This is a genomic window from Acetonema longum DSM 6540, from assembly GCF_000219125.1.
Taxonomy (GTDB): Bacteria; Bacillota; Negativicutes; order Sporomusales; family Acetonemataceae; genus Acetonema; species Acetonema longum.
The window spans coordinates 57,672-115,342 of record NZ_AFGF01000050.1; the positions used below are offsets into that span (position 1 = coordinate 57,672).

At 52.5% G+C, this 57,671-nt stretch carries 50 protein-coding genes and 2 pseudogenes (1 of these 52 only partly in view); 18 read left to right on the forward strand and 34 right to left on the reverse strand.

The window, feature by feature from the left end; all coding sequences use genetic code 11:
- Positions 1 to 536, reverse strand: the 5' portion of a protein-coding gene (locus ALO_RS06200; RefSeq protein WP_004093994.1) for a LysR family transcriptional regulator. Its footprint begins 352 nt before the window's first position; only the first 536 of its 888 coding nucleotides appear in the window; it begins with the start codon at positions 534 to 536; its stop codon lies beyond the left edge, outside the window.
- Positions 537 to 656: 120 nt separating this feature from the next.
- Here ALO_RS06200 and ALO_RS06205 point away from each other — a divergent pair, with 120 nt between their 5' ends.
- Positions 657 to 1,034 carry a CidA/LrgA family protein gene (locus tag ALO_RS06205; RefSeq protein ID WP_004093996.1) on the forward strand — a complete coding sequence of 126 codons (378 nt, stop codon included), beginning with the start codon at positions 657 to 659 and terminating at the stop codon, positions 1,032 to 1,034.
- On the forward strand, positions 1,031 to 1,711 hold the full coding sequence (locus ALO_RS06210) for an LrgB family protein (protein WP_004093998.1): 681 nt from the start codon (positions 1,031 to 1,033) through the stop codon (positions 1,709 to 1,711). The genes ALO_RS06205 and ALO_RS06210 overlap by 4 nt, the downstream gene beginning before the upstream one ends.
- Positions 1,712 to 1,713: 2 nt before the next feature.
- On the opposite strand, the gene ALO_RS06215 is transcribed toward ALO_RS06210, so the two are convergent.
- The 4 genes from ALO_RS06215 to fliB all read right to left on the reverse strand — a co-directional run bounded on the left by ALO_RS06215 (position 1,714) and on the right by fliB (position 5,055).
- Positions 1,714 to 2,082: a VOC family protein gene (locus ALO_RS06215; protein ID WP_004094000.1), complete on the reverse strand. Its 369-nt coding sequence runs from the start codon at positions 2,080 to 2,082 to the stop codon at positions 1,714 to 1,716.
- Positions 2,083 to 2,214: 132 nt separating this feature from the next.
- Complete coding sequence (locus tag ALO_RS06220) at positions 2,215 to 2,793, reverse strand: GDYXXLXY domain-containing protein (RefSeq protein WP_004094003.1); 579 nt, start codon at positions 2,791 to 2,793, stop codon at positions 2,215 to 2,217.
- Positions 2,790 to 4,085, reverse strand: coding sequence for a DUF2157 domain-containing protein (locus ALO_RS06225; RefSeq protein ID WP_004094005.1), 1,296 nt, complete (start codon positions 4,083 to 4,085; stop codon positions 2,790 to 2,792). The genes ALO_RS06220 and ALO_RS06225 overlap by 4 nt, the downstream gene beginning before the upstream one ends.
- Positions 4,086 to 4,110: 25 nt before the next feature.
- Entirely contained in the window at positions 4,111 to 5,055 is a 945-nt protein-coding gene (fliB, locus tag ALO_RS06230; RefSeq protein WP_004094006.1) for a flagellin lysine-N-methylase, read from the reverse strand.
- 330 nt (positions 5,056 to 5,385) lie between these two features.
- Between fliB and ALO_RS06235 the strand changes: the two genes are divergently transcribed.
- From ALO_RS06235 to ALO_RS06265, 7 genes are all read left to right on the forward strand, one after another.
- Entirely contained in the window at positions 5,386 to 5,706 is a 321-nt protein-coding gene (locus ALO_RS06235; RefSeq protein ID WP_004573138.1) for a zinc-ribbon domain containing protein, read from the forward strand.
- A gap of 241 nt (positions 5,707 to 5,947) precedes the next feature.
- Positions 5,948 to 7,351: a PTS mannitol transporter subunit IICB gene (locus tag ALO_RS06240; RefSeq protein ID WP_004573139.1), complete on the forward strand. Its 1,404-nt coding sequence runs from the start codon at positions 5,948 to 5,950 to the stop codon at positions 7,349 to 7,351.
- A gap of 78 nt (positions 7,352 to 7,429) precedes the next feature.
- Positions 7,430 to 7,867 (forward strand): PTS sugar transporter subunit IIA, encoded by a 438-nt coding sequence (locus tag ALO_RS06245; RefSeq protein WP_004573140.1) that lies wholly within the window; start codon positions 7,430 to 7,432, stop codon positions 7,865 to 7,867.
- A gap of 60 nt (positions 7,868 to 7,927) precedes the next feature.
- Positions 7,928 to 8,713 (forward strand): DeoR/GlpR family DNA-binding transcription regulator, encoded by a 786-nt coding sequence (locus ALO_RS06250; RefSeq protein ID WP_004573141.1) that lies wholly within the window; start codon positions 7,928 to 7,930, stop codon positions 8,711 to 8,713.
- Positions 8,706 to 9,659: a 1-phosphofructokinase gene (gene pfkB / locus ALO_RS06255; protein WP_004573142.1), complete on the forward strand. Its 954-nt coding sequence runs from the start codon at positions 8,706 to 8,708 to the stop codon at positions 9,657 to 9,659. Before ALO_RS06250 ends, pfkB begins: the two co-directional genes overlap by 8 nt.
- Before the next feature lie 40 nt (positions 9,660 to 9,699).
- The gene (locus tag ALO_RS06260) at positions 9,700 to 9,966 is read left to right on the forward strand and encodes an HPr family phosphocarrier protein (RefSeq protein ID WP_004573143.1); all 267 of its coding nucleotides are present in this window, start codon (positions 9,700 to 9,702) and stop codon (positions 9,964 to 9,966) included.
- 72 nt (positions 9,967 to 10,038) lie between these two features.
- Complete coding sequence (locus ALO_RS06265; RefSeq protein WP_004573144.1) at positions 10,039 to 11,295, forward strand: zinc-binding dehydrogenase; 1,257 nt, start codon at positions 10,039 to 10,041, stop codon at positions 11,293 to 11,295.
- A gap of 174 nt (positions 11,296 to 11,469) precedes the next feature.
- Here the strand turns inward: ALO_RS06265 and ALO_RS06270 are convergent, their stop codons facing one another.
- The 7 genes and pseudogenes from ALO_RS06270 to ALO_RS06300 all read right to left on the reverse strand — a co-directional run bounded on the left by ALO_RS06270 (position 11,470) and on the right by ALO_RS06300 (position 21,291).
- Positions 11,470 to 12,042, reverse strand: a complete 573-nt coding sequence (locus ALO_RS06270) for a nitroreductase family protein (RefSeq protein WP_004573145.1) — start codon at positions 12,040 to 12,042, stop codon at positions 11,470 to 11,472.
- A gap of 156 nt (positions 12,043 to 12,198) precedes the next feature.
- Positions 12,199 to 13,920, reverse strand: a complete 1,722-nt coding sequence (locus tag ALO_RS06275) for an ABC transporter ATP-binding protein (RefSeq protein ID WP_004573146.1) — start codon at positions 13,918 to 13,920, stop codon at positions 12,199 to 12,201.
- A gap of 300 nt (positions 13,921 to 14,220) precedes the next feature.
- Positions 14,221 to 14,553: an arsenate reductase family protein gene (locus ALO_RS06280; RefSeq protein WP_004573147.1), complete on the reverse strand. Its 333-nt coding sequence runs from the start codon at positions 14,551 to 14,553 to the stop codon at positions 14,221 to 14,223.
- A gap of 21 nt (positions 14,554 to 14,574) precedes the next feature.
- Positions 14,575 to 16,482, reverse strand: a complete 1,908-nt coding sequence (locus ALO_RS06285; RefSeq protein WP_004573148.1) for an ABC-F family ATP-binding cassette domain-containing protein — start codon at positions 16,480 to 16,482, stop codon at positions 14,575 to 14,577.
- A pseudogene (locus ALO_RS06290) lies at positions 16,424 to 17,697 on the reverse strand (DEAD/DEAH box helicase). The gene ALO_RS06285 and the pseudogene ALO_RS06290 overlap by 59 nt, the downstream one beginning before the upstream one ends.
- Before the next feature lie 59 nt (positions 17,698 to 17,756).
- Positions 17,757 to 19,934 (reverse strand): DNA topoisomerase III, encoded by a 2,178-nt coding sequence (locus ALO_RS06295; RefSeq protein WP_004573151.1) that lies wholly within the window; start codon positions 19,932 to 19,934, stop codon positions 17,757 to 17,759.
- A 97-nt stretch (positions 19,935 to 20,031) separates the two neighbouring features.
- The gene (locus ALO_RS06300) at positions 20,032 to 21,291 is read right to left on the reverse strand and encodes a DEAD/DEAH box helicase (protein ID WP_004573152.1); all 1,260 of its coding nucleotides are present in this window, start codon (positions 21,289 to 21,291) and stop codon (positions 20,032 to 20,034) included.
- 410 nt (positions 21,292 to 21,701) lie between these two features.
- Here ALO_RS06300 and ggt point away from each other — a divergent pair, with 410 nt between their 5' ends.
- A complete protein-coding gene (ggt, locus tag ALO_RS06305; RefSeq protein ID WP_004573153.1) occupies positions 21,702 to 23,312 on the forward strand; it encodes a gamma-glutamyltransferase in 1,611 nt (536 codons plus the stop codon).
- 14 nt (positions 23,313 to 23,326) lie between these two features.
- Here ggt and ALO_RS06310 read toward each other — a convergent pair whose 3' ends face one another.
- Positions 23,327 to 24,718, reverse strand: a complete 1,392-nt coding sequence (locus ALO_RS06310; protein ID WP_004573154.1) for an MATE family efflux transporter — start codon at positions 24,716 to 24,718, stop codon at positions 23,327 to 23,329.
- 231 nt (positions 24,719 to 24,949) lie between these two features.
- Between ALO_RS06310 and ALO_RS06315 the strand changes: the two genes are divergently transcribed.
- Positions 24,950 to 25,429 (forward strand): CarD family transcriptional regulator, encoded by a 480-nt coding sequence (locus ALO_RS06315; RefSeq protein ID WP_004573155.1) that lies wholly within the window; start codon positions 24,950 to 24,952, stop codon positions 25,427 to 25,429.
- A gap of 199 nt (positions 25,430 to 25,628) precedes the next feature.
- Positions 25,629 to 27,860, forward strand: a complete 2,232-nt coding sequence (locus ALO_RS06320) for a HelD family protein (RefSeq protein WP_004573156.1) — start codon at positions 25,629 to 25,631, stop codon at positions 27,858 to 27,860.
- Between the two features lie 232 nt (positions 27,861 to 28,092).
- On the opposite strand, the gene ALO_RS20755 is transcribed toward ALO_RS06320, so the two are convergent.
- Positions 28,093 to 29,673, reverse strand: a complete 1,581-nt coding sequence (locus ALO_RS20755; RefSeq protein ID WP_004573157.1) for a PAS domain-containing sensor histidine kinase — start codon at positions 29,671 to 29,673, stop codon at positions 28,093 to 28,095.
- Positions 29,674 to 29,872: 199 nt separating this feature from the next.
- Between ALO_RS20755 and ALO_RS06330 the strand changes: the two genes are divergently transcribed.
- Both ALO_RS06330 and ahpC read left to right on the forward strand, forming a co-directional pair.
- The gene (locus ALO_RS06330; RefSeq protein WP_004573158.1) at positions 29,873 to 30,178 is read left to right on the forward strand and encodes a carbohydrate-binding protein; all 306 of its coding nucleotides are present in this window, start codon (positions 29,873 to 29,875) and stop codon (positions 30,176 to 30,178) included.
- A 179-nt stretch (positions 30,179 to 30,357) separates the two neighbouring features.
- Positions 30,358 to 30,921, forward strand: a complete 564-nt coding sequence (gene ahpC / locus ALO_RS06335) for an alkyl hydroperoxide reductase subunit C (protein WP_004573159.1) — start codon at positions 30,358 to 30,360, stop codon at positions 30,919 to 30,921.
- A gap of 60 nt (positions 30,922 to 30,981) precedes the next feature.
- Here ahpC and ALO_RS06340 read toward each other — a convergent pair whose 3' ends face one another.
- The 3 genes from ALO_RS06340 to ALO_RS06350 form a co-directional block, all read right to left on the reverse strand.
- Positions 30,982 to 32,409 (reverse strand): carbon starvation CstA family protein, encoded by a 1,428-nt coding sequence (locus tag ALO_RS06340; protein WP_004573160.1) that lies wholly within the window; start codon positions 32,407 to 32,409, stop codon positions 30,982 to 30,984.
- 139 nt (positions 32,410 to 32,548) lie between these two features.
- The gene (locus tag ALO_RS06345) at positions 32,549 to 33,310 is read right to left on the reverse strand and encodes a LytR/AlgR family response regulator transcription factor (protein ID WP_004573161.1); all 762 of its coding nucleotides are present in this window, start codon (positions 33,308 to 33,310) and stop codon (positions 32,549 to 32,551) included.
- Entirely contained in the window at positions 33,307 to 35,100 is a 1,794-nt protein-coding gene (locus tag ALO_RS06350) for a sensor histidine kinase (protein ID WP_004573162.1), read from the reverse strand. Before ALO_RS06350 ends, ALO_RS06345 begins: the two co-directional genes overlap by 4 nt.
- Positions 35,101 to 35,411: 311 nt before the next feature.
- Here ALO_RS06350 and ALO_RS06355 point away from each other — a divergent pair, with 311 nt between their 5' ends.
- The 4 genes from ALO_RS06355 (at position 35,412) to ALO_RS06370 (ending at position 40,856) form a co-directional block, all read left to right on the forward strand.
- On the forward strand, positions 35,412 to 36,098 hold the full coding sequence (locus ALO_RS06355) for a response regulator transcription factor (RefSeq protein ID WP_004573163.1): 687 nt from the start codon (positions 35,412 to 35,414) through the stop codon (positions 36,096 to 36,098).
- Positions 36,076 to 36,969 carry a sensor histidine kinase gene (locus ALO_RS06360; RefSeq protein ID WP_004573164.1) on the forward strand — a complete coding sequence of 298 codons (894 nt, stop codon included), beginning with the start codon at positions 36,076 to 36,078 and terminating at the stop codon, positions 36,967 to 36,969. The genes ALO_RS06355 and ALO_RS06360 overlap by 23 nt, the downstream gene beginning before the upstream one ends.
- Positions 36,970 to 37,263: 294 nt before the next feature.
- Positions 37,264 to 38,508, forward strand: coding sequence for a flagellin N-terminal helical domain-containing protein (locus tag ALO_RS23440; RefSeq protein WP_040292892.1), 1,245 nt, complete (start codon positions 37,264 to 37,266; stop codon positions 38,506 to 38,508).
- A 305-nt stretch (positions 38,509 to 38,813) separates the two neighbouring features.
- Positions 38,814 to 40,856, forward strand: coding sequence for an OPT family oligopeptide transporter (locus ALO_RS06370; protein WP_004573166.1), 2,043 nt, complete (start codon positions 38,814 to 38,816; stop codon positions 40,854 to 40,856).
- Between the two features lie 145 nt (positions 40,857 to 41,001).
- On the opposite strand, the gene ALO_RS06375 is transcribed toward ALO_RS06370, so the two are convergent.
- The 17 genes and pseudogenes from ALO_RS06375 to ALO_RS23445 form a co-directional block, all read right to left on the reverse strand.
- Complete coding sequence (locus ALO_RS06375; RefSeq protein ID WP_004573167.1) at positions 41,002 to 41,421, reverse strand: hypothetical protein; 420 nt, start codon at positions 41,419 to 41,421, stop codon at positions 41,002 to 41,004.
- A gap of 2 nt (positions 41,422 to 41,423) precedes the next feature.
- Positions 41,424 to 43,328, reverse strand: coding sequence for a flagellar filament capping protein FliD (gene fliD / locus ALO_RS06380; protein ID WP_004573168.1), 1,905 nt, complete (start codon positions 43,326 to 43,328; stop codon positions 41,424 to 41,426).
- A gap of 29 nt (positions 43,329 to 43,357) precedes the next feature.
- A complete protein-coding gene (gene flgL / locus ALO_RS06385; RefSeq protein ID WP_004573169.1) occupies positions 43,358 to 44,416 on the reverse strand; it encodes a flagellar hook-associated protein FlgL in 1,059 nt (352 codons plus the stop codon).
- A gap of 21 nt (positions 44,417 to 44,437) precedes the next feature.
- Positions 44,438 to 45,976, reverse strand: a complete 1,539-nt coding sequence (gene flgK, locus ALO_RS06390) for a flagellar hook-associated protein FlgK (RefSeq protein ID WP_004573170.1) — start codon at positions 45,974 to 45,976, stop codon at positions 44,438 to 44,440.
- 13 nt (positions 45,977 to 45,989) lie between these two features.
- Positions 45,990 to 47,474, reverse strand: coding sequence for a flagellar hook-associated protein FlgK (gene flgK / locus ALO_RS06395; RefSeq protein ID WP_004573171.1), 1,485 nt, complete (start codon positions 47,472 to 47,474; stop codon positions 45,990 to 45,992).
- Between the two features lie 88 nt (positions 47,475 to 47,562).
- Positions 47,563 to 48,927 carry a flagellar hook protein FlgE gene (locus ALO_RS06400; protein ID WP_004573172.1) on the reverse strand — a complete coding sequence of 455 codons (1,365 nt, stop codon included), beginning with the start codon at positions 48,925 to 48,927 and terminating at the stop codon, positions 47,563 to 47,565.
- Between the two features lie 38 nt (positions 48,928 to 48,965).
- Positions 48,966 to 49,403 carry a flagellar hook capping FlgD N-terminal domain-containing protein gene (locus ALO_RS06405; RefSeq protein WP_004573173.1) on the reverse strand — a complete coding sequence of 146 codons (438 nt, stop codon included), beginning with the start codon at positions 49,401 to 49,403 and terminating at the stop codon, positions 48,966 to 48,968.
- Between the two features lie 211 nt (positions 49,404 to 49,614).
- Complete coding sequence (locus tag ALO_RS06410) at positions 49,615 to 50,340, reverse strand: SAM-dependent methyltransferase (protein ID WP_004573174.1); 726 nt, start codon at positions 50,338 to 50,340, stop codon at positions 49,615 to 49,617.
- A gap of 326 nt (positions 50,341 to 50,666) precedes the next feature.
- Complete coding sequence (locus tag ALO_RS06415) at positions 50,667 to 51,218, reverse strand: BMC domain-containing protein (RefSeq protein ID WP_004573175.1); 552 nt, start codon at positions 51,216 to 51,218, stop codon at positions 50,667 to 50,669.
- A pseudogene (locus ALO_RS06420) lies at positions 51,215 to 52,557 on the reverse strand (SLBB domain-containing protein). The gene ALO_RS06415 and the pseudogene ALO_RS06420 overlap by 4 nt, the downstream one beginning before the upstream one ends.
- A gap of 25 nt (positions 52,558 to 52,582) precedes the next feature.
- On the reverse strand, positions 52,583 to 54,019 hold the full coding sequence (locus tag ALO_RS06425; RefSeq protein ID WP_040292897.1) for an aldehyde dehydrogenase family protein: 1,437 nt from the start codon (positions 54,017 to 54,019) through the stop codon (positions 52,583 to 52,585).
- A 28-nt stretch (positions 54,020 to 54,047) separates the two neighbouring features.
- Positions 54,048 to 55,025 carry a cob(I)yrinic acid a,c-diamide adenosyltransferase gene (locus ALO_RS06430; RefSeq protein WP_004573177.1) on the reverse strand — a complete coding sequence of 326 codons (978 nt, stop codon included), beginning with the start codon at positions 55,023 to 55,025 and terminating at the stop codon, positions 54,048 to 54,050.
- Between the two features lie 4 nt (positions 55,026 to 55,029).
- Complete coding sequence (locus tag ALO_RS06435) at positions 55,030 to 55,320, reverse strand: EutN/CcmL family microcompartment protein (RefSeq protein ID WP_004573178.1); 291 nt, start codon at positions 55,318 to 55,320, stop codon at positions 55,030 to 55,032.
- A gap of 15 nt (positions 55,321 to 55,335) precedes the next feature.
- The gene (locus ALO_RS06440; RefSeq protein WP_004573179.1) at positions 55,336 to 56,115 is read right to left on the reverse strand and encodes a flavoprotein; all 780 of its coding nucleotides are present in this window, start codon (positions 56,113 to 56,115) and stop codon (positions 55,336 to 55,338) included.
- A 2-nt stretch (positions 56,116 to 56,117) separates the two neighbouring features.
- Complete coding sequence (locus ALO_RS06445; protein WP_004573180.1) at positions 56,118 to 56,777, reverse strand: phosphate propanoyltransferase; 660 nt, start codon at positions 56,775 to 56,777, stop codon at positions 56,118 to 56,120.
- A gap of 52 nt (positions 56,778 to 56,829) precedes the next feature.
- The gene (pduA, locus tag ALO_RS06450) at positions 56,830 to 57,111 is read right to left on the reverse strand and encodes a propanediol utilization microcompartment protein PduA (RefSeq protein WP_004573181.1); all 282 of its coding nucleotides are present in this window, start codon (positions 57,109 to 57,111) and stop codon (positions 56,830 to 56,832) included.
- 1 nt (position 57,112) lies between these two features.
- On the reverse strand, positions 57,113 to 57,628 hold the full coding sequence (locus ALO_RS23445; protein ID WP_004573182.1) for a BMC domain-containing protein: 516 nt from the start codon (positions 57,626 to 57,628) through the stop codon (positions 57,113 to 57,115).
- Positions 57,629 to 57,671: the final 43 nt, after the last annotated feature.

The following is a 57,671-nucleotide window of genomic DNA, read 5'->3' on the forward strand; positions in this document are numbered from 1 at the left end:
GTATGATTCGCCAGCGGGTGATCCTGATTCAGCACCACCCGCAGGGGTTCATTAACAAAGGAAAAAACCTCAAAGCCGTTGATGGTTGTAGGCAGGGCGACCACGCCCAATTCCAAAACCCCTGCTTCCACATCCGCCTCCACCTGTTTGGAACCCACTTCAATCAGCTTCAGGTGAATCTGGGGATAGGTCCGTCGGAAATTGCCGATCACCTTAGGAAAAAAGCGCGAGCCGATCATGGGGGGAAGACCGATGATAACCTCGCCTTTTTTCAGGTTGAACAGATCGGTCAGTTCAGCGGTCAGGGTGTGAAATTCGTTAACCACATGCTGGGCCTGCCGCACAATGGCTTTGCCTGCATCGGTTAACTCCACCTCCCGGCCGGACCGTTCAAAGAGAGTGACATTCAGTTCATTTTCCAGGGTCTTGATCACTTTGCTGATGGACGGCTGACTGACCCGCAGGGTTTGTGAGGCTTTAGTGAAGCTTTTCTGGCGGGCCACTTCGAGAAAGTAGTTTAAGTGCAGTATATCCAAATCCGAACCCTCGCTAGAAAGTACTGTATAACTTTGCCGCATAGATGCAATACATTACAAGTATTTTATTCTTTTTGGCCCTTGCTGTAAACTAGGTACACAAAAGGAGTGAAATCTATAATGAAATGGCTGAATATAGCAGGTCAGATCACTGTTTTATGCGGCATCAGCCTGCTTGGCAATAGTATAGCACAGGTATTAAATATCGGCATCCCTGGTTCCCTGATCGGAATGGGAATGCTTTTTTTGTTGATGGAACGGCAGTGGGTCAAGCTGGAGTGGATTGAGGCAGGCGCCAATTTTCTCATCGCCGAGCTGCTGCTTTTTTTCATCCCTGCCGCCATCGGCGTCATGCAATACAAGGACCTGTTTCAAAGTGAACTGACCAGCTTTCTGTTGGTTATCGTGTCCAGCACCATACTGATCCTGCTTACTGCCGGGGCTCTTATCGAATTGACCAGCCGGCATCGGGAAAAAAAGAGAGGCGCATGCTCATGATCCCTGGCTTGTTGTTTACCATTACGGTTTATTTAGTTTCCAAATGGCTTTACCGCCGATATCCCCATATCCTTCTTTCACCGTTAATTATCTGTCCGGCTGTTCTGATCCTGCTGTTAACACTGCTGCATATTCCTTATGCGGCCTATGACGCAGGCGGGCATTACCTAACTTTGATGCTGCAGCCAGCTACGGTGGCCTTCGCCATTCCTCTGTATAAATACCGGGATATTCTGAAGCGGTATATGCCGGAGATTGCATCCGGCGTAACCGGCGGCGCGGTGGCGGCCATTCTCACAACAGTGGGAATCTCCCAATTGGTGGGGCTGAATTCTCAGCTCGCCACCAGTCTGGCCCCCCGTTCCATTACCACGCCGATGGCCATGAATGTGGCGCAGATATTGGGAGGAGACCCGGCGATCACCGCTGTATTCGTGATTATCACCGGGGTAACCGGCGTCGTATTAACCTCCATGATGCTGAAATGGGCTTCCATTGAAAGACCACTGACCAAAGGCATGCTGTTTGGCATCGTGGCCCATGGAACAGGTACAGCCCGGGCCTACGAGACCGGCTCCCTGGAAGGTTCCATCGCCAGCCTGGCTATGATTTTCATGGGCCTGATCACCACAGTCATTGCCCCTGTCCTGGTCCCTCTTTGTTTCCGTTATTTTTAGCCTTACCGTTTCTCCGGCAGGATTTCCAGCCAATAACCGTCCGGATCGGAGATGAAGTAGATCCCCATGGTCGGATTCTCGTAGCAAATGCAGCCCATTTTTTTGTGTTTTTCGTAAGCCGCCTGATAGTCATCTACGGTAAAAGCCAGGTGAAACTCATTTTCGCCCAGGTTATAGGGCTGAGTCCGGTCTTTCAGCCAGGTTAGTTCCAAGGTGTGAGGGGTTCTCCCCCCGTCTCCCAGAAATACCAGGATAAAGCCGGGCTGCTCTTTGCGCCTCACCTCTGTCAGGCCCAGAGCTTCACTGTAAAAATCAAGGCTTCTCTGCAAGTCCAATACGTTAAAGTTATTGTGATAGAATTTAAAATTCACAGGTTTTGTCCTCCTTGCCGCTTTTTTATTATTATATCAAGAATTTCAAAAGTCTTCCAAACATATCTTAGCCTGATGCGAATAAACCTCATCAGCCAGAACAGTCTCCCCATCGTCGGCAGACTGTTCTTTTTATTCCTCCGGGTCTTCATCCGCCGTCTCAGGGGACAACAGATATTCGCCAATGGTTTGTTTGCCAATATATAGCCCTTCTATAACACCGTAGCCATCCTTGACCCTTACCGCAATAACGCCGTTTTTTCTGGCTTGCTTCCGGTAGGCCCTTTCAGCTGCCGGCGCCAGGTCTTCCCGCATATAAAAGCGATTAAACGGCAGTTTGAAATGGACTATGTCCCCGTCTTCAATCCATCCGGCCTTTGTCTGGATATAGTCACTGCCGGCGGGACGCTTGTCTGTGACAGCGCGAATCCTGGCAAAGCCCTTCGCATCTTTTTCTAATAGGACATAGGCTGTTTGTCCGCTCTGCAGCCTGGCGCCTTCTGCAATGGGCCCCTCGGTATTTCCCCGGACCCGGATATCAACGTAACGGCCGCGAAATGGGTCATACGGGTCTACCGGTTCCGCCGGCAGCCGGTACTGCTGGCCGTTGGTCAGCACATCCTCCCAACGCAGAACCATAAAGAGAAGCACAGAGAGCTGAATAAGAGCCAAAATAACAAACAACGAGAAAATCCGTCTGTTCTTGTTCATTTTGCCACCTCTTTTTTACGGCGCACCATGATCAGATTGGCTGCCAGGAAAATGAGCCCCAGAACAACAAATACCAAACCACGGGCAATGATGCTGAGATCAATATCCAGAAACCGCAGCACAATAAGCAAGGCCAGCATCAGCATGCCCCCATTCAGCATGCCCAGCTTTTCCTCTTTGACGCCGCGGATAATGATATACACGCTCAGCACCAGAAGGTAGCTATTGAATAAAATGGCCGAGGCAATACCACTCCGGTCCCAAGCAGCCAGCAGGACCCCTATCACCGTCAATATCGGACCGCTTCCCCACAGCCAATGCCGCCGGGATCGCCTGTGGTGCAGGGCCAAACCCAGCGCCAGGGTCAATAGCAGCATTGCTGCCGCCAGTGTCCCTTCCGCCCCTCCCATCCCTTCCAGGATATGTCCCATACCGATCCAGACATCATGAAAGGTGGCAACAACGGACAGTATCACGCAGCCGGCCAATCCGGCGATTGCATAAGGATTGCGCCAATTAACCGGGGCATCGGGGAACCACAATAAACCGCTGAAATAGGAGATGGTAAAAGGCAGTGTGTACATGACCGGTTCTAATGTCCGGATATAGTCCTCCAAAACCAGGCCAAAGCAAAGAGCCAGAATGAAGAGCCAAACCCAGGAAAAGATCACCGCCGGGTTACCGTAACGGTCCCGCAGCAGCAGCCGGTAGTGAGGCAGCATCACCGCCAGGAGCAGCCAGATTGTCTGCTTGCCCCCCATGCCGTAGTCGCCGTTATCAATCCAAAGGATCATACCGACCAAATACAGCAGCGCCGGCATGTGGACCCGCATCAGATACACCAGCGGCGCCGACAGCAGCATCCAGGTCAGCAAAAAGCCGCCAAAGTCATCGGACAAATGATAGGTCTGCCCCACCAACGCTATGGAGGCGCCGATCATCAGAGTCAGAAAAGTAGCGGTTCCTTCCCGCCAGGCCCTGCTGTCCGGCTGACGCCAGAGAACCCATCCTGCCAGAAATTGCGCTGCCAGCAGCATTCCCACCCCAATCATCATGCGGCTAAACCGGGTCAACTGGTCCCAGTTGTGGGCCAGGATCAAAATGACTCCTAAACCTACCAGGGCCACGCCGGTGACGGCAAAGATGCTCAGGATCAGCCGGCGGCTCTTTCGGGATTGGTCGACCGGTCCGTAAAAATTTCGCAGCGCATCGGCGCTTTCCGCCGGGATAACCCCCTCCGCCACTAACTTAGGCAATTGCTCATAAAGCCAAGTAACAGCCTTGCGATTCATATTCTCACTCCGTCTCTTCCTGATTCTATTGATTGCCTGCGTATAAAGCCTTGCGATTATGACCGTATTGAAACTCCAGTTCCATGATGCATTCCTTGGTCTTCTGCCAATTGACGGCCGGATCGATGATCCCGGACCGGGCTGCGTTAATCCGGCTGCAAAAATGCTGCACTAAGCGCGCTCCCGGCTGCAGTCCGCAGAGATAAAAGGGTTTCTTAAAAACAAAATTCACCAGAAAATGCTCGGTCAGGATATCCGCCATATCGGGCGGCTGTGCGGGATCAACCTTGTCCATGCGCACATAATTACTGTATATCAGCCGGTTCAGGTCCTGGTGCAGCGAATTCTGCCTGTCCAAACGGCCTATGGCCTCTACAGTCTGGAACAGCAGATTCACCCGCGCCTGAACCGGCATGAGCCGGCACTGCAGGATATCAATGAAGTGATGCTCCAGTTCAAAATAGTAATAAAGCGGATGCCGGTCCGAATACTGCTGGGGATAAACCTGGGCCACGCAACTATCCGGCATGACTGCCAGTGGCGCCTGTTCGGAGCGCACAATGGCCAGGGGCTGCTGCCGGCTCACCAGCCGGATAACAGCCGGACAACTAAAGCTCAGAGTCAGTTCCAGTCCCCGCGCCGTATCCAGCGGATAGCGGGGAAAGGTCCGGCACACCGAGTCCAGATGCGCATGCCCTGCCTCTCTATGCAGCCGGCAAAGCTGGTCCGGCTGCAAAAACCAGCAGCCTCCCGCAGGTTGTTTGGCGATATAGGCATACTCTCCCGGACTGCTCTCTGCGCAAATCCGGATAAAAGCCTTAGCGAATTCCTGTTCTCGCCCTGCAGCTGCAAACAGGCGGGCATTGCGGGAAAAACTTTGCGCGTCAACTGTTACCACCCAGTCGTTGCGGCAGCAGGAACCGCACATTTCACACTGGAATCCCGCTGCAATGTCCAGATAAATATACATCTGTGTCATCCCAATCGTAGAATCAAAATAAAGGTGATGTATATTGTTATGCGGCAGCTTCGTAAAATCCTGCTGTTCTGTCTGTATTGGTTTCAATAGCAAAATGTATGAAACAGCCTTGAATTGGGGCAGAATAATCCAGGTACCCGGATAGTTCAGGATCTTTTTAAGTTTTCTTTGCGCTTCCCCTGAATGTAGGCTATAATAGAGATGCCTACATAATATCAAACGAGGTTGTCATTTTGCCTTCTCAAACTATACGTTAGTAGGAGAAGTCCCGATGAATCTCCATTTGCTATTCGGGTAATAGATTTGAGGAGGCTACTATTCATGGCTCAAGACAAAACTTTGACCTGCCGCGATTGCGGCGCCGAATTTGTATTCACCGCATCCGAACAGGATTTCTTTGCGGAAAAAGGGTTCACTAACGAACCCGGCCGTTGCCCCGACTGCCGGGCAGCCCGCAAACAGAACAACGGCGGATTCAATCGTGGCGGCAGCCGCGGCGGTTTCGGCGGTCAGCAGCGGGAAATGCACGACGCAACCTGTGCGGCCTGCGGCGTTCAGACCCAAGTTCCTTTCCGCCCCACCGGTGATCGTCCGGTTTACTGCCGGGACTGCTACAGCCAAAACAACAGCCGTCGTTACTAAAAACGACGCCCAAGCTGCCCCCATCATGATTATGATGGGGGCAGCTTTTTTCCTTTATTTTCAGAATTATCTTGACGACATGCCGAAATAATTTTATAATGATCACAAACGATTACAATCGGTCATAAACGATCAAATCAATCTTGAAAATTAACCCAAAACGATTGAATGCATGAAAGAAGGTGAGCGGGCAGCTGTTGCCAATAGTCATAAGAAGGGTGAAAGTGTAAGGAGGGAGAACATGAGAGAAAGAGTACAAAAGTTCGGCGGTTTTTTGGCAGGTATGGTGATACCCAATGTTGGGGCGTTTCTCTGCTGGGGTCTGATCACTGCTTTTTTCATTCCTACTGGCTGGGTCCCCAACGAATCCCTAGCCACTCTGGTAGGACCAATGATTACCTATCTCTTACCCATATTGATCGGTTTTACCGGCGGCAGGCTGGTCTACGGCGCCAGGGGCGGCGTTGTCGGGGCCGCTGCAACCATGGGGGTCGTGGTTGGCAGTTCTATTCCCATGTTCATGGGGGCCATGATCATGGGACCTCTTGGCGGCTGGGTGATTAAAAAGTGGGACGAAGCGGTCGAAGGCAAGATTCCCACCGGATTCGAAATGCTGGTCAACAACTTTTCCGCCGGCATCCTGGGGATGCTGCTGGTACTTTTGGCTTACAACCTGGTAGGCCCTATCGTCGCAAGCATTACCGCCTTTCTCGGCGCCGCCGCCAAAACCATCGCCGAAGCCAGGCTCTTGCCTCTGTTAGCCATACTGATTGAGCCAGGCAAAGTGCTATTCCTGAACAACGCCATTAACCACGGAGTCTTCTCGCCTATCGGTGTAGCGGAAGTGAAGGAATTCGGCAAATCGATCTTCTTTCTGCTGGAAACCAACCCGGGACCGGGTCTTGGTTTGCTGCTGGCCTACTGGGTATTCGGCAAGGGCATGGGAAAACAATCCGCGCCCGGAGCGATTATCATTCACTTTTTTGGCGGTATTCATGAAATCTATTTTCCCTATGTGCTGATGAATCCCTTAACTATTATTGGGGTGATTGCCGGCGGCATAGCGGCCAACTTAACCTTCTTGCTGCTGAATGCCGGATTAGTCGCCACGCCTTCGCCGGGAAGCATCTTTGCCGAATTGGCGATGACCCCTAAAGGCGATTTTCTGGGAGTCCTGGCGGGCATTGCTGTTGGCGCAGCAGTATCATTCCTTGTTTCCAGCCCCTTGGTCCGCAGGTATAGCGGCAATGTGGACGATCAGAGCGGTGAGGACTTTGAGAGAGCCCAGCAGACGGTAAAATCCATGAAACCGACCAAGGCCCAGACATATGACGCTGGCAACAGCGAAACCCTGGCCACCAACGAAAGACCGGTCAGAAAAATTGTCTTCGCCTGCGAAGCAGGTATGGGATCGTCGGTAATGGCAGTTTCAGTACTGAAGAAAAAACTCTCCCAGGCAGGAAAAACCGATATCCTGGTTGTCCATAGCGCAGTCAATGAAATACCCCAGGACGCAGATATCGTTCTGACAGCGACAGGATTGACGGAACGGGCACGGCAGACTGCAGCCCCCGGAACGAGAATATACGGCGTACAGGATTTTATCAACACTCCGGTGTATGATGAAATAATCAGCCATTGCTGATACTGGCGAAAAGGTCCCTCGGCCTGATCCATCTGATCCAGCCGGTCAATTGATCTAATCCATAAGGAGGCGGATACCATGCGGTTTGAGCGTAATCTGATTTTTATCAAGACTGATTTTCGCGATAAAACAGCAGTGGTCGAGTTTTTAGGCGGTCAGCTTGTTCAGGCCGGGGCGGTACAACCGGCTTATGTACAGGCAATGCATCAACGGGAACAGGATGTGGGCACCTATATTACCGAAGGGGTGGCCATTCCTCATGGTACGGAAGGAAGCCGCAGTCTGGTCAACCGGGCGGCCATCGTCGCCCTCAAGATTCCCCGGGGTATTGAGTGGAGCGACGGTAAGCCGGTATTCCTGGCCTTTGGCATTGCGGGAAATGAGGAAGATCATGTGAGCTTGCTGAGTGAATTGGCGATCATGCTCATGGATGCCGACCAAAAAGCCAAACTGCTGGCAGCCGAAAATGAAGATGACTTGTTTGCCTGTCTGAACCAAACCGGCGGCAATGATTGAAATTTTGAGACATGCGGCAGGCTCCCCGGCAGAATAGGTAAGGTGTAACTGGAGGAATTTATGTTTGCGGCAGAACGAAAAATGGAAATCCTGCAGCTTGTCAATACCGGCAACCCCGTAACGGTGACCAGTTTAAGCCAGCGTTTCGGCATCTCGGAATCCACGGTCCGCCGGGATTTGCAGGAATTAGAGGATAGCGGCCTGATCCAGCGGACCCACGGTGGGGCAATCTCGGTCCAGACTGGTTTTGAAATGAGTTTTCAGGAAAAGGAAGTTCGGCTTTTAACGGAAAAACGTCAGATTGCGATGCTGGCGGCTGATTTAGTGCAGGATGGCGAGACCATCCTGCTCGATTCAGGAACGACTACCCTGGAAATTGCCCGGTTATTGCGCAACAAAAAGATCACTGTCGCCACGAACAGTATGGACATCGCCCAGGTGTTTGGCGACGAAGCAGGCGTTGAGATCTTGCTGCTGGGCGGGACGCTGCGCAAAAATACCCGATCTCTGGTGGGGGGTCTCACCAATGATGCGTTGCGCCGAATGTGCTTTGATAAAGTGTTTTTGGCAGCCAACGCTATTGATGCTGAGTTTGGAATAACCACCCCCAATCTGACTGAGGCTGAGACAAAACAATATATGCTTCATGCCGGTAAAGAAAAATTTTTAGCAGCCGACCATTCCAAGTTTGGGCAAAAAAGCTTATGCCGGGTTTGCGGTCTCGAGGATCTGGATTTACTGATTACCGATACCGGGCTTACTGAGGCGGACGCAAAGCAGCTTGGCGCATTGGTCGAATTACGGACGGAAACGATTGGCGGCGGGAGGGTGACCGCTTGTGAGTGATAGCGGACAGCAGAAAATTGTCACAATTACCTTGAATCCGGCACTGGATCATACCGTGCATATCCCGCAATTTCAGGCGGGAGCGCTCAACCGGGTCGAGCAGCAGCGGATTGATCCGGGCGGTAAAGGGATTAACGTGGCCAAAGTGGCCAGGGCACTGGGCTGCCCGGTGACGGCAACCGGCTTTCTGGGGCAGGATAACAGCAAAGTGTTTCGCGAATATTTTCAGCAGCAAGGAATCCATGATTGTTTTGTCGAGGTTGCCGGCGCCGCCAGGATGAATATTAAGATTGTAGACGGCTTAAGCGGTCAGGTAACGGAAATCAACTTTCCCGGCCTTGCAAGCAATGAAGGGGATTTGGCAAGGCTGACCGAAGTAATCAGGCAGCTGGCCGGCGAACGGCAGTGGTTTGTTTTCTCGGGCAGTTTGCCGCCGGGGGTGCCGGATACCGTTTACCACCGCTTCATCCCGCTGCTAAAACAGCAGGGAGTCAAGGTGATGCTCGACAGCAGCGGACCGGCTCTCCGGGAGGGAATCAAGGCCATGCCTGATGTCATAAAACCGAATCTGGATGAGCTGCGCCAATTAACCGGGAAATCCTTGATCCAGGAAGCTGAGATTCAAAATGCCGTCGATGACCTGCTGGCCGGCGGCATCAGACAAGTCATCGTCACTTTGGGTTCTCAGGGGGCGATTGTTGCCGACAAAAGCCAAATGCTCCGGGTCTGGCCGCCAGCCGTCGTGGCCAAAAGTACGGTAGGCGCCGGTGATGCTCTGGTTGCAGGATTTGTCGTCGGCCAAACCCGGGGACTGTCATTGGCCGACTGCGCTCGTCTGGGAACGGCTGCCGCCACCGCTTCGGTGGTTCAGCCCGGTACTCAGGCGGGTTCCCTGCAGGAAGTCGACCGATTGTTGGCTGCGGTTCAGATCAGCGACGCCGGTTGACCGGGTTGGCAAAAATCAGATGGAATAAGAAGGTGACCAAGTGATTACAAAAGAGTTAGTTATAAACAATAAAACCGGACTGCATGCGCGTCCCGCCGCCCTGTGGGTACAGACAGCCGGTCGTTATCAAAGCAGTATCCGGCTGGTAAAGAGCGAACGTGAAGTAGATGGGAAAAGTCTGCTTGCCCTGCTTTCTCTCGGCTTATCCGCCGGCAGTGCCTTCCGGCTTGTCGTCAACGGTCCCGATGAGGCAGAGGCGGCGGATGCCCTCACCGCCTTAGTCGCTGAATTGGCACAAGAGCAGTAGAAATAGCAGGAGGAACAAAGCCGGCAATACCGCCGGCCTTATTGCTCCTGATCATGTTGCGAGGTGGTAAAGATGAAAACGCGAGCAGTCAGACTGTACGGAAAAAAAGATCTTCGGCTGGAAGACTTCGAACTGCCGGCGATCAGGGAAGATGAAATCTTAGTTCAGGTCATTTCCGACAGCATCTGCATGTCCAGTTACAAGGCCGCCATTCTCGGCCCCGATCATAAGCGCGTCCCCAACGATGTCGACAAGAACCCGGTAATCATCGGCCATGAAATGGCCGGCAATATTGTTCAGGTTGGCGCCAAATGGCAGCAGCAGTTTCAGCCGGGAGAAAAGTTCGCCCTGCAGCCTGCTTTAAACTACAAGGGAAGTATGGACTCGCCGGGATATTCCTATCGGTATTGCGGCGGAGCGGCCACATACGCCATTTTGCCCCAGGAAGTGATGGAGCTGGGCTGCCTGTTAAAATACAGCGGAGATTCGTATTTTGAAGCATCCCTGGCCGAACCGATGTCCTGCATCATAGGCGCCTTCCACGCCAGTTATCACACAGATATGGGCTCCTACGAACACAAGATGGGAATCGTTGCCGACGGCAAGCTCGCCATTCTGGCCGGTGCCGGGCCCATGGGACTGGGCGCCATTGATTATGCCCTCCATGGTGATCGCCGGCCGGGGTTGATCGTGGTTACCGATATGGATCCGGCCAGACTGGCGAGAGCTCAGGCCCTCTTCCCGCCTGAAGAAACGAAAAAAGCCGGCATTGACTTGCACTTTGTCAATACCGGTAATATCAAGGATCCAGTGAAATATCTGCGGGATCTGGCCGGCGGCGCCGGCTTTGATGACGTTCATGTATATGCGCCGGTACGGGCGCTGGTAGAACAGGCTGATCAGATTTTAGGCCGGGACGGCTGCCTGAACTTCTTCGCCGGTCCGACTGATACTGCCTTTTCCGGTCCGATCAACTATTACAACGTACATTACAATTCAGCCCATGTCATGGGCACCACCGGCGGCAACACCAGCGATATGATTGAATCCCTGCGACTGACCGAGAAGAAACGGATCCGCCCGGCCGTGATGGTCACTCATATCGGCGGACTAAACAGCGCGGCTGAAGCCACTTTGAAACTGCCGGAACTGCCGGGCGGGAAAAAATTGATTTATACAGGCATTGACATGGAATTAACAGCCATTGATGACTTTGCCGTCAAAAAAGAAAAAAATCCCCATTTTGCCCGGCTGGCAGAAATTTGCCAGCAGCATAAAGGCTTATGGAACGCAGAGGCGGAAAAATATTTGCTGGAACACTGGCAGTGAGCCTTCCCCTCTGCAGTCCCCTTTCGATCCAGCGACTGTCCGAATTACTGCCGGGACCGTCACAGCCAAAGCTACTAATAGTAACATCAAAGGCTGCCTCAATTACGTTTGAGGCAGCCTTCCTTTTGACACAAAAACACGCACCATTAAACAGTAAATTTTTTTATAGAAATTTTAATCGATAAATTTAACTTTTTCTTCAATTCCCTTGCGAGCAGGAGCATTCCCCGTATGTACAGGATAACCAACACAAATGATACTGATAGGATCTTTATCCTCACTAATGCTAAAAATCTTTCTAGCGTCAGCTTTCTCGAATAAAGTGAACCAAAGTGTGCCCAGTCCTTGAGCATGAGCTGCCAGCAGCATATTTTGGATTGAGGCGCTGCAGGCCTCCACATATCCCGGACTTGGTACATCCAAAAATTGTTCAGCGCCATTACGGCTGGGATCGCCAACCACTACGATAAGTGTCGGAACCTGCAACAGAAAATCGATATTGAAGGTCGGAAGCCACTTCCAGCCGCTTCTCTCGGCCAGTTTTTCTTTTGTTTTCTCTGAGGTTTCTTTTAACCGCATATTGTATATGGGGTTATTTGCAACAATGAATTCCCACGGCTGCCTATTAGCAGGAGAAGGTGCATAGATCGCCGCCTCTAACATGATATGAATCTTGTCTTTCTCAATCGGTTGATTTTTAAAATTGCGGCAGCTTCTTCTGCCTCGTATCGCATCAAGATATTCCAAGGCTCTCACTCCTAACCATATTATTTACATAGGGTCTTAAGTGAATGCATGCCATGAACCCTTAAGACAAGCATACCAAGACTTTAATCTTTTGGCAATGGCAATAAAGGTCCATCTCTTAAAGAAACCTCTATCACGCTTGAACCTTATTATTGTTTATTGACTGAATTGAATCCTGTATAACTTACTATACAATCCACCGGCTTTCACTAATGCTTCGTGATCACCGCGTTCCACGATCCTGCCTTTTTCCATTACAATAATTAGATTAGCCCGCTGTACAGTTGACAAGCGGTGCGCAATAACAAAAGAGGTTCGTCCGGTCATTAATCGGTCAAGTGCTTGCTGTACCAGCAACTCACTCTCGGTATCCAAAGCCGAAGTGGCTTCATCAAGGATTAGTATCCGCGGATTCTTTAAAACTGCTCTGGCTATTGCGATGCGCTGCCGCTGTCCGCCAGACAGTTGAGCTCCGCGTTCTCCAATCGAAGTTTCATATGCTTCAGGCATTTCCATAATAAAGTTGTGTGCATTTGCCATCTTTGCCGCAGCGATTACTTCCGCTTGAGAAGCCTCTAAATTTCCGTACAAAATATTTTGATAGATTGTACCGCCAAACAGAATCGTTTCCTGCGGCACAATGCCAATTTGCCCGCGAAGGGACTGCAATGTAACTGTATTGATATTGATGCCGTCAATGCAAATCGAACCATCTTCAGGGTTATAGAACCTGGGGATCAGATTTACTACTGTGGTTTTTCCTGCGCCGCTGGGCCCAACTATAGCCATTAGCTCTCCCGGTCTAGCTTCGAAAGAAATATTCGCTAAAACCGGCTTCCCCGGGTTGTACTCGAATGAAACATTGTTAAAGGCTACATAGCCGTCTACGGGCGGTAACTCTTTAGCCCCCCCTGAATCTTTGACTTCCGGCTCTATATCCAGTACTTCAAATATTCGCTGCGCTGCCGCTAATGCCCGTTGGATATCTGCGTATACATTACTTAGGCGTTTGACAGGAGCGGGTAGATTAATCACATATACAAGAAAGGATATAAGGGCGCCGGAGGTTAAATTACCGTTTATCACTTCATGTCCCCCGAACCAGATGATCGCTGTAATGCCAATGGTCGAAAGTATATTGATAATAGGCGTAATAACAGCCATGACTTGAACAATCTTCATGTGCGCCTGGAAGTTCCGCTTGTTTTCGAAATCAAAGCGCTCTAATTCGTAGCTCTCGCGGGAAAATGATTTAATAACCCCAACCGCTGAGATCGTTTCCTGAAGAAATGCGGTTATATCGGCAGCGCGCTCCTGTAAAGTCCGGCTCTTTATTCGCATTTTATGACCGGATACATTGATAGTATATAAAATGAGCGGAAAGCTGATAAACATCAACAGAGAAAGTTTCCAATCAATATAGAGCAGCAATATAACCGACCCGACCAAGGTTACGGAGTGATTCACAAAATCAATGACATTATTAACTAACGCTGTTTGCAAAGCAGCCACATCATTCGTAATATAGCTCATAATTGTGCCTATAGGGCGCTTTTCAAAAAATAACATCGATAACTTTTGCAGGTGTTGATACAAATCTCTGCGGATATCGATAATAATTTTTTGACTGGAATAAGCCATTAGATAAGTCTGTCCATACATGGAGATACCTTGCAGCACGATTAAGGCAATGACAGTGACCGCAATTAAATTAAGCGCAGCAACATCTTTTGTCGCCAAGACCTCATCAATTACATCCCCGATAATTTTCGGCAAATAAAGATTAACCGCTGAGGCCAAAATCGTACAAACCAGGGCGCTTGCGATCGCTAAACTGTATGGCTTTATATAATACGCAATGCGGACATATATTCTCAATATTACCTACCTCATTGAAATCTAAATGCATCTTAATGCGCCCACCTTCTATATCATCCAATCACGGTAGAGGCATGTACGATTTGTAGCATTATGTCAGGCATCTAACTATCTCCAACTTCTATTACTCCCCAAAACATGACAAAATATCCTCAGCTGATTGTTCCGGGAACTGTTTCGAGGCATGAAATGATGGGGAAATACGTCTAAAGGACAAAGGTGCCGCATACGTTTTTGGCAAAAACGTATGCGGCACCTTCTGGTCTCATTTCACAATATACTTGATCACAGCCTCATATACTAATCCCAGTCTTTCCATATCTCCGGACAGTAACCGACTGTGGCTTTAGCTCCGTTACGCACGATAGGGGTCTTAAGCAGCAACGGATGAGCTAAAAGCATCTCTACCGGATCATGTATAATATATTTTAAATTGCGCTTGGCATATTCCTTGCTGTTTTTGTCTATGAGATTGTCCATGCTCACAGCTGCCCCGACTTTGTTCAGTTCGCCCTTGCTGAGGCCCCGTACCGTCAAGTCAATAAACTGATAGGGAAGCGCCCGTTCTTTAAAGTAACGTTCAGCTTTGCGCGTATCCTGGCATTTTTTCAGACCGAAGATTTGGATGTTCATTGGCGCCTCCCCGTTACAGCATTAGCTTTTGATGATCTCAGCCAGTTCATTTAGATAGGTCCAGCGGTCAATTAGTTCATTCAGCCTTTGCTCCAGGGCCTTTTGTGTTGTCAGTAGTTCCTGCAAGGCTGCATAGTTCGTGTCGGCAGCCTCAATCCGGGCGGCGACTTCTTTTAGCTGCTGTTCTACGCCGGCGATGACTCCGTCAATTTGTTCATATTCTCTCTGTTCTTTAAAAGAAAATTTGCGAGGCCGCTCCTGTTCTTTATGGGATGCCGGCGTTTTTTTCGCTTCCACCGGTTTGGCCTTAGAGGCGGTATCGGATGCTGACTGCAGACTGAAGATTGCCTGGTATTCGGAGTAATTGCCGGTGTACTGCCGGATCATGCCGTCGCCTTCAAAGGCGAAGATTTTATCCGACAGCCTGTCGAGAAAGAACCGGTCGTGGGAAACGGCGATAACTGCTCCGGGGAAACCGTCCAGGTAGTCTTCCAGAATGGTCAGGGTTTGGATGTCCAGGTCATTGGTGGGTTCATCCAGCAAGAGCACATTGGGGGCACTCATCAGAACCCGCAGCAGATACAGGCGGCGTTTCTCCCCGCCGGATAATTTGGCGATGGGCATCCATTGCAGCTGAGACGGGAACAGGAATCGTTCCAGCAGCTGCGCGGCGGTCAGAGTGCCGCCGTCAGATGTGGTCAGGATAGAGGCTTCTTCTTTTATGTAGTCGATGACCCTCTGGTCTGAGTCCATTTCAGTGTTTTCCTGAGAAAAGCAGCCGATCTTCACGGTCTGGCCCACCTCTATCGCACCTTGATCAGGGGTAAGTTTACCGGCGATGAGATTCAGCAGAGTGGATTTACCTCTGCCGTTGGGCCCGACGATGCCGACCCGGTCGTCTTTCAGGACAATGTAGCTAAAATCGCGGATACAGATATATGAGCCGAAACTTTTATGCACATGCTCCAGTTCGATAATCTTTTTCCCCAGCCGGCTGGCAGCGGCTGTGATTTCCAATTTGCCGTTCTCAACATCCGGTTTCCGGGCGCTTAACTGTTCGAACCGGTCAATTCGGGCTTTTTGCTTGGTGCTGCGCGCCTGAGCCCCCCGCCGGATCCAGGCCAGTTCATTACGCAGCAGGTTTTGCCGTTTGCGTTCGCCGGCTTCGGCCAGTTCTTCCCGTTCGGCCTTCTTTTCCAGGAACAGACTGTAGTTGCCGCTGTAGGTATACAGTTTGCCTTTATCCAGTTCAATGGTCCGGGTGGCCACCCGATCCAGAAAGTAGCGGTCATGGGTGATCATCAGGAGGGCGCCCTTGCGTTTTTGCAGATACTGCTCCAGCCAGGCCACGGTGTCAGTGTCGATATGATTGGTAGGTTCGTCCAGAATGAGCAGGTCGGAGGGATGAATAAGGGCGCCGGCCAGGGCAATTCGTTTTCTTTGCCCGCCGGAAAGCTCCCCTACTCTGGCGGCAAAATCGGTAATGCCCAGCTGGGTCAGAATGATTTTAGCCTCGCTCTCCAGCTGCCAGGCATCCTGGACGTCCATTTGCTGGCTCAGCCGGATCAGGTCCTGCTGCCGTTCTGTGTCCTGGGGACGGGCCTGAGCCTGGGCCAAGGCTTGTTCATATTCCCGCAGCACCTGCATCACCGGCGAGACGCCTTTAAACACCTGCTCCAACACGGCAGCCTGAGGATCAAACTCCGGGTCCTGGGGCAGATATTCTACCCGGACGCCGCTGCCCATGGTGATCTTGCCGCTGTCAGCCGGTTCCAGTCCGGCAATGATCCTCAGAAAGGTGGATTTGCCGGCGCCGTTGACGCCAATCAGTCCGATGCGATCCCCGGCCTCAATGCCGAAGGTGACTTCGTCAAACAGAGTCCGGACGCCGTAGCTTTTGGCCAGGTTTTCGATTGCTATTAGATTCATGCTGATGGTCCTTTTCTGTTAGTGGTTTGCGGCCTTTTGCCGGTCGTGACGGTGAACTTTGTGGATGATTTCGCGGCCTGTAGTCCATAATCCTGCCACCGCTATATTCCATGGACGCTATTTGAATGCTTAAAGTCTTTTGGATTTCTTTGATGAAAACCAATTCATGCTTGGCCAAAATGGATACGACTGTGCCCTTGTGCCCTGCCCGTCCGGTGCGGCCGGCCCGATGCAGATAGACTTGCGGGTCTTCCGGCAGATCCAGGTTAAACACATAATCCACCCCCGGTATGTCAAGCCCCCGGGCTGCTATGTCCGAGGCCAGCAGCAATGTTGCCTTGCCGTTTTGAAAGGCCTCCCTGGCCTGTCGCCGGTCTTTTTTTCGGCGCCGCCGTAAAGACCGGCAGCGGGAATCCCGTGAAAGTTCAGCTTAGACACCAGAAGGTCAATATTCTCGCCTTTGTTGACAAAGACCAGAGCTCTCCTGATGTCCATAGCTCTGGTGAGTTTACGCAGCAATTCGATTTTTTCCCGCTGCTCGCTGACAAAATACAGATGAGAAATTTGTTCGGGAACCTTTTCCTGCCCGATGACTGTTATGATCGCCGGATCCGCCATGAATTCCTTAGCCCTTGCCAGTGTCGCGGCAGGAATAGTGGCGGAAAACAGCATGATCTGCCGCTGCCGCAGGGTGGTTTTGATCACAGCTTTGACGCTGTCCAGGTTCTGATCGTCCAGCAGGCGGTCGGCTTCGTCCAGGATAATGGTTTGAACGGTTTGGGGGTTGATTTTCTTTTTCTGGATCAGTTCCAGGATTCTGCCGCTGGAGCCGGTGATAATATGAGGTTTTTCTTTCAGCTTGTCAATCTGCCGTTCAATGTTTACGTTGCCGATGATGGGTGCGGCTGTTAGCGGGATACCGCTGGTTTTGGCCATTTCCTCAATCCGGCGCTGGATCTGGATGGCCAGTTCATGGGTGGGGGCCAGGATCAGGACCTGATTCTCCCGTCTGGCTGTATCTAGTTTTTGCATCACCGGCAAAAGATAGGCCAGGGTCTTACCGGTGCCGGTGGCTGACTGACCGATAACGTCTTTGCCGGCCAAGGCCGGGGGGATGACACGGGCCTGGATTGGAGTGGGCGTCTCAATGCCGATTGTATGCAGCCCCGCCGTCAGTGATGCGATAACTCCCAAGGTTTCGAATGATGTACTCATCGTCATGGATCTCTCCTCCATATGAATTCACGGGCACACCCCGGTAAGCATAGCTTTTGTTATTCCGGTTGATTTATTGCACGGTCGGATGCAGTTGCCGCTTTCTGTGCCGGCTGCGCCGGCAGGGCGGGTTTTCCCTGCTGGTCATTATAGGCCGCTTTGCAGGCCGGATATCGGGAGCAGCCCCAAAACTTGCCGTTCCTGCCCTCCCGCAGTTTTAAAGCGCCCTGTCGGCAGCGGGGGCAAGGATGGTCAGGGGGACGGGGTCTGCCGTCCTGATCGTCATAGGAGGCCTTGCATTCCGGATAGCGGGAGCAGCCCCAGAATCTACCGTTCTTGCCGTTTTTCAGATTCAGTATGCCCCGGCCGCATTGAGGACAGGGATGTTCTCCATTCAGGGGGATCACCAGTTCCACGGCTTTGGCGCAAAGCCGGGCGGTAAAATCCGCCTGCTGCCGCAAAAATTCCGCCAGGTCTTCCTCCCCCGCCGCCATCCGGTGAAGAATGTCCTCCCAAACTGCCGTGGAATCAGGATACGTCATCTCATCCGGCAGCAAATCCACCAGCAGATAGGCCGCGTCGGCGGGCATCAGGTATTTTTTCTTTTTTTCTTCCGTCAGAAATCCCCGGTCAACCAGTTCTTTGATAATGGTGGCCCGGGTGGCTTCGGTACCGATGCCGGCCACGTCTTTCAACTGTTTTTTCATTTCCGGATTTTTTACATACTTATGGATTTCTTTCATGGCTGCCAGCAAGGTCGCTGCCGTAAACCGGACCGGCGGCTTAGTGGCCTTTTTTTCGGCCGCAGCCTGGACAAAGTCGGCGGCATCGCCTTTTTTCATGGCCGGCAGAGAGGAGCCCGCGGCGTCCTCCTCTTTGTCCTGGGAGTCAGAGGTATATAGCGCCTTCCAGCCCATGTCCGTGATAATCCGTCCGCTGGCTGTAAAGAGTTCATCTCCGTGAACGACCTCCACCTTGGTCTGCTTATAGGCATGGACTGGGTAAAACTGGGCGATGTAGGCCTGGGCAATGAGGCAGTAAATATTTCGTTCCATTTCATTTAGACTGGCTAGGTTGCATTTTACCGTAGTGGGAATAATGGCGTGGTGGGCAGTGATTTTTTTATCGTTCCAGGCCCGGCTTTTTATCTTAGAGTCGGCGGCTGCCGCCCAGGCGGCCAGTTCAGAGTGACCCGAAGTTATGAGATTGCCGAGAATAGCAGCTGCATCCCCATGCTGGGTTTCCGGCAGAAATTCGCAGTCGGAACGGGGATAGGTAGTTAGTTTCCGTTCATACAACTTTTGCGCTATGTCCAGTACGGTCTGAGGATCGCAGCCGAACCGGCGGCCGGCCATGACCTGCAATACGGACAGGGACACGGGCAGGCGCTGGGGATCTTTTTTCTGACTGGTCTCACACACTGTGACCTTAGCCGGATTGGAGGCGGCCGCCAGGTCGGCCAGAAGCTTATCGGCAACAGCCTGATCCGCTAAGCGCCCTTCGCTGTCCAGGCCCGGCTGGTCCTCCCCTGCCTGCCAATAGGCGGTAAAAGGTCCGTTTTTATGAAGAAAATCCGCTTTTATCGTAAAGTAGTCCGCTGGTTTGAAATTGACGATCTCCCTCTCCCGCCGTACGGTCAGAGCCAATGTCGGAGTCTTGACCCGTCCGATGGGCAGAGTGGTACGGTGACCGGCCTGCTGGGCGGCCAAGGTGTAGGCTCGGGACAGATTCATGCCGATCAGCCAGTCAGCCCTGGCTCTGGCCAAGGCGGATTGCTTCAGATGAAAAAAATTCTGATTGTCCCTTAGATCGGCAATGGCTTTGCGAATGCTGGTCTCGTCCAGGGCATTAAGCAAAATCCGGCGGACCGGTTTTTGATTTTTGACATAATCCAGCACTTCATCAATTAAGAGCTGCCCTTCCCGGTCCGGGTCACCGGCATGGACGATTTCCGTGGCCTCGCCGATTAAGCGGCACATCACACCGAACTGTTTAGCGCTGGATTCAACCACGAGAAGCTTCCAGTCCTCCGGGATGATCGGCAGGTCTTCCCGCCGCCACTTTTCATATTTCGCATCATATTCCCCCGGTTCAGCCTGACGCAGCACATGACCGAATCCCCAGGTCACCACCCCGCCGCCGGTAGTAATATATCCGTCCCGGCGCTGCAGGGGACCAGGCAGACACTTGGCAAGCTCCAGTCCCATACTCGGTTTTTCTGCAATATATAAACGCATCTCTCTACCTCGTTACTCGTTCTCGGTTGCATCGCTTCAAAAAAAGGGAATCCTGATCGGCAGGATTCCATCAAATACTTACCATTCTCTTTTTTATTCATCGGGTTACAGGAGATTTCCTGCCCGGACGCGCTGCTGATTTTGACCCACGGGTACGATTCTCAGCGCCGTGACTGTCATCACGGTTTGAAGAGCCGGCCTGCCGGCGCGGCGGTTTTTGGCTTTTGGCCACCACCTGTTTGCCGTCAAACCGATACTTTTCCAGGGAAAACCGGATGCCATGCTCAATCTGGCGTAAATAAGCCTGTTCCTGAGGCGTGACCAGAGTAACGGCGATGCCGGTCTCGCCGGCCCTGCCCGTCCGGCCGATACGATGAATATAGGTATCTACGTCCCGGGGAACATCGTAGTTAAACACGTGGGTAATGCCTTCGATGTCCAGACCCCGGGCCGCAATATCGCTGGCCACCAGGATTTGCAGGGTGGCATCGCTGAACCGTTTCATGACCTGAGTCCGTTTGGCCGGGGACAGATCACCGTGAAGTTCGTCTGATTTGTAGCCCCGCTGGGCCAGAGCGGTTCCCAGTTCAATCGCCCGCTGCTTAGTGTGGCAGAAAACAAGGGCCAGATACGGCTGGTAGGCGTCAATCATGCTGCACAGAGCAGGCAGTTTATCCGGCTCAGCTGCCACCTGCACCGCCATTTGCCTGATCTCGTCCAGGGTTACATGGCTGGCCTGGATCTCAATATCCACCGGCTGCTTCATGTACCGTTTGGCTAAGGCCCGGACTTTGGCCGGCATGGTGGCGGAAAACAGCATGGTTTGGCGTTTGGTGGAGGTCTGCCGGATGATTTTTTCCACGTCATCGAGAAAACCCATATGCAGCATCTGGTCGGCTTCATCCAAAACCAGACGGGAGACCGCAGACAGGTCAATCGTGTTGTGTCCCAGATGGTCCAGCAGCCGCCCCGGGGTGGCAATGATCATATGAGGATTGCCTTCCAGCTTTTTAGCCTGCCGCTCCACATCCTGCCCTCCATATACTGGTAATACCTTGAGGCCCAGCTTTTCGGCCAAGATGCCGGCTTCTTTGGTGATCTGGGAGGCCAGTTCCCGGGTTGGGGTCATGATCAAGGCCTGAATACGGGATTCAGCCGGTTTGATCTTTTCTAAAATCGGCAGCAAAAAAGCCAGGGTCTTGCCGGTGCCGGTCTGAGACTGGGCTACCAGGTCTTTGCCGGCCATGAGAACCGGAATGGCCTGGGCTTGTACCGGAGTCGGCTCACTGATGCCGGATTGCCGCAAAAAGTCGTTCAGTTCCTGCCGGATGCCTAAACTTAAAAAATCTATCGCCATATAACAGATCGTACTCCTTTTTTCTTATTTTGCACGCCGTTCATGCCGGCTATGCTGTATTCGCTTAAAGATACGTCCGGCTGCCAGTGCAATTTGCTGCTTTGACGCTGATCTGATACGAGCCTGGATTTTCCCCGGAATTACAAACGCTCTCGTCCGAGAAAGGACGGGAGCGTTTCCCGCGCGTCTAATTGATTGTCTGCTTCAAATCAGTTTAGGCTTATTGTAGTGAAACTATTGACAAAAGTCAAGAAAAATTACCCATTACCCTACCTTCACGGCATGCTCCGGCAAATGTGCATATGGTACAATATGATTAATATGATTTAATGTAGCAACTGTTATTCCAAGAGAAACGTTGCAGCGACAATTCATCGTATACCATTTAAGAACTATTGGAGGGAAAAACCATGAATTTCGATCCCCTGTACTACCCTTACCCCTCCCGCCGTTCTGTTGTCTATGCCAAAAACGGCATGGTGGCCACATCCCAGTCTCTGGCGGCTCAGGCCGGACTGGCGATTTTGCGCCAGGGCGGCAATGCGGTGGACGCGGCGGTGGCGACAGCTGCCTGCCTGACCGTGGTTGAGCCGGTGTCCAACGGCATCGGGGGTGATGCCTTCGCCCTGGTGTGGATGAAGGATACACTCTATGGCCTCAACGCCAGCGGACCGGCTCCGGCTGCTATTTCGTTAGAGGCTGTCAGACAGGCTGGTTATCAGGAAATGCCCAAAAACGGCTGGCTGCCGGTAACCGTTCCAGGCACGCCTTCCGCCTGGGCTGAATTGAACCGGCGGTTTGGCAGGCTTCCTCTGTCCGCGGTGCTGCAGCCGGCTATTACTTACGCCGAGCAGGGGTTCCCTGTGTCCCCCGTCATCAGCAAGCAGTGGGATTCCGGCTTTAAGCGCTTTCAAGCGGCCGCAGGAGACGAATTTCGCCACTGGTTCGATACCTTCGCACCCCAGGGGATGCCACTGAGGGCGGGAGAGTTGTGGCGTTCACCCGATCATGCTGCCACCTTGCAGGCCATTGCCGAAACCGGGGCCAAGGCTTTTTATGAAGGAAAGCTGGCGGAAAGAATCGAGGCCTTTGCCAAGCAATACGGCGGCTATTTACGGCAAAAGGATCTGGCTGAGTATCACTCGGAATGGGTCGACCCGATTAACGTAAATTACCGCGGCTACGATGTGTGGGAGATTCCGCCCAACGGGCACGGGCTGGTCACTCTGCTGGCTCTCAATATACTTAAGGGGTTTGATTTTGACCCGGATTCAAAGGAAGGCGCGGAAACCTATCACAAACAAATGGAAGCCATCAAACTGGCCTTTGCCGACGGCATGAAATATATTACCGACCCCAAAGCCATGAAGGTTCAGTTGAAAGACCTTCTTTCCGACGCCTATGCGGACGAACGCCGTAAACGCATCAGTCAAACCTCCCTGGAACCAACAGCCGGTCAACCGCCCAAGGGAGGCACGGTGTACCTGGCAACAGCTGACGGTGAAGGAAACATGGTATCTTACATCCAAAGCAACTATATGGGATTCGGCTCCGGTCTGGTTGTCCCCGGCACAGGAGTTGCCCTGCACAACCGGGGTTGTAACTTCTCCCTGGACCCGAATCACGACAACTGCCTGGCGCCAGGCAAAAGACCCTACCACACGATTATTCCCGGCTTCCTGACCAAAGACGGCCGGGCTGTCGGCCCCTTCGGCGTCATGGGCGGCTTCGTCCAGCCTCAGGGGCATCTGCAAATGGTCATGAACACCGTTGACTTCGGCCTGAATCCCCAGGCGTCCCTGGACGCTCCCCGCTGGCAATGGACCGAGGGAAAAACCATTGAGGTGGAGCACCAGTTTCCTGACTGCATCGCCGAGGCGCTGGAACGCAAAGGGCATGTCATCAAACGGACTGTGGGCAATGTGACCATGGGACGGGGCCAGATAATCTGGCGAGACTCCCAGGGCGTACTGGCCGGCGGCACCGAACCTCGCACAGATGGCGCAGCGGCGGCTTGGTAGCGATATTCACACCACTAGCTTAACATTGCCATGTTTTTGTGCTGCAGCCATCTTAACCGCAGGAACAGCACTACTGCCCCCACCGCCAGGCCGGCAATCAGCCCAATCCAGTAACCGTAGGGGCCATAGGAAAAATATTTGGCCAGAATATAACCGGCAGGCATTCCGATGATCCAGTAAGATAAAATCGCCAGAAACAAGGTTACCCGCACATCCTTATAGCCGCGCAAGGCGCCCTGAATCGGAGCGGCTACGGCATCCGACAATTGAGAGAAGACTGCATAGGTCAAAAAGTTTTTAATCAACTGAAACACTTCCGGATCACGGGTATACAGCCCAGCCACCGGGTCCTTGAAAAACGCCAGGGCGACAGCGCCGGCCAGAGCGATCACCACTGCGATGCCGATTCCTAAGTAGCTGTACTGCCGTGCATCGGCGTAACGTTTGGCCCCCGCTTCGAACCCGACCAAAATGGTTAAAGCCATGCTAATACTCAACGGGACCATATATACCAACCCGGCGAAATTAATGGCGGCCTGATGGGCCCCAATGACCGCCGTACCAAAGTCAGCCATTAATAACGCTACTACACTGAAAATACTAACCTCGCAAAAAATCGCGAAACCGATAGGCAAGCCCACCTGCAGCAGTTCCCGCAACGTGCGGCCGGAAATGCCGAATCCGTTTTTTAAGAGATGATACTCTTTAAATGGCGCCTTACGGCAGATGATACTGACCGTGATCAGGGCCAGGCACCAATAGGTGATGGCCGATGCATAGCCGGCCCCGGCGCCGCCAAGGCGAGGAAAGCCATAATTGCCGAAAATCAGCAGATAATTGAACAGGATACAGACCGGAATGGCGCAAACAGTGACACACATCGTCACCCTGGTATATCCCAGTGCATCAATAAAATTCCTCAATACTGCCGAAAGGAACAAAGGAGGCATCCCCCAAGCGATAGCGCCCAAAAAATCACGAACAATCCTATCAACGGCCGGATCCAGTCCCATGATACGCAGCACCGGGTCCAGCGCCAGCCATCCGCTGACAGCGACAAGCGCTGTCAGCACGGCTGCCAGGTAAATGCCCTGAACTACCTGAAACGGCATCTCCTCTCTTTTGCCTGCTCCATGGAGTTGAGCCAGAATAGGCGTGATACCGGAAAGAATTCCGTTCAGTCCGGTGAAAACCGGCGCCCATAAATTGGCGCCTACCGCCACCCCGGCTAAGTCCAAATGACCGGCCCGGCCAGACATCACCGTGTCAAAAAAACCGATTAAGGTAAGAGAAATTTGCGTAACCAGGATCGGAAGTAAAATCGTCAGCATTTGCCCCAGTTTTTGTTTTAATGTATGAGTCTCGCGATGAGCCATCTTTACCTGCTCCTTGTATCTGCATTTCATGCCGTACTTCCTTATTATAAACAAGTGCAGGCCATTCGGCAAACCCTCTTATCTGACGCTGCATGATTCCATGGCAGTAGAAAAGTATACAAAAAGACAGGTTTATCCAGGGTTTATTACATCATTTTTATATTGACAACGTCTATATCGCATGGTAAAATTTATTTTTATTTGATAAATCCATCCTGTTGTGCTATACTGGAGATGAACCTACAGCAGGGGGGGTTTATCATGTTTCAAACTGGTGACAACGTGTTTTATCCAGTCCACGGCGCAGGTATTGTCGAAGCAGTGGAAGAAAAAGAAATCGCCGGCCAAAGCCAAGTGTATTACGTGGTCAACATCCTGCATAAAAATATGCAGGTTATGGTCCCGATTACCAGGGCGGAAAATCTAAGGATGCGTCGGGTTGTAGACCCGGATGAATTGGATAGTGTGCTCGGTACTTTCCACGATGGCGAAACAGATACGACCATAAGCGATAATCAACGGCACCGCGCCAACATGAACAAGCTGAAAAGCGGCAACATTCATGACGGTATTGAAGTGATTCGTGACCTGATGCGCTTGAATAGCAAAAAAAAGCTGGGCGCAGCCGAAAAGACCATGCTGGATAATGCCCGGCAGATCCTTATCAGTGAAATGCAGCTGGTAAAGGGAATTCCCCATGAGCAGGCTGTCAGTTTATTGGATCAGGTCATCAACGCATAAGCATTATTACTATTTAAAATCAAAGGGTTGGCTTAAAATCTCAGTTTTAAGCCAACCCTTTGATTTTTTATATCGTCTTGCAATCTTCTTCAACTGCCAGTATAATATGTATCGCATTTATTGCATGTTATACTTAAGGCAGTCCTATCGCCTTAGAATACAAAAAGCCCGGGCTTTACACCAATCCAGGAGGTAAGCAATGGTTGAAAAAGTGGAAACACATCCGGATTTTGCGGCCGAACAGGAGCATCTGGCGGCTATAGTCCGTGAAATGCGCCAAATCATGACCGATCTTTACGCCGATATAGACGACCACTTCCAGCGTAGCCAAAAATCCTTATTGGTAAAAGACGAAATCAGCGCCTACGTACATACATTATTGCGCGGGGATAACGCCCGCCGCATCCAGGATATCGAAAGCGCCAGCCCCAATCCTTATTTCGGACGGGTGGATTTTCGGGAGGATGGAACCGAGGAGCCGGACGGATTTGAAAGCTTCTATATCGGGCGGTATAAAGTGGCCAGGCTGCAGATTCAGAGTTCCAAAGATATTCTGGTATTCGACTGGCGGGATCCCGTTTCCACCATCTTTTACGAATGCTATGGCGGCAGAGCCAGTTATGAAGTGCTGGGACGCTATCATTACAGCGGCGATGTGAGGCTGAAGCGCCAGTATAAGATTGAAAACAGCATTCTCAAAGCTATTGTGGACAATTACGTCATGGATCAGGTCCTTTCCCGGCAGCAGCAGGCCCTGCTGGCTGATCCCCTGCTCTCGGAGCGCCTGCGCCAAGGGGCGGCGGATAAGCTTAGAGACATCGTTACTTCCATCCAGGCGGAGCAAAATAAAATTATCCGGGAACCCTTGAACCAGGTCACCGTGATCCAGGGAGTGGCCGGGTCCGGTAAAAGCACCGTCGGCCTCCACCGCCTGTCTTATTTGCTATATAATGAAAAATTGGACCCGAAAAAACTGGTCGTCATTGCCCCCAACCGGATCTTTCTCGATTATATTTCCGAACTGCTGCCGGAAATCGATGCGGCCGATGTACGGCAAATGGTCTGGGACGACGTGGCATTCATGATCCTCGGCCGGCAATGTAAAATTCTCGATGACCACCGGCTGGACCTGATTCTTGCCGGTATCGACAAGGATCGCATCAGGCTCTTAGAGGACACGGCCCATTTAAAAGGCTCGCTGGATTTTATCAAAATACTGGAGACCTATATCGAACGGAAAGTGCAGAAATTCTGCCTGAAACTGGCGGACATCCGCTTATTCGACGGAAAACTGGCCATCAGCTCCCAGGATCAAATGGATAAATTCATGGAGGACGTCCAAAGCCCCTATAACGAGCGCCTGGAGATTTTGTCCCGTTACATCCGGTTTCGCGTGACCAACTATGTGGAGATTCTCGAAGCCAGGCAGGTCAAAGGCGCCGTTGCCGAAGAGGAGGTAAAGCGCTGCCGGCAGGAGGCTGACCGGTTTTTTAAAAGTCATTTCAAGTCCTGGAACAGCTTAGACCTGCTGACCGCCTACCGCGAGCTTTTCGCCGAGAAAACCGTCTTTAAGCCGGTCAAGGATAAGCAATATGACTTAGAATCCATCCGCAGCCACTCTCTGACTGTCCTGGACGCCGGGCAAATCGAGCGGGACGACCTGGCCCCTCTGGCTTATCTGAGCCAGCTTTTGGACGGATGGTCTCATATCACAAAGTTCGATCATATTGTGGTCGATGAAGCCCAGGATTTAAACCCTCTCGAATTCGCCATTTTAAAGCGGTTGTCCGCCAACGGCTCCTTTACCATCATGGGGGACCTGTCCCAGGGAATCCATTCCTATCGCAGCATCAGCAGTTGGAATGTGATCTTAAAAGAAGTCTTCGCCGACGCCCGGGCCGTGTACCGGGAAATCCTCTACAGCTATCGTTCCGCCAGGGAAATTATTGATGTATTCAACCGGGTCATGCCCCAGGGACATTCCCGGGCGATACCGGTATATGAGATTGGCCGCAAACCCACAGCGGAAAAAATCATAACGCCGCAGCAGGGAGTGAACCGTCTGGTCCATATACTCCAAACTTTTCTGGAGCGTGGCGCTAAGTCCATCGGTATCATTACCAAACTGGAGCAGGACGCCAAAGAGCTATATGAGCGGCTGAGCCAGGCGGCAGCGTCGGAAAATCTGGATTTCTCCCTGCATCTTGTTTCCGGTCAGGGGGCAACCTATCAAGGCGGTATTTCCGTTCTCCCCGTTTCCTGGGCCAAGGGACTGGAGTTTGACGGTGTCATTATCGCCAACGCCTCTGCCTCTGAGTTTACGGCAGACCCAGTAGATGCCCGTCTGCTTTACGTAGCCTTGTCCCGGGCCATGCATCAGCTGCATATCATGTATCACGGAAAACTGACTCCGCTGTTGACCAAAAAATAAACAGGTATCCACTTCCACAAAACCCAAACCGTCGCCACATTGTTCCGGTGCCTTGCAGGCATGACAGTCGTCCGGCCGCTGCACCCGGTCCTGTTTCCGTCTCAGTGCATGAAAGGCCCCCCGTGAACGATCAAAGGGGGCCTTGATTATTAAGATAAGACAGAAAAAAGCTCTGCGAAACAGGCTTTTTTTATTTTAGAACGACACAGATGAGCCTTTTTGCAATGATTCCCTACATCCTTTGGGTAGTTGACAGCTTCGAGACGGGATGCTGAGGAAAGGAAATCTGAAACAGGGTGCCCATACCCTTTTTGGATTTGACCTCGATCCTGCCGGAATGGCGCTCCACAATACTTTGGCAGATTGCCAAACCCAGGCCGGTTCCATCTTCTTTTGTGGTGAAAAAAGGATCGAAAATTTTGGGGAAATGATCCGGATCAATGCCTTTGCCGGTATCTGCCACACTGAGGATAACCTCGGTTTTTGTATGTCTTGTTTGAATCGTTAATACTCCGTTTGAATTCATGACTTCAATGGCATTGCGCGTCAAATTCAAAAGAAGCTGCTTAATTTCTTTTTCATTCAGCAGCAACTTCGGCAAAGAGTCTTCCAGATCCACCGCAACTTTTATGCCGTGCTCCAATGCATCAGTCTGAATCAGCGGCAAAACGCCGCCAATAATGCCATTTAAGTTCTGACTGATTTTTTCCACCGACTTATTTTTCGCCAGCGTCAAAAAGTCGCTCACGATTTCATTGATGCGATTTAATTCCTGCATGATGACTGAGTACTTCTCTTTTCCCTCCGCTTCCGCCTTGGATGATAGCAGCTGGATATAACCCATGACCACCGTCATGGGGTTTCTGATTTCATGGGCTACACCGGCAGCCATTTCTCCCACTAGATTCAGGCGGTCCATACGCGCAATCTCTGCCCGGAGCTTTTCCACTTCCGTTACGTCCTGATAAAATGCCACGGCTCCCAGAATGCTTTCCCGATCATTACTGTAAATGGAGTGGACGCTAACCAGAAAGTATTTGTCATGCCGCTGGCATAGGCAGGCTTTCGTTTCCTGACCATTCAGGGCTCTGGTGATCAATTCATCGTCCGGCCCGCTTTCTTCGAGAGGCAGAGATATCCGATCTCTTCCTCCTATTTTGAACCGATCGCTAAGCTGCGGTAAAAATTGAATAGCTGCCTGATTAATCGCGGTAATAAATCCTTCGCCGTCTACTGTCAGGATCGCCATCGGGGCAATATCGATCAGCTGCTGCAGCCGCTGGGCTTCATTAATGTAAGCCTGAGTCAGCTGCTGCTGAATCGTCTCGGCCTCCTTATTCTGCGTAACATCCCGTATGATGCAAAAAGCCGCAACAACCGCATTATTTTTTCCGTATACCGGATTTAGGAAATATTCCAGATAGCGAATCCCCTGCGGAAAAGCTACTTTTGTCACCTTAGAAAGCGCCGTACCCAACAAAAAAACCGTTTGCAAATGTGCTTCAAAAGGTATCATAACTTCTCTGGGAAGCCTCAGTTCTCGCCACGTTCTCCCGATAATATCCAATTGTTTCAAATTTAAAAGACTGGCCCCTGAAATACTGGCATACGTAAAACGGCTGTTACGGTCAAAAATAAAGGCGCAATCATGACTGAAGGAAATGATCTTGCCAAATGTTTCTGATTGATCCTTAATGGCTGTTGTCAAGGCGGAAAGCTCCGTTTCGATTACTTTCCGGTCAGACATTAATTTTTCCAGCTGCTCATCCACTTTTTTTAGCTTATCTATATACTCATGAATTAAATGCAACATGTAAATCGGTCACCCCATGAACCTAATTCACTGCAAATGATCTATTATTTCATTTTTTCCGCTTTATATATTCTGCCACTACACTAGGTATACCTTTTTACGGCAACTTAATTTTTCCCTTGTTTTTGCCAAATTGCATCAGTATGAGCCTGATAAAAATACATAAACTACGATTAATGAAATTTAAGGAGGTCAGCATATGCTCACAATCAGCAGCGAAAAATACCGGCAGAACGGCGTCTTGGTTTACTCCGAAGCGGACAAAGTAAAAATAATCTATGATGGATTGCTGGCGCAAAGCGGCGCTGCCCAAGTATACGCCCATGTAGGATTCGGCAACAACTGGACTAAAACTTCTGATCATAAAATGAAAAAGACCAGGAAAGGATTTGAAACCTCTCTCCCAACCCCGGATGACGCTATCTTAAATATCGTCTTTAAAGACTGCGCTGACCATTGGGATAACAATTCCGGCCAGAACTACAGCTTTGTTGTTACTCCCTAAAATTTAAAATTCACCATTGACAACTCTAACTAATTAATATATATTATTAATTAGTTAGAGTTTTGATTAACTCTTATAAAAATTACATCCAATATAACCCGCCAGCAATGGTGCCTGTATCCCAAATCATAATGCAGCCATCTTAAGTGATGGCTCCCAAACAAAAGGAGGACACCCAAATGTCGTTAATCGGAAAAGAAATCAGCAATTTTAAAACCCAGGCTTACGTAAATAACGAGTTTCAGGAGATCGGCAAAAAGGATATCTTAGGAAAATGGTCCGTTTTCTTCTTCTATCCGGCGGATTTTACCTTCGTCTGCCCCACTGAGCTGGAAGACCTGGCCAATAAACATGAGGAATTCCTCAAAATCGGCTGCCAAATTTATTCGGTATCCTGCGACACTCATTTCGTACATAAGGCCTGGCATGATGCCTCTAAAACCATCCAAAAAATCAAATACCCCATGGTCGCTGATCCTACCGGCGCTATTGCCAGAGATTTTGATGTGATGATCGAAGCGGACGGTGTGGCGGAAAGAGGTACCTTCATCGTCAATCCCGAAGGAAAAATCGTAGCTTACGAAGTTCTGGCCGGTAATGTAGGCAGGAACGCAGATGAGCTCCTGCGCCGAGTGCAAGCTTCCCAATATGTGGCGCAGCATGGAGACCAGGTTTGCCCCGCAAGATGGGCTCCCGGCAAAGAAACCTTAAAACCCAGCCTCGACTTGGTTGGCCGGTTATAAACCAAAAACCCTCCGGACAATTTGCCGTCCGGAGGGTTTTTTCATTGTTATGTCTTATCGCTAAGCGCCAATAGTAGGTGAACCGGACTTTTGCTTGGTGATATAGCGGATAAAGGCAAGGACTACCAAGACCGTCAGGACTAAACCGCCGGGATAGGAAATCGTGGTCGGCAGGCTGAAACCTTCGGGAGCTTGCAGGATATAGGTGAAGCTGACTGCCGTCATGAAGGCTGCGGGGATAGATGCGATCCAGTGCAGCTTGTTGTTCTGATATAAATAGGACGCGGCCGCCCACAGCATGAACATAGCCGTGGTTTGGTTGGCCCAGGCGAAATATCGCCAGATGAAGTTAAAGTCAACGGTGCTGATCAGGTACCCGACCACAAACAGGGGAATCGAAATTTTCAAACGATCCAGCATGGGGCCCTGATTCATTTTCAGGAAATCGGCGATCAGCAGGCGAGCGCTCCGGAAAGCGGTGTCGCCCGAGGTAACAGGCAGGACCACAACTCCGAGAATTGCAAAGGTACCACCAAGAGCCCCCATCATGGTCATGGAAACATGGCGGACGATACCGGCGGTGCCGCCTAATTTCGCCATAGCATCCTGCAATCCAGCTGTGCCGCCAAAAACGCTCATAGCAGCTGCTGCCCAAACCATAGCGATGGCGCCCTCGGCAATCATCATACCGTAGAAGATCCGGCGACCCAGACGCTCATTCGTCGTGCAGCGGGCAACTAAAGGCGATTGGGTAGCATGAAACCCGGAAATAGCGCCGCAGGCGATGGTAACGAACAACAACGGCCAGATCGGCAATGCTTTCGGATGCAGGTTCGCAAGAGTTAATTCAGGGATGGAATAGCCGCCAATGAACAAGCTGCCGCAGATACCTAGCGCCATAATCAAAAGTATGGCGCCAAAAACCGGATAAATCCGGCCGATGATTTTGTCAATCGGCAAGAGAGTCGCGATGATATAATAAATGAAAATCACAGCGCTCCAGAAGGCCAGGTCCATCCAGGCCGGCGTCAGGACAGCCAGCAGGGCGGCAGGCCCAGCTACAAATACGACCCCTACCAGGACCAGCAGGATCAGAGCGAAGAAGTTAACGAACTTGCCCATGAATGTACCAAGATAGGTCTCGACTATTTTGGGCAAGCCAGCGCCATTATTGCGAATCGACAGCATGCCGGAGAAATAGTCGTGAACTGCACCGGCAAAAATCGATCCCAGCACGATCCAGAGGAATGCTACCGGGCCCCACAACGCGCCCATAATCGCTCCAAAAATCGGCCCCAGGCCGGCAATGTTCAGGAGCTGGATCAGCATGTTCTTTTTCTCGGAAAGCGGCACAAAGTCAACGCCGTCGGGATTCACCTGGCAGGGTGTCGGACGGTTTTCATCAGCGCCGAACACATTTTCCACAAATTTACCATAAATCATATAACCAACAACAAGAGCTACCATACAGGAAATAAATGTGATCATGCAAACGCCACCTTTCTAATTATTCTAAATTATTAGGATATCATTCGTATTGTACATCAAAAAGAAGCTGCATGAGTAATTTCGTGTCCAAAATGTCGTTTTTGGCAGATAAAATGTTGCTTTTTTTATTCAAATTTTCTTATAATGACAATGCGTCGTGCAGAGATTTAACCTGACTCCGGCTCACGGGGACGACGGATTTTTCCGGATCTTTCATAATCAATTGATAAGCGCCATTAAACCAAGGGGTAATGGAATCCACATACTGCAGATTAACCAAATATCCCCGATGAGGGCGGAAAAATGAGAAGCCGCTCAACTTATGCTCCAGTTCTTGCAGGGAGCAGTTGCTGCGATAGCGTCCTTCCATCAGACAAACCAAAACATCCCGGTCCTCACGATAAATATAGACTATCTGCACGGGATCAACAAAAAGAACCCTATCTTCATTCGCTACCGCCAGACGCTTAGGGTAGGGGTCTGCCAATGCCTGCACGCGTTCCAATGCATTGGCCAGAATATCCAGTGAAAGCTGAGGTTTGGCCAGCATCTTTCGCAATCGGTCCAGTGTCTTGTCCAACCGCTCAGGCGAAAAGGGCTTTAGAAGATAATCTACTGCCTCCAGGGAAAAAGCTTCGAGGGCGTGACAATCAAATGCTGTCGCAAATACCAGATAAGGCGGCTTTTTCAGGCGCAAAATTTCTTTGGCGGCGGTTAGGCCGTCAATTTCCGGCATTTGAATATCCAAAAACACCACATCTGGTTCCAGCCGGTGAATTTTTTCCAGAACTTCTCTGCCGTTCACCGCTTCACCGGCTATGAATATATCCGGATGAGTTCCTAATAAATAGATTAATTCGTCTCTGGCCAAGGTTTCATCATCCGCCACCAGTACTTTCATTTCTGTTTCAACTCCCTTCTCTCTCTATCAGCGTCAGACATCCCACTGGGAAAAGTCAGAGTTACGCAGGTTCCCCGATCAAATTCCGACTCGATTTTACAGGCAGCGCGGCTTCCATAGATTCCCTCCATTCTCCGGATCACCGAGTATATGCCAAATCCTGTTCCCTGTTCGGTAGGAGGAGTTATACCCCGCTGCACTTCCTTAAATTGCTTGGCGTCCATCCCGTCGCCGTTATCCTGGATCGAAATCATGATCCCTGTCTCATGAGGAGCTACAGTCAGCCACAGTTCTCCCTGGCGGTTTAGCGGGGAAATACCGTGCTTGACGGCATTCTCCACCAGCGGCAGCAAGATCAATGGCGGCGCAGGAGTTGATAAAAGGCGTTCATCGATATCATAGTGCACCGACAACTTGTCCTGAAACCGGACAGCTTCTATTGTCAGGTAATCTCGGATATGGTCCAGCTCCTCCCCCAAGGTCCGCCATTGCTGTCGACCGGCCAGGATATTGCGGCGCAGAAATTGCCCCAGCTGGACGGCGATCTGACGCGCTAAAGTCGGTTCCCGTCGGATGAGGGCCACAATGCTGTTTAAGGCGTTAAATAAAAAATGCGGGTTGACCTGGGCCTGCAGGGCTTTAATTTCAGCGTCAGCCAGTAAGCGTTCCTGCTCGTCCAGCCTGGCCAGTTCCAGCTGACTGGAAAACAAATTAGCCAGGCCATGGATCAATTCCAGCTGGCTGGGGGTGATATCAGCCGAAGAATCAAAATACAGTTTCAACGTGCCGATCACTTCACCCCGCTGCCGTAAAGGCAACACAACCCCCGCTCCCAGAGGACAATCAGAATGAGAACAGCCGATTCTTTTCTTGTTTTCCGCTATATATGATTTTCCTTCCCGAATCACCGCTTGAGTAATTTCGGTCTGCAACGGCGCGCCGGCGATGTGATGATCCGCACCTTTTCCGACAAAAGCCAGGACCGTGCGGGAATCGGTCAGGGCCACAGCCGACACTTCCGTCATTTCATGGATGATTTGGGCTGTATGCCGCGCTGAATCCTCAGTCAGGCCATGACGAAAGTAAGGCAATGTCTGGTCGGCAATGGCCAGGGCCGTATGAGCAAAACTGGCCACAGCTTCCTGTTCCCGCTGCATGACGCTTTGCAGGATGGCGAAGAAAACCATAAGGCCAATAGAGTTAGCCAGAATCATCGGTACACCGATGATCGCCACCAGTTCCCAGGCCCGGTCAAAGGGCTTGGCAACCAGCAAAATGACCAGCATCTGATTCATTTCCGCCACCAGTCCAATGAAACCCACCTGCCAAGGAGAAAGAGCTTTGCGCTTATACCAATAGTAAGCCATCATTCCGGCCAGCAGCCCTTCCCAAACTGTCGCCAGGGAACAGGCCAGATCCGTAAATCCTCCCAAGGTGTAGCGATGAATCCCGGCCACCAAGCCAGCAAAAAAGCCTACCACTGGGCCGCCCAAAATACCGCCAATAGCCACTCCCAGCACTCGGGCATTGATCACAGCCTCAGTGGGGCTGATGGCTGTGATGCGGCCGATGTTCTGGCCGCAGTCGGTGGTACTAACCACAATGCCGGTATAGGTCCCTAAGATGCCAATCAGGCCGAAAATAAAAATTGACAAGACCCGCGTCCAGAATTCTGATTTTTGCGCCAATAATTTGCGAAACCAGGTCCAGCGGCTGAGAATAAACGCCAAGGTCGCAATTACGCATACTCTCTCCACCATGAGCATGATATAGTATATCTTGGAGTCCATAGCCGCCTCCTTTCTACAGCAAAGCTAACTCTGTAAATTCCTTATTGTGATCATACCGTATTTTCTCTTCTCTGCCAACTTGTTAGCTCCATTATTATGATTTCGTCAAATAAATATAAAGATTCCAAGAAACAATCATAAACAAAATTAATCTAAATTTCCAGGTGCTATGCGTCTCTTTCCCGACATATTTTGAATCATTTTACCATTTTTCTTGGAAATAAATGAAATTCAAAGAGTATTCCGCTATAATATAAATGTCCACGGAAGGAAAATTTTCACACGGCTGTGCACTAAAAGGATGTTTTGAATTGAAACTACTGCTAGTGGAAGACGAGGCTAAGTTGATTGAAGCATTAACTCATTTGTTGAAGAAAAACGGTTACATAGTGGATGCCGTCTTAAACGGCGAAACGGGATGCGAAATGGCCTGCACCGGAATCTACGACATTATCATTCTGGATCGGATGTTGCCCCGACAAGACGGTCTCTCAATCATCCGAGAGATGCGAAGCCTGGGAGTGGATACGCCGGTCATTTTTCTTACCGCGAAGGATACGCCCCAGGACCGGACTGAAGGTCTGGACGCCGGCGCCGATGACTATTTGGTCAAGCCCTTTTCTATCGATGAATTATTGGCCAGACTGCGGGCCTTGTCCCGGCGGAAGGGAAAAGAACTGGCGGAGGACACCTTCGGCGCCGCCGGCCTGATCTTTGACCCTTTGCGCAGCCAAGTTAAGAAAGGCGATGAAGTAATCCAGCTTACCGTCAAAGAATCACAGCTTTTAGAACTACTGATACGCAATCACGATCGGGTAGTGACCAAGCAGCGGATTATGGAGAAAGTCTGGGGTTATAACTCAGAAACCGATATGGCGAATGTCAATCTATATATACATTATTTGCGCAAGAAGCTGAACGTTGCCTGCATCAAAACAGTACGCGGCATAGGCTATTACTTCCAGGAAACCGAAAATGTTGCAAAATCTGCGAATTAAATTGATCGTAATCCATGTAGTACATACAGCCGTCTTGCTGCTATTGCTGTTGTTCATTACTGCAACCTGCTATTTTTCCCAAACCAATGCCCTTACCCGTATGGAATTATCCATAATCGGCATAGCCTGCCTGGCTCTATCCACAGGCTGCCACTTTTTTCTGATTAACCGATTCCTTACGCCTTTGCAGCAAATCTGGCAGCAGCAAAAGGATTTTGTATGCGATGCTTCTCACGAAGTGCGTACACCGCTGACGGTCATTTTGACCCATCTTGATATCATCATGGCAAATTCCCATGAATCGGTGGCCAGTCAAACCAAGTGGCTGAACAATATCAGGGAAGAGGCCCTCTCTATGTCCAATCTTGTTCGATCCTTACTCTTCCTGGCCCGAGCCGATTCGCAGCAGCAGCCGCTTGACCCGAAATCATTTTTTCTGCATAATGCCTTGCTGCAGGCTGCGACTCCCTTTGAGCCTGTTGCCGCCCGCAAGGGAGTCTCCTTCAATATAACGGCTGCCACACCGGTGGCAGGGTACGGCGACGAAGCCAAAATCAAACAAGTTATTGCTATTTTATTAGATAATGCAATCCGGCATACCCCTGCCGGAGGTAAAGTCGACCTTACCCTATCCCAGGAATCCAATCAGACAATCCTAACCGTTGCCGATTCCGGCGAAGGAATTGCCTCCGAGCATTTTGACAAAATTTTTGATCGCTTTTATCAGGTGGATAAAGCCAGATCCAAGGGAGGATCCGGTCTGGGACTGGCCATTGCCAAATGGATCGTGGAAAATCACGGCGGATTCATCCAAGTAGCCAGCATTCCCGGCGCAGGTACCACTTTTACCGTGCATTTCCCCTGGCGCTAGCCTGAAAACGAACAACTCAATATCTTAATTCTACATCTGCCTGAAACCACTGGTGAAAAGCCGGTGGCTTTTTTATTGCTTAAACCGGGTTTATAAAACTTATATTTCAAATCAAATTCCAATATTTTTCCAAATAAAATTCAAAGATTAGGGTACGAAAACAAGGGCAGATAACTAAGAAAGGAGTCATACCGATGGACAAACCGTAGCGAAACCGGTCATGAAGTTTTAAACTCTCGGCACCCTTATCACGGATGAAAATTGAAAATTCAAGGAGGAAATTGAACAATGGGAATGATCATTAATCACAATCTTGGAGCTTTGAACACCTATAATCAGTTGAATCTGAACAGCAGCTCGATGAACAAATCCCTGCAGAAATTGTCGTCCGGTTATCGCATCAACTCGGCGGCCGACGATGCGGCCGGTCTGGCAATCTCCGAAAAAATGCGCAGCCAGATCCGCGGCCTGGACCAAGCCGGCCGCAATGCCCAGGATGCCATTTCACTGGTACAGACAGCAGAAGGCGCTCTGGAGGAAACCACGAATATCATGCAGCGTATGCGCGAGCTCGCCGTCCAGTCAGCCAGCGACACCAACACCGAAGAAGACCGTGCTAACCTTCAGGATGAAGTCGATGCTTTGGTTAAGGAAATCAACCGTATCGCCAGTACCACCGAGTTCAATACCAAGAAGCTGCTGAACGGCTCGATGGGAACACCCGTCACAGCTGCCGTAGCTACCGTACAAACCAATACCTCGCTCAACGCAGCGACAACCACGGGTACGGCACTGACAGCCCTCACCGATACTGCCGGCAATTCCCTGGGAATTCAAGAAGGCGACACAATTACCGTCAGCTACATCAAAGACGGTGAGCTGGTTTCAGATACCTTGGAGGTAGCTGCCGCGACAGCGTTAACTGATATTGATGCTCTCGTTGCCGACGCTGATCTGACAATTGATGCGACAACCAACGCACTGGTGGCGACAGCCACTGCCGCCGGTATCGACGGCGCCTTCTACGGCTTGACCATCACCGTTACCAATACTGCCGAAGGCGGCGACGGCGATACCAACACCACCGCCACCGACGCTCTGTCCGGGTTTAAACAGACTACGGCAGCCGCTAACGTCCGCCTGGACGGCTCGGCCACTGTTCTGATCGGCGCCAACAGCGGCCAAAGCATCAACATCTTTGTCGATGCCATGGATGCCACCACCCTGGGAGTACAAGGCCTCCAAATCAACACCCAGGAATCAGCCGACATCTCGCTGAAAGCCGTCGACACCGCTTTGTCAACAGTAGCGTCCACTCGGTCCAGACTCGGCGCCGTTCAAAATCGCCTGGAGTACACCATCAACAACCTGACTACCTCCAGCGAGAATCTGACTGCCGCCGAATCCCGCATCCGCGACGTGGATATGGCTTCGGAAATGGCCGAATACACCAAACTGAGCGTTCTGACTCAGGCGGCTACGGCCATGCTGGCGCAAGCCAATCAGCAGCCGCAGCAGGTATTGACACTTTTGCAATAGGCAATAAATATGAAAAAGCTGACCTGAAATTTCAGGTCAGCTTTTTCATCCCCAGGCTGTCGAAAGTGAAGTCAAAGTCAAACAGTCTAAGACTTAGGATTTAAGCCGAACGAAAATCGATTACAGCCGATAGCAGGCAGTGAAATATCATGATATGTCAATATTAATCCTTCTGGAATGGACAAATATTCTTTTGTCTGCTCTTAATGGAAAACAGCAGGAATTTACGCAAAGATAGAGAAAATTTCCAGATAAACTTGCTTGAGAATATTACTTGGTTTTGGTTTCCGAAAAGGAGGATACGTATGAAACAAGTCGATTTCACGAGTCATAATCTGGATGTTCCGGAACTTACACTACGGGGAATGTTGCTGGGAGTACTTATTACAGTTATCTTTACGGCATCAAACGTTTATCTGGGCTTAAAAGTAGGTCTGACATTTTCGTCGTCCATTCCTGCAGCCGTTATTTCCATGGCGGTTTTGAAGATGTTTAAAGACTCTAATGTCCTGGAGAACAACATGGTTCAGACCCAGGCATCGGCGGCAGGCACTCTTTCCGCAGTTATATTCATCATTCCCGGCCTGCTGATGATCGGGTATTGGCAAGGCTTTGCCTTCTGGCAAACCTTAATGATCTGTGCCTGCGGCGGTTGTCTCGGCGTGCTGTTCACCATCCCGCTTCGCCGTGCGATGGTTGTCAACAGCGATCTGCCTTATCCGGAAGGTCTGGCGGCTGCCGAAATCTTGAAAGTAGGCAGCGGCAGCGCTGCTGGAACCAAAGAAAATGGCATCAGAGAAATTTTGTCCGGTGGTATTATTTCGGCAATCGTTAGTCTGGGCACAAGCGGTTTTCAGGTGATTTCGTCCGAAGTGCACTATTGGTTCACCTTCGGCAAAATCACTTCGCAACTGCCGATCGGTTTCTCCTCCGCTTTGCTGGGAGCCGGTTATCTGATCGGTATCGCCAGCGGCATGGCCATGCTGACGGGCACAATTCTGGCCTGGGGTGTATTTGTACCCTATCTCACCTCGATTACGCCCCCGGCCGCCGGGCAGAGCGCCAGCGCCCTCGCCTCCGCGATCTGGGCCCAAAAGGTGCGGCTTATCGGCGCCGGTGCGATCGGTATTGCCGCCATATGGACATTGTTTACGCTTATAAAACCCATTATAGAAGGCATGCAGATTTCAATGCAGGCCATGAACCGTCAGGACGCCGGGAAAACCCTGCATCGCATGGATACTGACATGTCGCCTAAAGCGACCGGTATGGTTCTGGCCGTTATTCTGATCGGACTGCTGGGAACCTTTTATTCCTTTATCGCTGACGCAAACCTGGCGGCTGGCACTACCTGGCTCTTTGTAATCGCCGGTGTGGCCGTCGCCATCTGCATGGGTTTCTTCGTGGCCGCAGCCTGCGGCTATATGGCCGGACTGATTGGCACCTCGGCCAGCCCGATCTCGGGGATCGGCATCCTGGGGATCATTATCTCCTCGCTGGTGGTACTGGGCATCGGTTCTACCGTCAGCCTTTTCGACACGGCAATGGGCACCAAGTTCGCCATTGCGCTGGCGATTTTTATAACCAGCGTTATTGTCAGCATCGCCGCTATTTCGAACGATAACCTCCAGGACCTCAAGACCGGCTATCTGGTCGGCGCCACCCCCTGGCGGCAGCAGGTGGCCTTGCTGCTGGGCTGCATCGTCGGAGCCTTCGCTATCGCACCGGTATTAAATCTCTTATATGAAGCATACGGTTTTGTCGGCGCCATGCCGCGCCCCGGTATGGATGAAAGTCAGGTCCTGTCCGCGCCGCAGGCAACGCTGATGTCCACGATCGCCCAAGGGATCTTCAGCCATAACCTGGACTGGAACTACATTCTTGGCGGCGTGGGCGTCGGGATCGCGATGATCATTGTGGACCGCCTCCTGAAAAAGAACTCGGCGAAATATTCCCTCCCTCCCCTGGCTGTCGGCATGGGAATTTATCTGCCGCCGACTTTGGAAATGCCGCTTATCCTGGGTGCCGTTATGAGCTATTTCGTGTTCCGGTACCTGCGTAACCGGGCGGCTGAGCGGAGTCCGCAAAACATCGAAGAAGATGTGGAAGCCTGCAACCGCCACGGGGTGCTGTTTGCGTCCGGCCTTATCGTCGGGGAAAGCATAATGGGCGTTATCATCGCCATTATCATCGTATTCTCCGTAACGAGCGGCGGCAGCGACGCACCGCTGGCCCTCGTCAAGGAATTCGGACCCACGGCCGATTGGCTCGGCCTGGCCGTATTCATCGCGATGATTGTTCTTTTTGTGCAGCGGATAGTCAGTGTAAAATTCGAAACGAACAAATAATTACTCCGCTGTAGTTTATGGCTGTTTTTTTAGGTGCGCAAGCGTTTTTTCCAAAAACGTTTGCGGCACCCCTCTTCATTTTACGCAGCAATTTGTTTACTGCCCGTTTCACTACAATACTCCCAGACTGCCCCGGTATTATGCTTCATCCTTTGAGATTCAACCGGCTGACTCTGGCTATCCCGCCCGCTGGTTGATCATAGCCGTTTTTCAGCCGGCGCATCATTCGGACATTGTTTAATTCAGCCATAATGCGCTTATGCTCGTTTACGGCGTCTTGCATGGCTTGATCGCTTAGAGCCAGTATTTCTCCCTGCTTAACCTCAATTACCCGAATAACGGGCTTGAACTCATCAGGCATTTCCCGGTCATTGTTGCCTCTTAAGTCATGGTTTAGAGCAGCGAGTTCATTGAGCAGCGCAGCCCGTTCTCTGAGCAGCCGGCGAAGTCCGGTCATCTCCCGGCGGCGGACGAAACGGCTTTGCGTTGCGGTATTGATAAGGATTTTTTCAAGAAGCTCCAGCTTTTTCAGCAAAGCTGCCTGAAATTCACACTGATCCGCCATGATCAGCTCCCGGTATTGAGATAGGACTGCAGGGCTGTCAGCTGCGCATTCATCTGGCTGATATAAGTTTCCAGAGAGGTATATTGGGCGTAAAGCCTCTCCTCTTCCTCATCCAGCCGTTCTTCTTCTTTCTCAATTCTCTCCTGATAATCGTTAATGGCATTGGTCAGCACATTATCGGTAGAGGAAGCGTCGCCGCTTGTCCCCGCCTTCTGCAGCAGCAGTCCCTTATTGCCGCTGTTGTCCCGGATGGTTGAAACATTGGCCTGCAGAATGTCGTAGAACCGGTAGGCCAGGCCCTCCTCTTTGTAGCGGGTCTGCAGCTCGCCGCTGTTTAAGGTGCGCACGGTGGTAGTCCCGGAATAGGCAGACGACTGCTGGGTGAAGAGATTCATCACTCCCTCAGGGTTGGCCTCAATGGCTTCTTTTAGCTTGGTCTCGTCAATATGCAATTTGCCCTTTTCATCATAAGTGCCAGTGGTAATGCCGATGCCGCTGATCGTGACCGACTGGCCGGCAACCGAATCGTACACAGCCGTCCGCAGGTTGCTCAGCAGGTTTTTCAGCACCGAGTCGCCGGCTAAGAGACCGGTTTTGGCCTTGGCCTCCCACTCTTCTATTTCGTCTTCCGACATTTCGGCCTTCTGATCTTCCGTCAGCGGCGGATAATCCGAATCATACTCGGCGGATAACTCGGCGTTGATGCTGTCAATCAGCGCATTATAATCATTGACAAAACCGGCAATGGTATCGTAAATGGTGTCAGTATCCTGCGCCAGGGTTACGGTAACCGCTTCCGTAGTAGTTTCGTTTAGGGTATAGATCACGCCGTCAACAGTTACGGTATTGGAGCTGCGGGTCAGTTCCTGCCCGTCCAGAGTCAGCTTGGCGTCCTGTCCGGCAGAGGCCTGGCTCAAGGCAGCCGCCAGAAAGGTGCTGTCGGTCTCAGTCACGGTCAGGGTTTGCCCGGCGCCGGTCTCGCCGGCTGTTAATACCAGCTGATCGGAAAGAGAGTTGTAGGAAAGAGTCACGCCGGCGTCGCTTTGATTAATTTTCTTCATCACTTGGTCCAAGGTATCGTCTTTGTCAAAGGTAAAGCTGACCCCGTTGACCGCAAATTCGACCTGATCGTCGCTGTTGAAGGTGAAGCTGTTGGCTATAGTGCCGGCTAGCGTCTCCAAGGTGGCGGAGGTATCAATCCGGTTGGACAGGATCGCTCCTTCGCCGCTGAAGCCAAGCGACTCCAAGGCACTGCTGGACGAACCGGAACTGCTGACGGTAATCTTCTGCACGCCGCTGCCGGAAGCAGCGGCAATGGTCAGCACCCCGGCGTCCTCGGTCACCGTCACCTTACCCTCGCCTACGGCCTTGTCGATGGCTGTCTGCAGGGACGCGGCATCGGCAACCGAATCATCCAGAGTCACCGTCTTTTTGCTGCCATCCACTTCGATCACAAAGCTTTTGCCTGTCAGGGACGAATAATCGGCGGCACTGGCGCCCCGGATATCCTGCGACAGTCTGCCGTCAGTCGTCCGAGTGGCTGCCGTGGCCAGCTGGCTGACCTGGATGCTGTGGGTTCCCGCCGCGGCGCCGCTGCCGGCTGTCACCGTCACGGCACTGCTGCTGCTGGTCTGGAATTGCCGGAAAGTGCTCTGGCTCAGCAGGCTGCTGGAGGAAGTCACGTCAAAGTACTTGCTGGTAAAGGACTGCACCTCGCTGATAATGCCGCGGTATGTCTCCTGCCTCCATTCCGCCAGCTGCTGCTGTTGCTGCAGCTTGTTTAATTTGGTTTTTTTTGCGCTCATCAATTGCTCGACAATCGAATCCACATCAATGCCGGAAACCAGTCCGGTAACTCTTGTCGTTCCGCTGACCGTAGTTGATGTCACGCTGCTTGAACTGGACATTCATCCCGCCTCCTTCTCTTTTTCCCGGATCATGCTAAGAAGTCTACCAGCGTTTTGTTGATCGTCTTTGCTCCCACTGCCAGAGACGCCTCATAAACATATTCGGCCGTGGTCAGCGCTATGGAAGCTTCCGCTGTATCCACATCCTCGTTGTTGCTCATCAGAGTGGTATAGGTTTCATGGTCATTGCTCAGGCGGTTTTTCGTCATGTTGACATAGTTCATGCGGGCCCCCAAGTCGGCCTGCTCCGTCAGTACCCGCTCGTGATCTTCGTCCCAGTCGGTGAGCAGGTCGTCAATTTCAAAATTATTGGCGGTCACTGTGACGGCAGCCGGCGTCCCGCTAACTTCAGCCGTCTTATAGCTGGTTTCGCCGTCCAGAGCCAGGAGCAGCTTGGCAAAAGTATCGAACAGATTGCTGTCAGTCTCCTGGCCGGTGACATCCTGGCCTTCCAGGTTTACCGCCACCTGGGCGCCATAGCCAATATTGTATTGGATGGCTTGGTCGCCGCTGTCCTGATATATATCCGACGCGTTAGCCGTGCAAAAGGCGGTGATATCTGCGTCGCTGAGGGAATCGGCCATCGGCCCGCCGATGCTCAGATACTGGCCTTTAAACATCACTTTATCGCCGGCAGAGGTGGAGACCAATTCAAACGGCGCCTCGTCGGTGGCAAAACCGGCAAAAACATAGCGCCCGGCGTAAGAAGTATTCATGACGTCAACTGCTTCCTGCTGCAGCTGGATCACTTCTGCCTTGATTTTCTGCAGTTCCTCCTCGGTCAAAACATCGCTGGAAGCCTCTACCGTCAATTCCCGCGCCCGGGTAATAATATCGCCTAAATCGTTGAGGGCGCTCTCGGTTACTTTCTGCCAGGAAGCAGCGTCTTCCACGTTTTTTTGGTATTGGGCCACCGTATCAACATAGTTGCGGTATTTGATGGCCCGCGTCGCTACCACAGGGTCGTCGGAGGGGAGCTGAATCTTCTGCTGGCTCGACATCTGCTGCTGGGCTTTGCTCAGCCGTGCGGCGTTTTTATTGATATTCCAGACGGTATCGGCAATCATCATGTTGTTGGTGATCCGCATTTTATTCTCATCCTCCCTTCTTTAATCTGACGATACCATATTGATCGTCGTGGCGTAAATTTGGTTCCATACAGTGACCATTTGCGCCGATGCGTCGTAAGCCTGCTGATATTTGGTCATGTTGGCCGTTTCTTCATTGGTGGAGACGCCCGCCAGAGAAGAACGGCTGCCGCTGATATATTTCACCAGCGTGGTCTGATTGTCATTTTGCCGTTGGGCATAGGCGCTGGACGTGCCAAGAGTGGCGATAATCGAGTTCATAAAGTCCTCAGGGGTGCCGCTGTTGAACATGCGGGAATCCTGCACGATGCTGATCAGGTCATTGATGTTTTCATTATTCTCGTCCCCGCCGGCCGCAGAGGCAGCGGCAATCGTGTTGATATCGCCCAGCACATCCTGGGACAGCGATATATTGGCGGCCGTGATATTGGCGTAGACCTCATCCGTACCGGCGCCGCTGGCCATCAGGTCGGCTGACGACAGGCCGTCAAAGGAGAAAAAGCGGATGCCGGTGGACCCGTCGAGGCCGACACCACCGGCATGGCCGCCGTAATAGGAGGCGCCGCCTTTGTAGATGCCTTCATTGAAGGCTTTGGCAAAGGTGCGGGCAAACTCGTCCAACTGGCTGATATAGCAGGGGATTCCCTTGCTGTCTGAGCCAGCGCTGTCCCGCATGTCGAGCAGGGCTTTAAGCGAACCGTTGTCGCCCGGATCGAATGACGCACCGGTATCTTTCCAGCGGATGCCGTACAAGCCGTTTTGGGCGCTGCCGTCGGTTATGGTATACGCTTCCAGCTGCCGGGCTTTGTCGCCATTGACCAGCGTGGAGCCGTCGACCGTGATGGACAGGACTTTTGTTTCCGTGCCATCAGACTGAGTGCCTGTCACAATTTCACTGACCCGGATGCCGGCCAGCTTGGCCAGCTCGTCAATCAGGGCATCCCTCTGGTCTTTAAGCTCATTGGCGGCAGAGCCGGCGGCTGACGCCGTGGTGATCCGCTGGTTCAGTTCGGCAATCTGCTGGGTGTAGGAATTGATCTGGGTCACCGTTGTTTTCACATCAACGTTAACATCACTGCGGAGCTGGGTCAGTCTCTGCGAGGCATCGTTCAGATAGACGGCCACGGCAGCCCCTGCCTGCTGCAGCGCAGTCCGGGCCGCCGAATCGCCGGGATTCGTGGACAAGGTCTCCAGCAACCCATAGAATTCATCCATGGTAGTCGTAAAGCCGCTGCTGGAGGGCTCTCCCAGGATGGATTCGATTTCCTGCAGATAGTTGGCCTGGGTTTCCCATTTGCCCAGGGAACTATTCTCCTGCCAGTATTTCTGGTCCAGACGAAAATCCCGGACCCGCAGCACTGAATCGACCTGGGCTCCCGCGCCCACATAGAGGCGGCCGCTGTAAACCGCGGAAGGGCCGGCGGCGCTTTGATTCACAACCTGCCGCGAATAACCGGTGGTATTCACGTTGCTGGTGTTGTTGGCCGTCACCGACAGGCCGATTTTGCTGGCGGCCAGACCGCGCGAAGCAATGCTGAGGCCCATGAATGTAGAAGCCATCTCAATCCTCCCCTTATCCTATTTCGGCAATCAAATCGCCGATCAGGCCGTCAATGGTGCTGAGCACCCGCGAACTGGCGCTGTACGCGTTCTGATACATAATCATGTTCGACATTTCCTCGTCCATGGAAACACTGGCCACCAACTGCCGCTGCGTGTCCAACTGCTGGACCAGAGCGGTCTGGGTTTCGTAGTACCCTTCGGCGTTATCGCCGGCGGTTCCCAGCCAGGAAATCAGGGCCTGATAAAAATCGTTGCAATTCATTGATGAAGTGTCATATTGAAAGTATTCGCCGCTACTCAGATCATAGATCTGATTGGCGATGGTATTGTCGCCGGCTTCGCCGCTGGCAGACGCGGCAATCTTATTCCAATCGTCCGCTATCTTAGGATTGACCTGGATATTGCTGATACTGAGCGGCTGGCTGGCGTCGACAGTGGTGAAAAAATCCAGGCCGGTGCTGCCGTCAAGACCGATGCCGCTACTGTGCACTGCATTGATTTCAATCGCCAGGGTGGTGATCAAGTCATTCAAGCCTTGCCGCAGATTGGTGATGGAACTGGTTGCGTCTGCAGTGAAGTCATAGGGAAGGCCGGCGGCGTCAATAGTCTGGCAGCCGGTTGGATCGGCGTCCTCCAGATACGCTTTGATGCTGCCGCTGGTAATGCCGGCCCGGCGGTCAAAATCAGCCCATTGCACTGTCAGCGGATTGGCGCTCGATCCGTCGCCTTCCGTCACCAATTCATAGGCCCGGTCGCCGCTGACCAGAGTCACGCCGTCAATGGTGACCTGGAAGACGCCGTTGGACTGTACTGACACTTTGATATTGGCCAGGGAAGACATCTCGTCCAAAAGGCTGTCGCGCTGATCCCGCAGATAGGTGGCTTCCCCGCCGCCGGCCTCGGCCCGGGAGATTTCCTTGTTCAGGACGGCGACTTGTCCGGCCAGGTCGTTCAGGCTGGCCACGCTGTCCCTGACCCGGTTCACGGCGTCCTGCTGCAGCTGCTGCAATTGCTCGTCGATCCCGCTCAGGGCGCTGATGAGGGAAACCCCGGCTTCGGTAACCGACTGGCGGGTACTGACACTGCTGGGGTCTTTGCTCAGTTCGTCCCAGCTGTAAAAAAAGTCTTCGATCATTTGCTGCAAACCGTCGTCGGAGGTCCCGTCATCATCATTGGCCACAAACTCCATCAGCACTTCCTGCATGTATTCCAAATCGCCGCTTTTAACCGCCCAGTAGCCGGATTCGGCATTTTGCCGGCGATAGGTTTGATCGAGAAACTGGTTGCGCGCCCGCCGGATTTCTTCCACGCTGGAGCCGTTTCCCACGGACGCTCCTCCCGATAAAGGAGTATTGGTTTCCACATTGGCTGCCCTCACCCGGGAATAACCGGCAGTATTGACATTGGACAGGTTGGCGCTGGTAACCGCCAGGTTGGTGTGATTCACAAGCATTCCCGAATAGGCAACGCTGTAGCCGCCAAAAGTCGAACTCATAGCCGCACCTCCTTGTCTTTAGATGATACAGATCCCTGTCCCCAGAGCGGTGAAACCAATCCCGCCTTATGTATGGGCGGGACATGCATCACATGTTGATGAGAGATTGCAGCATTTCATCAGCGGTGGAAAGGATCTTGCTGTTGGCCTGATAGGCCCGCTGGGCGATCATCATCTGGGTGAATTGTTCGGCCAGATCCACATTGGACATTTCCAGCGTGCCGGAACTCAAGGTGCCCGTACCGCCGCTGCCGGCAGCAACGCCGCCGGTAAAATCGCCGGAGTTGGCGCTGGTTGTATAAAGGTTGGTTCCTATTTTCTCCAGACCTTCAGGATTGGAGAAAACCGCCAGGGCGATCATCCCCAGGGGCTGCGTCTGGTCATTGCTGTAGATACCGGTAATGACCCCATTGGAGCCGATGCTGATATCCTGAAGTTCGCCCGCTGCATAGCCGTCGATATAGGAAACGGTGACGCCGCTGTCGGTAGCGCTGGTATAGGTGGAAACGTTGGTAAAATCCAGGCTGATGTTAAAGGGCGCGGTGCTGGCCGAGGCGCCGGACGGGGTCAGGGTAATCGTCGGCGTGGTATTGAAATCAGTCGGATCGGTGGTGATAATGTTGCCGCTGGCATCAAACTCAACATAGCCGCTGGCAGCAACCGTCAGATTCGAGGCGGCGGAAGAGGCTTCCCAATACCAGCTGGTCACCGGATTAGCGGGGTCCGTATTGTCAACATAGCACTTTTTCCAGTTGATCTGAATATCGTAACTGTTGCCCTGGGCATCATAGACCGTCATTGATGTCGTTTTGTCAAACTCGTCGACTGTGCCGCCGATATCATTGAGCCCAGTAGCAGTGGAAGCAACCTCTGCCGAGGGGTCAAGATTGCCGGTAAAAGTAGCGGCAGTGGTGGGAGTAGGGTTGATGATCTGTTTGTTGCCGTTATAGATATCAGAAAAAATGTTAATGGGTTCTACTTCTTTATTGGTGTTATAAACATAAGAGCCGTCAGCCTGGGGCTGTCCGCCATAGTCCAGCCAACCGCAGACCTGATAGCCGCCGACGGTCAGGTTGCCCTGCTCGTCCACGCCGAAATTGCCGGCACGGGTAAACTGGTATTGGCCTACCGAACCGCCCTGGACGATGAAGAAGCCGCTGCCGCCGATAGATACGTCGGTACTGACGCCGGTAGACTGGGTGCTGCCTACCGTCATGAGAATATCGGTGGAGGCAATGCTGACGCCAAGTCCGATTTGTTTGGCATTCACGCCGCCGCGGGTGCTGGTGGCGCCGGAAGCGCCGCTGAGGGTCTGGCTTAAGAGGTCGCTGAAGCTGACCCGTTGCTGCTTATAACCGGTAGTGTTTACGTTGGCGATATTATTGGAGATCACATCGAGGTTGGACTGCTGGGACTTAAGGCCCGATACCCCGGAATAGAGCGCCATCATCATAGGAAATTACCCCCTCTGCTATTTGTTGCAAATATGTCTTAGGCTGTGGCTGTGGTGTCACCGGAATCCGAAATGTTGCCCACTTCCACCACACAATCAAGGGTCACGGCGGTTCCATCCACATTCAGATAGGTATTGCCGCCGTAAGAGATCACCGACTGCACGGTGCCGGTATAGGTAACGACATTGCCTGATGCATCGGTGATCTGATAGGCCACCTCCTGGCCGATCATATCGAAGGCCGCGGTATTGCTGATTCCGGTGTAGATGTTCTGCAGAGCCTCCAGCGAATTGATCTGGGCCATTTGGGACACATACTCGGTACTGCTGACCGGATCGGTAGGGTCCTGATATTGCAGTTCAGTTGCCAGCAGCTGAATGAACGAGTCGAAATCACTCAGGCTGTTGCTGCCTGTGGTGCTGCTCTTTTCCGTAGTGGTCGGGGTTAGCCAGTAATTGGTGATCGTATTGCTCATGTTATTTTGCCTCCTTTTATGTGGGTATCCATCGATATTGTCGCCGGCAAAGATTTTATTTCTGTTAGAAAAAAGGAGAAAGATAACATTTGTTTTCTATTGGATTTTTTACCGGAAAATAAAAAAGAACCCCTATGTCAGCCCCACGGGCTTGACATAGGGGTTCCCAGAAGACAAAGTGTGTTTTAAGAAAATCAAATGGCAAAGATATTCAGATAATTTTAGCTATCAACTGAACGAGATTAAAATACTTTCCACCCTCAGCTTCCATCATTTTGATGTCATCAGCGACAATGGGGTGATAACCGGTCTGCCACTCTTTCCACGCCTGTCTGCAGCAGGCCATTTCACGACTGTCCACTATTTCAATACCCTCTGCCATCTTCCATAAATCCTTCCACCAATCAAGAGAATGCAAGGTTCTTTCCATTTCGCTATTCCAAAACGGCTGCATTTCATCGGGAACGTTTTTCTCAAATTCGTATTTTAAGCCGGGAATAGCCACGGCGATATAGCCGCCCTTTTTTACAAAAGGAATGAGCGACGGGAGCATTTCCGCCGTATCACCGAAATAATGGTAAGCGTCCACCGTGAACAACAAGTCAAAATATCCATTTGCGAAAGGCAATCCTTTAGTCGCGTCTACGAAAATGGGAACGGCCTTATCATCAATTCCGATAGATTGGAAACGCTCATAGTTTTCAGTTGGCGAAATCCAAAGGTCGGCGGCGAAAACACACGCACCAAATTTTTTCGCTAATAAAATCGTGGAAAGGCCACACCCGCAACCGAGGTCAAGGATTCGCATATTCTCATTAATGTTTAGGTGTGACGTTAATTCCTCTGTTACTCGCAAGGCGTTTGGCCCCATCATAGCAGCTTTCAAGAACTCCGCATTTTTATCATTAGAAATAAACTGGTTTGTAAATGTATACATGTTATTCTTCCTTTCTAATTTTCGCCTTATAGAAAGAAACAAAAAAGCACAGTATGCTACTGCGCTACAAATTACACCATTATAAAAATGGATGCTCATTCAATCTGTAAGGCAGTTTTTCACAACATAAACAAGAGCAGAACAACTGCTCATCTCATGCGTTCAACTTAAATCCTTACAGCACTACCGACATCCATACACTCCTTCTTTCTTTAACATACTATATCATGGCACTATCATTATGTCAAAGCAATAAAATTGCCTTACCGTCCAGAACCCCTATGTCAGCCCTACGGGCTTGACATAGGGGTTCTGACCTTTACGCTTTAAAGCACCAGGGCCGCCAGTTCTTTGTGGGGCGCTGGCAGAACCAGCTGATCCGCCAAAAAGCCGCTGTCTAGAATAGCACTGCTGCCGGCCCGCACGGCGGCGGTGACGGCCCCAACCTCGCCGCTTAACGTTACCAGGGCTTTGCCGCCCATTCCCCGGGCCAGCCGAACTTCCAGCAGCTCAACAGCAGCGGCTTTTACGGCCGTATCGGCGGCAATAATGGCCGAGGCTACGGAATAACTTTCAATCAGTCCCAGGGAACGGAGCTGTTTTGCCTCGGTACAGCCGGTCAATGCCGGAAACAGGTTGGGATGCAGATTGGGCAGGACGAATTCATCCACGATATTCTCCGCGCCGCCAGCTGCCCGGCCGCTGCTGACCGCGCTCTGAACGGCGCCCACGTCGCCGGCCACCATGACCATATACTTGCCCGGACACAGGGACTGGGCGGTTACCAACTCCACCGGAGCGGCTTTTAGCATGGCATCGGCAGCCAGAATGCCCTTGGTAATATTCTTCATTTCCAGTAAGCCAATGGCGCTTTTCATATCTTATCCCCCTGTACAGCTTCAATCGTCACACAGCTGTCCACTGCGGTAACACGGCCGCTGATGCTGGCGTGCAGATTGGCTCCCACCGCCGCCCCCTCGGGAATCACGGCAATGAGATCGCCGCGCTTTACGCTCTTGCCCACGCCGACGATCGGCCGGGCGGGAGCGCCGATATGCTGGGCCAGAGGCAGGGTCACGTTTTGCACCGTTATTGCCGGCAAAGTCAGCGGCGCTTTGGCCTCATAGCGTTCCAAACCCAGACGGGCCAGCAGTCTCTTGGCGGGAATGCGGCGGAATTCACGGCTGGCGTGAGGGGCCTGGGGTTTGGCCTGATGGGGATTTTTCACGCCGGCTTTGGCCAGCTGGCGTTTGAATTCGGCGTTTACCCGGCGGGGCGACAATCCCATGGTGCAGCCGTAGATATCGCAGGCGCCGCACTCCGAGCACAGCATGGCACGGGTAATAACCGCCTCCGGCACTTCCCCCGGCCAAGGGCCTGCATAATGCGGTGGGGCTGCAGGCTGTGCCCCAGTAAATGCCGCGGGCAGACATCGGTGCAGGCCATACAGTTGCAGCATACCGCCTTGGCCCGATTGGCAATCATGGACCAGGGCAGATTTTTTTGCATGACCAGCGGGTGTTCCCGCGGCAGGACAATAATGCCGCCGGTTGTTTTGGTCACCGGCTGATCGGGGGTGACCAGCCTGCCCATCATCGGACCGCCCTCGATGATCGCATAGTCCTGAACCGCCGGACCGCCGGCCAGAGCGATCAATTCAGCGATCCTGATTCCCAGCGGCACTTCCAGGGTCACCGGATTGCCTACCGTCCCGGTCACGGTGACATATTTGTCCACCACCGGCTGGCCTTCCAGGGACCGGGCCACATTGACCAGGGTCTGGACATTGCTGACCACCGCGCCCACATGCAGGGGAATTCCCCCCTCCGGCACAATTCTGCCGGTCACTTCATGGAGCAGCACCTGTTCGTCGCCGGCCGGATAAAAATCAGGCAGAAAAAACAGTTCAATGCGATTCTCTCCTGTTTGAGCCAAAACTGCCTGCAGTTCCGTTACCGCTTCCTGGTATTTTTTCTTCAAGCCGATAAAGCCGCGGTTGGCCCCGGTAGCCAGCATGACCGTCTGCAGACCGATGATCAGTTTCCTGCTCTCCACCGCCATCAGCTGCTGATCCGCCCGCAGCAGCGGCTCACATTCGGCGCCGTTGGCAATCACCATGTCCACTGCGGCGTTGATCTTAACGTGGGTGGGAAAGCCGGCGCCGCCGGCTCCCACTACCCCGGCCGTCTTAACGGCGGCCAGTATCTGTTCCTTCATATTATCCATTATTCCACCCGCTTTTTTATACGATCGAGAAGGCATCCACCAAGGCGCAGCGCCGCTGCCGGGTAAAGCTGCGGGCCGAGGTCAGCCCTTCGCCGGTGGGGCCGGCGATAGTAAAGGTGGTGAACCCTTCACCGCCCACGCCGATACCGGCATAAGACGGAGCATTTTTAACAAAGATGGTGGTTTCGATGGCCTTGGCCAGCCGGGTCATATAATCCACATTCTTGGAATGCATGACCGCCGTATGCCGGTTGCCATGCTCCACCTTCACCGCCAGATCGATGGCGGCGTCGATGTCCCGCACCGAGACCAGCGGCAGCACCGGCATCATCAGTTCTTCCAGCACGAAAGGATGGTCGGCCGGGGTCTCGCACAGGATGACCCGGATATGATCCGGCGCCTGGATATTGATCTTGCTTAAAATAAACTTTGCGTCTTTGCCGATATAGTCCTTATTGACGCCATAGACTCTACGCGGTTTTCCCACGCAGCCGGGAGCCATCTCTTCCGTCCTTTCGGTAAGAACCACCTCCATCAGCCGCTCGATATCCCGGCCGGAAATCAGGTAAGCTCCGTACTTTTGCAAATAGGATATCAATTCATCGGCAATACGGCCCACCGCGATAATTTCTTTCTCGGCGATGCAAGGCAGATTGTTGTCAAAGGAGCAGCCGGCGACAATATCTTTGGCCGCTTTGGCAATATCGGCGGTCTCATCCACCACCGCCGGCGGATTGCCGGCCCCGGCGCCAATGGCCTTCTTTCCGGAGGACAACACCGCTTTGACCACAGCCGGACCGCCGGTGGCCACCAGCATCTGAATGCCCGGATGCCGCATCATGGCGTTGGCCGCCTCAATGGACGGCTCGGCAACGGCGGTCAGAAGGTTGTCCGGGCCGCCGGCCTTGACGATGGCTTCATTTAAGAGCCGGATGGTGGTCAGGGATGTGTTCTGGGCGGTGGGATGGGGGCTGAACACGATCGAATTGCCGGCCGCGATCATGCCGATGCTGTTGCAGATCACGGTTTCAGACGGATTGGTAGTAGGAGTGATGGCCCCAATGACGCCGTAAGGAGCCATTTCCACCAGTGTCAGGCCGTGATCGCCGCTCCAGGCCCGGGACGTGAGATCTTCCGTGCCCGGCGTTTTGCGGGCTGCCAGCTGATTTTTCAGGATTTTATCCTCCACCCGGCCCATGCCGCTTTCCTGCACGGCCATCTGAGCGATAACGGCCGCATTGGCAAAGGCCGCATCCCGAATGGCCCGGATCAAAGTTTCCCGCTTTTCCAGGGTCAGCAGGCGAAGCTCCTGATAAGCCTGCCGGGCCGCCGCCACTGCCTGGTCCACTGTGGCGAAAATGCCGTCACCGCTGACTGCAGCGTCTTTTCCAGCCTTCATTTGGGTCAATACTGCCCTGGTGATCTGTTCAATAAGTGTTTGATCTACCATTATGTCTGTTCCTCCTTCCGGTGCCCGGCAGTCAATAAACGGCCATCCCTGCCCTGGCCACCGCAATATCTTGTTCCACCGAGCCGCCGCTGACTCCGATGCCGCCGATCACCTGTCCGTTTTTGACAATGGGCAGGCCGCCGCCAAACACGATCAGACGGCCGCCATTGGCGGTATTCAGGCCAAAAAGGGATTCTCCGGGCACTGCCAGTGCCGCCGCTTCCTCGGTGGACATTTTAAGGGCCAATGCGCTGTAAGCCTTATCCAATGACAGGGAAATGCTCGCCAGCAGTGCTCCGTCCATGCGCTGCTGCGCCACCAGATTGCCGCCTTCGTCTACTACGGCTATCACCACGGGGACGCCGATTTCCCGTGCCTTTTCTTCCGCCGCTGCCATCATCTGTTTGGCTTTTGCCAGCATTGTGTTTTCCTCCTGTTGTAATATGAAGTTTCCGCCGGGCAATGCCGCCATGACCTGCCGGGTGGCGGCGGCAATGATCGCTTCCTGTTCCAGGCGCCTGGCCAGGACAAACAGCAGGTCCGAGAGCCGGTTCAGATATAACAGGACCGGTCTGGAAACCTCCCCGGAACGCAGAAGAGTCACCGCCCGCCGCTCGGCCCGCCGCACCACCGTCCGCGCCAGGTCCAGGGCGGCAGCGGCAGGCGTGCCGCCGGAATTGACAAAATAGCGCTGGGGAATGCGTTTCTCTTCCAGAGAATCAATGATGGCTTCCAGCCCGGCCACATGGCTTTTGGCAATGCGGGGTTCCTGGCCTGAAGCGGCAGCGTCCGTCGCCAGGTCGGCATTCAGTGCAATCAGTTCGGTCTGAATTCGGTCGATAAGGGCTGCCGCCCAGTCCTGGCCGGTGAGAGCCTTGGCCAGCCCCATGGCGGCATTGGCTTCATCCACCGTACCGTAGGCGTCTACCCGGACATGGTCCTTGGACACCCGCTCCCGGCTGAGCAGGCTGGTTTGACCTTCATCGCCGGTTTTGGTATAGACCTTCATGCTCTTATGGCTCCCTCAACAAGTCTTGATCGATTTCAATGCTGTCGATGATGCCGACAATAGCGGCATCCACCGCTCCGTTGGGCCGGCCGCTCACATGCCGCGCCGAACTTCCTTCCACGACCAGAACGGTCTCGCCGGTGCCCGCCCCGATGGTATCCACGGCAATCACCGGCTTATCCCGGTCATCACCGCGGCAAAAATCCGCCGGCCGGACAATTAAGAGCTTGCAGCCGGTCAGGCTGTCATCCTTGGGGGTAGCCACTACGGTGCCGATGACCTTTCCAACCCACATGCGCCTTCACTCCCATCACGTTTCTTTCCGCAATTCCAGGCCGCATTCCCGGGCCAGGTCGCGGGCCAAGGGGGTAACCAGCGCCCGGGCGGGCGCAATGATGACGGTCTCGCCCCGTGAGGCAGCTGCTTGCACCGCTGCCGCATCAATGAGGCCGCATTTTGCCGCCGCTGCGGCTGCGGGTTCTCGCCGCTCCGTCCGCTCCAGTATCTTGCAGGTCTCCTGCATCAACTGCTCCACCGGCATCAGGCGTACACCAAAGCCGGCAATTTTTTTCAGATTGGTTTCCAGAGCCTGACGCAACGCCGGCGAGGCTTCGCCTATCTGTTCTTTGACCCGCCAGGCATCCCGCGGATCGGCGGCGTTTTGTGCCGCCAGCACCGGTTTGCCCAGCATCAGGGCCTGCAAAACCACTGTGGATGCCAGGGTGTCGGATAGGGTCAGAGCTAGTTTGGCCGCCGTGTTTTGGGTCAGGACAGGCACCAGGATGACTGCCGCTTCCCGCAGCTGCCGGCCCGGATAGGGCGACTGACTGTCGATGATCTCCAAGTCCTCCCCCAGCGCCTCCCGCAGCCGCCTGCTGCCCACAACCTGTTCCGCCGGCCGGGACAAAACCGCAGTGAAGACGATCCCTTGATCCTGCAGTCGCTGTAGTTGGTTCAGGGCGGGCTCCAGGCCGATACCGCCGCCGGTAAATACCGCCAGGGCTTTATGCCTCCGGCGTGAGGAAGGAACCGCCTGCAGGCGCTTCATCACTTCCGCCGTGATCAGCTTCACCATTGCTTCGTAATCCATGGCTACTCCCCCCCTCTTGGGCGCAGCCTGACCAGATCGCCGTTAGTCAGACCCAGGGCATTGGCTTCGTCGGTGTCCAGGTGGCATTCCAGCCGGAAATCCGGCTGGATTCTGACCAGGACATTGGCCAGGCTGCCGCCTCGGCCGCCGGCCGCCGCGATGGTCACCCGCTCGCCGTCGGCCAGGGCGTAGCGGCGGGCATCCTCTTGGGACATATGGATATGCCGGGCAGCGCAGATCACGCCTTCTTCTAAAGTGACCGTTCCCTGCGGCCCGGCGATGACGGCTCCCGCTGATCCGGCAATATCGCCGGAATCCCGTACTGGCGGCGCAATGCCTAAGATAAAACCGTCGGTACGGGATAACTCCACCTGAGTGAATCCCCGGACCGGTCCCAGAATCCGCACGCCCTGGAGGACTCCTTTCGGCCCGATGAGGGTCACGGTCTCCTTGGCCGCGAATTCCCCCACCTGTTTCAGGTCTTTGACCTTGGTCAGGGAATAGCCGCTGCCGAACAATATGGCCAGATGATCGGCCGAGAGATGAATGTGGCGGTTGGAAATGCCTACCGGAATGCCCATGTCTGTATGGGGCGTCTCCAATCTGGCCAGCGCCGCCAATACTTGCGTGACAGCCTCTTCAATTATCTTGCGTTCTGTCATCTCACCATCTCACCCCGTGCTTTCCCCTAACCTTGCGAGGCTCCCCATCTCTTTACCCTTCCATTTTAGGCAGGATCTTTTCAATGTCGGTGTGAGGGCGGGGAATCACATGGATCGAAACCACTTCGCCCACTTTCTGAGCCGCTGCCGCACCGCTGTCGGTAGCTGCTTTCACTGCGCCCACATCGCCTCTGACCATGACTGTGACCAAGCCGGAACCGATTTTTTCATAACCCACCAACAGGACGTTAGCCGCTTTGACCATGGCGTCAGCTGCCTCAATAGCGCCCACCAGCCCTTTTGTTTCCACCATTCCCAATGCCTCTCCGCGCATTCTATTCATCCTCCTTTATTTTGTTGTAATGCAGACAAGTTGCCTTCGGATCGCCCTTTTTACGCGGGCAGGCAGGATCACCGCACAGGTTGCAGATCTCGCCGCCCTTTTTTACCGGAGCCGCCGTTGGGACGGCCGCTTGCGCCTGGACCGCCGGACCTGCACCCGGCTCTGATGCTTTGCCGGTTTCTTGCTGCTCCTTTGCCGCTATCCCTGTGTCATCATTTGCCCTTATCGTTTCCCGGGTATAGACCAGACCGGCCGTTTCCTGATGGGGCCGCGGCATGATATGGGTGGCCCATACCCGGCCAACCTGGCCGGCAGCCAGCCGGCCGGCTTCTACCGCCGCTTGGATCGCGCCCACGTCGCCGCTTAGTTTTACCACCACCATGCCTCCGCCTTTGGTAAGCTCATAGCCGATCAGTTTGATATTGGCCGCCTTGACGGCGGCATCAGCCGCTTCTATGGCGGCAGTCAGCCCCACTGTCTCAATTAGGCCTACGGCATTTTGGACCATATTCTCACCTCGCTGGGAAACTGCTGAATACACCCCATCTGCG

Excerpts from the sequence above, each read along its gene's own strand:
- ALO_RS06205 (WP_004093996.1), top strand. The coding sequence starts at position 657 with ATGAAATGGCTGAATATAGCAGGTCAGATCACTGTTTTATGCGGCATC.
- ALO_RS06210 (WP_004093998.1), top strand. The coding sequence starts at position 1,031 with ATGATCCCTGGCTTGTTGTTTACCATTACGGTTTATTTAGTTTCCAAA.
- ALO_RS06220 (WP_004094003.1), bottom strand. The coding sequence starts at position 2,793 with ATGAACAAGAACAGACGGATTTTCTCGTTGTTTGTTATTTTGGCTCTT.
- ALO_RS06225 (WP_004094005.1), bottom strand. The coding sequence starts at position 4,085 with ATGAATCGCAAGGCTGTTACTTGGCTTTATGAGCAATTGCCTAAGTTA.
- fliB (WP_004094006.1), bottom strand. The coding sequence starts at position 5,055 with ATGTATATTTATCTGGACATTGCAGCGGGATTCCAGTGTGAAATGTGC.
- ALO_RS06235 (WP_004573138.1), top strand. The coding sequence starts at position 5,386 with ATGGCTCAAGACAAAACTTTGACCTGCCGCGATTGCGGCGCCGAATTT.
- ALO_RS06240 (WP_004573139.1), top strand. The coding sequence starts at position 5,948 with ATGAGAGAAAGAGTACAAAAGTTCGGCGGTTTTTTGGCAGGTATGGTG.
- ALO_RS06245 (WP_004573140.1), top strand. The coding sequence starts at position 7,430 with ATGCGGTTTGAGCGTAATCTGATTTTTATCAAGACTGATTTTCGCGAT.
- ALO_RS06250 (WP_004573141.1), top strand. The coding sequence starts at position 7,928 with ATGTTTGCGGCAGAACGAAAAATGGAAATCCTGCAGCTTGTCAATACC.
- ALO_RS06265 (WP_004573144.1), top strand. The coding sequence starts at position 10,039 with ATGAAAACGCGAGCAGTCAGACTGTACGGAAAAAAAGATCTTCGGCTG.
- ALO_RS06280 (WP_004573147.1), bottom strand. The coding sequence starts at position 14,553 with ATGAACATCCAAATCTTCGGTCTGAAAAAATGCCAGGATACGCGCAAA.
- ALO_RS06285 (WP_004573148.1), bottom strand. The coding sequence starts at position 16,482 with ATGAATCTAATAGCAATCGAAAACCTGGCCAAAAGCTACGGCGTCCGG.
- ALO_RS06295 (WP_004573151.1), bottom strand. The coding sequence starts at position 19,934 with ATGCGTTTATATATTGCAGAAAAACCGAGTATGGGACTGGAGCTTGCC.
- ALO_RS06300 (WP_004573152.1), bottom strand. The coding sequence starts at position 21,291 with ATGGCGATAGATTTTTTAAGTTTAGGCATCCGGCAGGAACTGAACGAC.
- ggt (WP_004573153.1), top strand. The coding sequence starts at position 21,702 with ATGAATTTCGATCCCCTGTACTACCCTTACCCCTCCCGCCGTTCTGTT.
- ALO_RS06310 (WP_004573154.1), bottom strand. The coding sequence starts at position 24,718 with ATGAAATGCAGATACAAGGAGCAGGTAAAGATGGCTCATCGCGAGACT.
- ALO_RS06315 (WP_004573155.1), top strand. The coding sequence starts at position 24,950 with ATGTTTCAAACTGGTGACAACGTGTTTTATCCAGTCCACGGCGCAGGT.
- ALO_RS06320 (WP_004573156.1), top strand. The coding sequence starts at position 25,629 with ATGGTTGAAAAAGTGGAAACACATCCGGATTTTGCGGCCGAACAGGAG.
- ALO_RS20755 (WP_004573157.1), bottom strand. The coding sequence starts at position 29,673 with ATGTTGCATTTAATTCATGAGTATATAGATAAGCTAAAAAAAGTGGAT.
- ALO_RS06330 (WP_004573158.1), top strand. The coding sequence starts at position 29,873 with ATGCTCACAATCAGCAGCGAAAAATACCGGCAGAACGGCGTCTTGGTT.
- ahpC (WP_004573159.1), top strand. The coding sequence starts at position 30,358 with ATGTCGTTAATCGGAAAAGAAATCAGCAATTTTAAAACCCAGGCTTAC.
- ALO_RS06340 (WP_004573160.1), bottom strand. The coding sequence starts at position 32,409 with ATGATCACATTTATTTCCTGTATGGTAGCTCTTGTTGTTGGTTATATG.
- ALO_RS06345 (WP_004573161.1), bottom strand. The coding sequence starts at position 33,310 with ATGAAAGTACTGGTGGCGGATGATGAAACCTTGGCCAGAGACGAATTA.
- ALO_RS06350 (WP_004573162.1), bottom strand. The coding sequence starts at position 35,100 with ATGGACTCCAAGATATACTATATCATGCTCATGGTGGAGAGAGTATGC.
- ALO_RS06360 (WP_004573164.1), top strand. The coding sequence starts at position 36,076 with ATGTTGCAAAATCTGCGAATTAAATTGATCGTAATCCATGTAGTACAT.
- ALO_RS23440 (WP_040292892.1), top strand. The coding sequence starts at position 37,264 with ATGATCATTAATCACAATCTTGGAGCTTTGAACACCTATAATCAGTTG.
- ALO_RS06370 (WP_004573166.1), top strand. The coding sequence starts at position 38,814 with ATGAAACAAGTCGATTTCACGAGTCATAATCTGGATGTTCCGGAACTT.
- ALO_RS06375 (WP_004573167.1), bottom strand. The coding sequence starts at position 41,421 with ATGGCGGATCAGTGTGAATTTCAGGCAGCTTTGCTGAAAAAGCTGGAG.
- fliD (WP_004573168.1), bottom strand. The coding sequence starts at position 43,328 with ATGTCCAGTTCAAGCAGCGTGACATCAACTACGGTCAGCGGAACGACA.
- flgL (WP_004573169.1), bottom strand. The coding sequence starts at position 44,416 with ATGCGGATCACCAACAACATGATGATTGCCGATACCGTCTGGAATATC.
- flgK (WP_004573170.1), bottom strand. The coding sequence starts at position 45,976 with ATGGCTTCTACATTCATGGGCCTCAGCATTGCTTCGCGCGGTCTGGCC.
- flgK (WP_004573171.1), bottom strand. The coding sequence starts at position 47,474 with ATGAGTTCGACTTTTGGCGGCTACAGCGTTGCCTATTCGGGAATGCTT.
- ALO_RS06400 (WP_004573172.1), bottom strand. The coding sequence starts at position 48,927 with ATGATGATGGCGCTCTATTCCGGGGTATCGGGCCTTAAGTCCCAGCAG.
- ALO_RS06405 (WP_004573173.1), bottom strand. The coding sequence starts at position 49,403 with ATGAGCAATACGATCACCAATTACTGGCTAACCCCGACCACTACGGAA.
- ALO_RS06410 (WP_004573174.1), bottom strand. The coding sequence starts at position 50,340 with ATGTATACATTTACAAACCAGTTTATTTCTAATGATAAAAATGCGGAG.
- ALO_RS06415 (WP_004573175.1), bottom strand. The coding sequence starts at position 51,218 with ATGAAAAGCGCCATTGGCTTACTGGAAATGAAGAATATTACCAAGGGC.
- ALO_RS06430 (WP_004573177.1), bottom strand. The coding sequence starts at position 55,025 with ATGAAGGTCTATACCAAAACCGGCGATGAAGGTCAAACCAGCCTGCTC.
- ALO_RS06435 (WP_004573178.1), bottom strand. The coding sequence starts at position 55,320 with ATGTGGGTTGGAAAGGTCATCGGCACCGTAGTGGCTACCCCCAAGGAT.
- ALO_RS06440 (WP_004573179.1), bottom strand. The coding sequence starts at position 56,115 with ATGGATTACGAAGCAATGGTGAAGCTGATCACGGCGGAAGTGATGAAG.
- ALO_RS06445 (WP_004573180.1), bottom strand. The coding sequence starts at position 56,777 with ATGACAGAACGCAAGATAATTGAAGAGGCTGTCACGCAAGTATTGGCG.
- pduA (WP_004573181.1), bottom strand. The coding sequence starts at position 57,111 with ATGCGCGGAGAGGCATTGGGAATGGTGGAAACAAAAGGGCTGGTGGGC.
- ALO_RS23445 (WP_004573182.1), bottom strand. The coding sequence starts at position 57,628 with ATGGTCCAAAATGCCGTAGGCCTAATTGAGACAGTGGGGCTGACTGCC.